54 protein-coding genes and 1 pseudogene (2 of these 55 cut by a window edge) are annotated in these 56,378 nt (G+C 64.1%); 43 read left to right on the top strand and 12 right to left on the bottom strand.

What is annotated here, in order from left to right; genetic code table 11:
* The 8 genes from JJE66_RS00785 to JJE66_RS00750 all read left to right on the top strand — a co-directional run.
* Positions 1 to 1,188 carry the 3' portion of a tripartite tricarboxylate transporter permease gene (locus tag JJE66_RS00785; protein ID WP_200512233.1) on the top strand. 327 nt of this gene lie to the left of the window's left edge, so 1,188 of the gene's 1,515 nt are visible here — the last part of the coding sequence; the start codon falls outside the window, past its left edge; it ends in the stop codon at positions 1,186 to 1,188.
* A 216-nt stretch (positions 1,189 to 1,404) separates the two neighbouring features.
* Positions 1,405 to 2,199, top strand: a complete 795-nt coding sequence (locus JJE66_RS00780; protein ID WP_200512232.1) for a thymidylate synthase — start codon at positions 1,405 to 1,407, stop codon at positions 2,197 to 2,199.
* 5 nt (positions 2,200 to 2,204) lie between these two features.
* Entirely contained in the window at positions 2,205 to 2,690 is a 486-nt protein-coding gene (locus JJE66_RS00775; RefSeq protein ID WP_200512231.1) for a GNAT family N-acetyltransferase, read from the top strand.
* Complete coding sequence (locus tag JJE66_RS00770) at positions 2,690 to 3,205, top strand: dihydrofolate reductase (protein ID WP_200512230.1); 516 nt, start codon at positions 2,690 to 2,692, stop codon at positions 3,203 to 3,205. The genes JJE66_RS00775 and JJE66_RS00770 overlap by 1 nt, the downstream gene beginning before the upstream one ends.
* Positions 3,206 to 3,365: 160 nt before the next feature.
* Positions 3,366 to 4,502: an FtsH protease activity modulator HflK gene (gene hflK, locus JJE66_RS00765; protein WP_200512229.1), complete on the top strand. Its 1,137-nt coding sequence runs from the start codon at positions 3,366 to 3,368 to the stop codon at positions 4,500 to 4,502.
* Positions 4,499 to 5,395, top strand: coding sequence for a protease modulator HflC (hflC, locus tag JJE66_RS00760; protein WP_200512228.1), 897 nt, complete (start codon positions 4,499 to 4,501; stop codon positions 5,393 to 5,395). The genes hflK and hflC overlap by 4 nt, the downstream gene beginning before the upstream one ends.
* A 71-nt stretch (positions 5,396 to 5,466) precedes the next feature.
* The gene (locus JJE66_RS00755) at positions 5,467 to 5,673 is read left to right on the top strand and encodes a DUF2065 domain-containing protein (protein WP_188100998.1); all 207 of its coding nucleotides are present in this window, start codon (positions 5,467 to 5,469) and stop codon (positions 5,671 to 5,673) included.
* Between the two features lie 158 nt (positions 5,674 to 5,831).
* On the top strand, positions 5,832 to 7,328 hold the full coding sequence (locus JJE66_RS00750; RefSeq protein WP_200512227.1) for a Do family serine endopeptidase: 1,497 nt from the start codon (positions 5,832 to 5,834) through the stop codon (positions 7,326 to 7,328).
* 119 nt (positions 7,329 to 7,447) lie between these two features.
* Here the strand turns inward: JJE66_RS00750 and serB are convergent, their stop codons facing one another.
* On the bottom strand, positions 7,448 to 8,353 hold the full coding sequence (gene serB / locus JJE66_RS00745) for a phosphoserine phosphatase SerB (RefSeq protein ID WP_200512226.1): 906 nt from the start codon (positions 8,351 to 8,353) through the stop codon (positions 7,448 to 7,450).
* Between the two features lie 11 nt (positions 8,354 to 8,364).
* Here serB and miaA point away from each other — a divergent pair, with 11 nt between their 5' ends.
* The 9 genes from miaA to JJE66_RS00700 all read left to right on the top strand — a co-directional run bounded on the left by miaA (position 8,365) and on the right by JJE66_RS00700 (position 19,044).
* The gene (gene miaA / locus JJE66_RS00740) at positions 8,365 to 9,306 is read left to right on the top strand and encodes a tRNA (adenosine(37)-N6)-dimethylallyltransferase MiaA (protein WP_200512225.1); all 942 of its coding nucleotides are present in this window, start codon (positions 8,365 to 8,367) and stop codon (positions 9,304 to 9,306) included.
* Between the two features lie 330 nt (positions 9,307 to 9,636).
* Positions 9,637 to 11,412 (top strand): acetolactate synthase 3 large subunit, encoded by a 1,776-nt coding sequence (locus JJE66_RS00735; RefSeq protein ID WP_200512224.1) that lies wholly within the window; start codon positions 9,637 to 9,639, stop codon positions 11,410 to 11,412.
* A gap of 307 nt (positions 11,413 to 11,719) precedes the next feature.
* Complete coding sequence (ilvN, locus tag JJE66_RS00730) at positions 11,720 to 12,262, top strand: acetolactate synthase small subunit (RefSeq protein WP_200512223.1); 543 nt, start codon at positions 11,720 to 11,722, stop codon at positions 12,260 to 12,262.
* 3 nt (positions 12,263 to 12,265) lie between these two features.
* Positions 12,266 to 12,955 carry a class I SAM-dependent methyltransferase gene (locus tag JJE66_RS00725; protein WP_200512222.1) on the top strand — a complete coding sequence of 230 codons (690 nt, stop codon included), beginning with the start codon at positions 12,266 to 12,268 and terminating at the stop codon, positions 12,953 to 12,955.
* 69 nt (positions 12,956 to 13,024) lie between these two features.
* Positions 13,025 to 13,900, top strand: a complete 876-nt coding sequence (locus JJE66_RS00720; protein ID WP_200512221.1) for an EamA family transporter — start codon at positions 13,025 to 13,027, stop codon at positions 13,898 to 13,900.
* Between the two features lie 7 nt (positions 13,901 to 13,907).
* On the top strand, positions 13,908 to 14,510 hold the full coding sequence (locus JJE66_RS00715) for a LysE family translocator (protein ID WP_200512220.1): 603 nt from the start codon (positions 13,908 to 13,910) through the stop codon (positions 14,508 to 14,510).
* A gap of 132 nt (positions 14,511 to 14,642) precedes the next feature.
* Positions 14,643 to 15,662 carry a ketol-acid reductoisomerase gene (ilvC, locus tag JJE66_RS00710; protein ID WP_200512219.1) on the top strand — a complete coding sequence of 340 codons (1,020 nt, stop codon included), beginning with the start codon at positions 14,643 to 14,645 and terminating at the stop codon, positions 15,660 to 15,662.
* Positions 15,663 to 16,172: 510 nt separating this feature from the next.
* Positions 16,173 to 17,024, top strand: coding sequence for an SDR family oxidoreductase (locus tag JJE66_RS00705; RefSeq protein ID WP_200512218.1), 852 nt, complete (start codon positions 16,173 to 16,175; stop codon positions 17,022 to 17,024).
* Between the two features lie 307 nt (positions 17,025 to 17,331).
* Positions 17,332 to 19,044 carry a sulfatase-like hydrolase/transferase gene (locus JJE66_RS00700; protein ID WP_200512217.1) on the top strand — a complete coding sequence of 571 codons (1,713 nt, stop codon included), beginning with the start codon at positions 17,332 to 17,334 and terminating at the stop codon, positions 19,042 to 19,044.
* Positions 19,045 to 19,150: 106 nt separating this feature from the next.
* Here JJE66_RS00700 and JJE66_RS00695 read toward each other — a convergent pair whose 3' ends face one another.
* Positions 19,151 to 19,528, bottom strand: a complete 378-nt coding sequence (locus JJE66_RS00695; protein ID WP_200512216.1) for a rhodanese-like domain-containing protein — start codon at positions 19,526 to 19,528, stop codon at positions 19,151 to 19,153.
* 377 nt (positions 19,529 to 19,905) lie between these two features.
* Here JJE66_RS00695 and JJE66_RS00690 point away from each other — a divergent pair, with 377 nt between their 5' ends.
* From JJE66_RS00690 to JJE66_RS00680, 3 genes are read left to right on the top strand one after another with little or no spacing between them, the layout of a single operon-like run.
* Positions 19,906 to 21,072, top strand: coding sequence for an NEW3 domain-containing protein (locus tag JJE66_RS00690; RefSeq protein WP_200512215.1), 1,167 nt, complete (start codon positions 19,906 to 19,908; stop codon positions 21,070 to 21,072).
* Complete coding sequence (locus JJE66_RS00685; protein WP_200512214.1) at positions 21,069 to 22,049, top strand: ABC transporter ATP-binding protein; 981 nt, start codon at positions 21,069 to 21,071, stop codon at positions 22,047 to 22,049. The genes JJE66_RS00690 and JJE66_RS00685 overlap by 4 nt, the downstream gene beginning before the upstream one ends.
* Positions 22,039 to 23,001, top strand: a complete 963-nt coding sequence (locus JJE66_RS00680) for an ABC transporter permease (RefSeq protein ID WP_200512213.1) — start codon at positions 22,039 to 22,041, stop codon at positions 22,999 to 23,001. The genes JJE66_RS00685 and JJE66_RS00680 overlap by 11 nt, the downstream gene beginning before the upstream one ends.
* Positions 23,002 to 23,091: 90 nt before the next feature.
* Here the strand turns inward: JJE66_RS00680 and JJE66_RS00675 are convergent, their stop codons facing one another.
* Together JJE66_RS00675 and JJE66_RS00670 are read right to left on the bottom strand one after the other, a co-directional pair.
* Positions 23,092 to 24,645 (bottom strand): glycine betaine ABC transporter substrate-binding protein, encoded by a 1,554-nt coding sequence (locus JJE66_RS00675; protein WP_200512212.1) that lies wholly within the window; start codon positions 24,643 to 24,645, stop codon positions 23,092 to 23,094.
* The gene (locus JJE66_RS00670; RefSeq protein WP_200512211.1) at positions 24,642 to 25,424 is read right to left on the bottom strand and encodes an ABC transporter ATP-binding protein; all 783 of its coding nucleotides are present in this window, start codon (positions 25,422 to 25,424) and stop codon (positions 24,642 to 24,644) included. Before JJE66_RS00670 ends, JJE66_RS00675 begins: the two co-directional genes overlap by 4 nt.
* A 120-nt stretch (positions 25,425 to 25,544) precedes the next feature.
* On the opposite strand from JJE66_RS00670, the gene JJE66_RS00665 reads away from it, so the two are divergent.
* The 17 genes from JJE66_RS00665 to JJE66_RS00585 all read left to right on the top strand — a co-directional run bounded on the left by JJE66_RS00665 (position 25,545) and on the right by JJE66_RS00585 (position 43,389).
* Complete coding sequence (locus JJE66_RS00665; RefSeq protein ID WP_200512210.1) at positions 25,545 to 26,363, top strand: ABC transporter ATP-binding protein; 819 nt, start codon at positions 25,545 to 25,547, stop codon at positions 26,361 to 26,363.
* Positions 26,363 to 27,148: an ABC transporter permease gene (locus tag JJE66_RS00660; protein WP_200512209.1), complete on the top strand. Its 786-nt coding sequence runs from the start codon at positions 26,363 to 26,365 to the stop codon at positions 27,146 to 27,148. Before JJE66_RS00665 ends, JJE66_RS00660 begins: the two co-directional genes overlap by 1 nt.
* Positions 27,149 to 27,221: 73 nt before the next feature.
* On the top strand, positions 27,222 to 28,247 hold the full coding sequence (locus tag JJE66_RS00655) for an ABC transporter substrate-binding protein (protein ID WP_200512208.1): 1,026 nt from the start codon (positions 27,222 to 27,224) through the stop codon (positions 28,245 to 28,247).
* Between the two features lie 30 nt (positions 28,248 to 28,277).
* Positions 28,278 to 28,982: an NUDIX hydrolase gene (locus JJE66_RS00650; RefSeq protein WP_200512207.1), complete on the top strand. Its 705-nt coding sequence runs from the start codon at positions 28,278 to 28,280 to the stop codon at positions 28,980 to 28,982.
* Between the two features lie 223 nt (positions 28,983 to 29,205).
* Complete coding sequence (locus JJE66_RS00645; protein WP_200512206.1) at positions 29,206 to 29,973, top strand: ABC transporter ATP-binding protein; 768 nt, start codon at positions 29,206 to 29,208, stop codon at positions 29,971 to 29,973.
* Positions 29,974 to 29,976: 3 nt separating this feature from the next.
* On the top strand, positions 29,977 to 30,681 hold the full coding sequence (locus JJE66_RS00640; RefSeq protein ID WP_200512205.1) for an ABC transporter ATP-binding protein: 705 nt from the start codon (positions 29,977 to 29,979) through the stop codon (positions 30,679 to 30,681).
* 13 nt (positions 30,682 to 30,694) lie between these two features.
* Positions 30,695 to 31,576, top strand: a complete 882-nt coding sequence (locus JJE66_RS00635; protein WP_200512204.1) for a branched-chain amino acid ABC transporter permease — start codon at positions 30,695 to 30,697, stop codon at positions 31,574 to 31,576.
* Between the two features lie 11 nt (positions 31,577 to 31,587).
* Complete coding sequence (locus JJE66_RS00630; protein WP_246756021.1) at positions 31,588 to 32,607, top strand: branched-chain amino acid ABC transporter permease; 1,020 nt, start codon at positions 31,588 to 31,590, stop codon at positions 32,605 to 32,607.
* The gene (locus JJE66_RS00625) at positions 32,567 to 33,496 is read left to right on the top strand and encodes a polyphosphate kinase 2 family protein (protein WP_200512202.1); all 930 of its coding nucleotides are present in this window, start codon (positions 32,567 to 32,569) and stop codon (positions 33,494 to 33,496) included. Before JJE66_RS00630 ends, JJE66_RS00625 begins: the two co-directional genes overlap by 41 nt.
* A gap of 714 nt (positions 33,497 to 34,210) precedes the next feature.
* Positions 34,211 to 34,660, top strand: coding sequence for a GNAT family N-acetyltransferase (locus JJE66_RS00620; RefSeq protein WP_200512201.1), 450 nt, complete (start codon positions 34,211 to 34,213; stop codon positions 34,658 to 34,660).
* A 64-nt stretch (positions 34,661 to 34,724) separates the two neighbouring features.
* Entirely contained in the window at positions 34,725 to 37,064 is a 2,340-nt protein-coding gene (locus JJE66_RS00615; RefSeq protein WP_200512200.1) for a mechanosensitive ion channel domain-containing protein, read from the top strand.
* 361 nt (positions 37,065 to 37,425) lie between these two features.
* The gene (locus JJE66_RS00610) at positions 37,426 to 39,021 is read left to right on the top strand and encodes an NAD-dependent malic enzyme (protein ID WP_200515236.1); all 1,596 of its coding nucleotides are present in this window, start codon (positions 37,426 to 37,428) and stop codon (positions 39,019 to 39,021) included.
* Between the two features lie 221 nt (positions 39,022 to 39,242).
* Positions 39,243 to 39,635 (top strand): BlaI/MecI/CopY family transcriptional regulator, encoded by a 393-nt coding sequence (locus JJE66_RS00605; RefSeq protein WP_200512199.1) that lies wholly within the window; start codon positions 39,243 to 39,245, stop codon positions 39,633 to 39,635.
* Positions 39,632 to 42,151 (top strand): M56 family metallopeptidase, encoded by a 2,520-nt coding sequence (locus tag JJE66_RS00600; RefSeq protein ID WP_200512198.1) that lies wholly within the window; start codon positions 39,632 to 39,634, stop codon positions 42,149 to 42,151. The genes JJE66_RS00605 and JJE66_RS00600 overlap by 4 nt, the downstream gene beginning before the upstream one ends.
* A 139-nt stretch (positions 42,152 to 42,290) precedes the next feature.
* Positions 42,291 to 42,458 carry a hypothetical protein gene (locus tag JJE66_RS00595; RefSeq protein ID WP_200512197.1) on the top strand — a complete coding sequence of 56 codons (168 nt, stop codon included), beginning with the start codon at positions 42,291 to 42,293 and terminating at the stop codon, positions 42,456 to 42,458.
* 152 nt (positions 42,459 to 42,610) lie between these two features.
* Positions 42,611 to 43,135 (top strand): septal ring lytic transglycosylase RlpA family protein, encoded by a 525-nt coding sequence (locus JJE66_RS00590; RefSeq protein WP_200512196.1) that lies wholly within the window; start codon positions 42,611 to 42,613, stop codon positions 43,133 to 43,135.
* Positions 43,136 to 43,236: 101 nt separating this feature from the next.
* Positions 43,237 to 43,389: a hypothetical protein gene (locus JJE66_RS00585; protein ID WP_200512195.1), complete on the top strand. Its 153-nt coding sequence runs from the start codon at positions 43,237 to 43,239 to the stop codon at positions 43,387 to 43,389.
* Positions 43,390 to 43,401: 12 nt separating this feature from the next.
* On the opposite strand, the gene JJE66_RS00580 is transcribed toward JJE66_RS00585, so the two are convergent.
* The 3 genes from JJE66_RS00580 to JJE66_RS00570 form a co-directional block, all read right to left on the bottom strand.
* Entirely contained in the window at positions 43,402 to 43,707 is a 306-nt protein-coding gene (locus tag JJE66_RS00580) for a hypothetical protein (RefSeq protein ID WP_200512194.1), read from the bottom strand.
* Positions 43,708 to 43,797: 90 nt separating this feature from the next.
* On the bottom strand, positions 43,798 to 44,070 hold the full coding sequence (locus JJE66_RS00575; protein WP_200515235.1) for a hypothetical protein: 273 nt from the start codon (positions 44,068 to 44,070) through the stop codon (positions 43,798 to 43,800).
* Positions 44,071 to 44,200: 130 nt separating this feature from the next.
* Entirely contained in the window at positions 44,201 to 46,891 is a 2,691-nt protein-coding gene (locus tag JJE66_RS00570; RefSeq protein WP_200512193.1) for an alpha/beta hydrolase fold domain-containing protein, read from the bottom strand.
* A 201-nt stretch (positions 46,892 to 47,092) separates the two neighbouring features.
* On the opposite strand from JJE66_RS00570, the gene JJE66_RS00565 reads away from it, so the two are divergent.
* Entirely contained in the window at positions 47,093 to 47,341 is a 249-nt protein-coding gene (locus tag JJE66_RS00565; RefSeq protein ID WP_200512192.1) for a hypothetical protein, read from the top strand.
* An 82-nt stretch (positions 47,342 to 47,423) separates the two neighbouring features.
* Positions 47,424 to 48,896, top strand: a complete 1,473-nt coding sequence (locus tag JJE66_RS00560) for a carboxylesterase/lipase family protein (RefSeq protein WP_200512191.1) — start codon at positions 47,424 to 47,426, stop codon at positions 48,894 to 48,896.
* A 7-nt stretch (positions 48,897 to 48,903) separates the two neighbouring features.
* Here the strand turns inward: JJE66_RS00560 and JJE66_RS00555 are convergent, their stop codons facing one another.
* Complete coding sequence (locus JJE66_RS00555) at positions 48,904 to 49,083, bottom strand: hypothetical protein (RefSeq protein WP_200512190.1); 180 nt, start codon at positions 49,081 to 49,083, stop codon at positions 48,904 to 48,906.
* A gap of 161 nt (positions 49,084 to 49,244) precedes the next feature.
* Between JJE66_RS00555 and JJE66_RS00550 the strand changes: the two genes are divergently transcribed.
* Positions 49,245 to 50,039, top strand: a complete 795-nt coding sequence (locus tag JJE66_RS00550) for a class III extradiol ring-cleavage dioxygenase (RefSeq protein ID WP_200512189.1) — start codon at positions 49,245 to 49,247, stop codon at positions 50,037 to 50,039.
* Between the two features lie 182 nt (positions 50,040 to 50,221).
* Here JJE66_RS00550 and JJE66_RS00545 read toward each other — a convergent pair whose 3' ends face one another.
* From JJE66_RS00545 to glgC, 3 genes and pseudogenes are all read right to left on the bottom strand, one after another.
* The gene (locus JJE66_RS00545) at positions 50,222 to 50,482 is read right to left on the bottom strand and encodes a SemiSWEET transporter (protein WP_200512188.1); all 261 of its coding nucleotides are present in this window, start codon (positions 50,480 to 50,482) and stop codon (positions 50,222 to 50,224) included.
* A gap of 30 nt (positions 50,483 to 50,512) precedes the next feature.
* The gene (gene glgA / locus JJE66_RS00540) at positions 50,513 to 51,946 is read right to left on the bottom strand and encodes a glycogen synthase GlgA (protein ID WP_200512187.1); all 1,434 of its coding nucleotides are present in this window, start codon (positions 51,944 to 51,946) and stop codon (positions 50,513 to 50,515) included.
* Positions 51,943 to 53,206 (bottom strand): annotated as a pseudogene (gene glgC / locus JJE66_RS00535) (glucose-1-phosphate adenylyltransferase). Before glgC ends, glgA begins: the two are co-directional and overlap by 4 nt.
* A gap of 560 nt (positions 53,207 to 53,766) precedes the next feature.
* Here glgC and JJE66_RS00530 point away from each other — a divergent pair.
* From JJE66_RS00530 to JJE66_RS00520, 3 genes are all read left to right on the top strand, one after another.
* Positions 53,767 to 54,612: a CmcJ/NvfI family oxidoreductase gene (locus tag JJE66_RS00530; RefSeq protein WP_200512186.1), complete on the top strand. Its 846-nt coding sequence runs from the start codon at positions 53,767 to 53,769 to the stop codon at positions 54,610 to 54,612.
* 102 nt (positions 54,613 to 54,714) lie between these two features.
* On the top strand, positions 54,715 to 55,029 hold the full coding sequence (locus tag JJE66_RS00525) for a septal ring lytic transglycosylase RlpA family protein (RefSeq protein ID WP_200512185.1): 315 nt from the start codon (positions 54,715 to 54,717) through the stop codon (positions 55,027 to 55,029).
* 47 nt (positions 55,030 to 55,076) lie between these two features.
* Complete coding sequence (locus tag JJE66_RS00520; protein ID WP_200512184.1) at positions 55,077 to 56,246, top strand: Gfo/Idh/MocA family protein; 1,170 nt, start codon at positions 55,077 to 55,079, stop codon at positions 56,244 to 56,246.
* Positions 56,247 to 56,315: 69 nt separating this feature from the next.
* On the opposite strand, the gene JJE66_RS00515 is transcribed toward JJE66_RS00520, so the two are convergent.
* Positions 56,316 to 56,378: the final stretch of a GCG_CRPN prefix-to-repeats domain-containing protein gene (locus JJE66_RS00515; RefSeq protein ID WP_200512183.1), read on the bottom strand. It continues 156 nt past the right edge of the window; only the last 63 of its 219 coding nucleotides appear in the window; its start codon lies beyond the right edge, outside the window — the gene reads right to left on this strand; its stop codon occupies positions 56,316 to 56,318.

Here is a 56,378-nt window from a genome sequence, read left to right as displayed (position 1 = left end):
CTGGCGATCGCGGCGATCGGCTCGTTCTTCGCCGGCTGCGTTGCGACCGTGCTCATCGCCGTGCTCGGTGCGCCCCTGACCAAGCTCGCGCTCGCGTTCGGCCCGGCGGAGTACTTCTCGCTGATGGTGCTCGGCCTGATCTTCGCGGTCGTGCTCGCCAAGGGCTCGGTGCTGAAGGCGATCGCGATGATCGTGTTCGGCCTGTTGCTGTCGATGGTCGGCTCGGACATCGAGACCGGCGCCTCGCGCATGGCCTTCAACATTCCGGAGCTTGCCGACGGTCTCGGCTTTGCGACGGTGGCGATGGGCGTGTTCGGCTTCGCGGAGATCATCCGCAATCTCGACGCCGGCGCCGAGATGAACCGCGATCTCGTGCAGCAGAAGATCACCGGCCTGATGCCGACCAAAAAGGATCTGATCGACTCGACGCCTGCGATCCTGCGCGGCACCGTGCTCGGCTCGATCCTCGGCATCCTGCCCGGCGGCGGCGCGGTGATCGCGTCGTTCGCGGCCTACACGCTCGAGAAAAAGCTCGCCAAGGATCCGTCGCGGTTCGGCCGCGGTGCGATCGAGGGCGTGGCGGCCCCGGAAAGCGCCAACAACGCGGCGGCGCAGACCTCCTTCATCCCGCTCTTGACGCTCGGCATCCCGCCGAACGCGGTGATGGCGCTGATGGTGGGGGCGATGACCATTCACGGAATCGTGCCGGGCCCGCAGGTCATGCAGAAGCAGCCGGACCTCGTCTGGGGCATGATCGCCTCGATGTGGATCGGCAACCTGATGCTGATCATCATCAACCTGCCGCTGGTCGGAATCTGGGTGCGTCTGTTGCGCGTGCCGTACCGGCTGATGTTCCCCTCGATCGTGATCTTCTGCGCGATCGGTATCTACTCGGTGAACAACGCGCCGGTTGACGTCATCCTCGCTGGCGTCTTCGGTCTGGTCGGCTACTGGCTGATCAAGCACGATTTCGAGCCGGCACCGCTGCTGCTCGGCATGGTGCTGGGGCCGCTGATGGAAGAGAACCTGCGCCGTGCGCTGCTGATCTCGCGCGGCGACTGGAGCGTGTTCCTGACGCGTCCGCTGTCGGCCGTGTTGCTCGCGATTGCTGCATTCCTTCTGGTGCTCACGCTGCTGCCCATGCTGCGCTCCAAACGCGACGAGGTGTTCACGGAATCCGAGAGCTGATCGCGTCGCGCCCCGCGTCGGCGACTTAACCAGCACTTTCAAGCTGATAGATGAGGGGCGGGACACTGAGTTCCGCCCCTTGTCGTTTCGGCCGGGAGCCCTCACTTTGAGGGTATAATCTGTGCAGACGACGAATCGCGGCTGTTGCAGGGCGGGGGCTGCCGATAAGTTGGCTGCCTCCCCAAAAGGCAGACGCCCCCCAAAGGCTCATGGCACATGCACCAATATCAGGACCTGCTCGAGCGGATTCTATCAGATGGCGCCGAGAAGACCGACCGGACCGGCACGGGCACGCTGTCGGTGTTCGGTCATCAGATGCGCTTCAATCTGTCCGCCGGCTTTCCGATGCTGACCACCAAGCGGCTGCCGCTGAAGGCGATCGTGCATGAACTTTTGTGGTTCCTGAAGGGCGACACCAACATCAAGTATCTCAAGGACAACGGCGTCACCATCTGGGACGAGTGGGCCGATGCCAATGGTGATCTCGGCCCGGTCTACGGCCATCAATGGCGCTCCTGGCCCGCGCCCGATGGACGCAGCATCGACCAGATCGCCAACGTGGTCGACATGATCAAGCGCAACCCGGATTCGCGCCGCCTGATCGTCTCGGCCTGGAATCCGGCCGAGGTCGACAAGATGGCGCTGCCGCCCTGTCACTGCCTGTTCCAGTTCTACGTCGCCAACGGCAAGCTGTCGTGCCAGCTCTATCAGCGTTCGGCCGACGTATTCCTCGGCGTGCCCTTCAACATCGCCTCCTACGCGCTGCTCACCATGATGGTGGCGCAGGTCACGGGCCTGAAGCCCGGCGACTTCGTGCATTCGTTCGGCGACACCCATCTCTACTCCAACCACCTGGAGCAGGCCCGGCTTCAGCTCACGCGCGCGCCGCGCGCGCTGCCGGTGATGCGGATCAGTCCGGACGTGAAGGACATCTTCTCCTTCCGCTACGAGGATTTCGAGCTCGTCGGCTACGATCCGCATCCGCACATCAAGGCAACGGTCGCGGTCTAGCACCGATGTCATTGAACATTCGCCGCGCGCGTCCTGGCGAAGCCGGGCTCGTTCTTTCCTTCGTCCGCGAACTCGCCGAGTATGAAAAGCTCTCGCATGAGGTCGAGGCGACCGAGGCGATGATCGCCGAAGCCTTGTTCGGCGACGATCCGCGGCTGTTTTGCGCGATCGCCGAGTGGAACGGCGAGCCGGTCGGCTTTGCAGTGTGGTTCCTCAATTTCTCCACATTCAGCGGCCGCTACGGCATTTATCTCGAAGATTTGTATGTGCGGCCATCGTATCGCGGTAAAGGTCTCGGCAAGGCGCTGCTGGTCTATCTCGCGAAGGAATGCGTCGAGAACGGCTGGTCGCGCCTGCAATGGTCGGTGCTCGACTGGAACGCGCCGTCGATCGCGTTCTACAAATCGCTCGGCGCCGTAATGATGGACGACTGGACGCTGTGCCGCGTCAGCGGGCCGGCGCTGATGCGGCTTGCAGGGAGCGCGCCCTGATGGAGATTGTCTTCGTCGTAGCGACTGCGGAGAACGGCGTCATCGGTGCCGGGGGCGCAATTCCGTGGCGGCTGAAGTCCGACATGCAGCGCTTCAAGGCGCTCACCATCGGTAGGCCCGTGATCATGGGCCGCAAGACCTTTGAATCATTGCCTGGGCGCCGGCCGCTGCCCGGTCGCACCAACATCGTGATCACACGCGATGCTGACTATCGCGCCGCCGGCGCTGTCGTCACGACGTCGGCGGCGGAGGCAGGCGCAGTCGCGCGTGGCGACGCCCTGCGGCGTTCGGTCGCCGAGATCGCGGTGATCGGCGGTGCCGAAATCTACCGGCAATGGCTCGATCGCGCCGACCGCCTCGAGATCACGGAAGTGCATGCGCGGCCCGACGGCGACACGCATTTCGAGATCGACAGGGCCGGGTGGGACGAAACGAGCCGCGTCCGCTATCCTGCCGGCCCTGACGACAGCGCCGACTTCTCCTATGTGACATATCGCCGGCGGCCGTCCCATTAACTGCATTCGCCAATGTTTACATTGACTTTTCCGTCCCCGAGCATAGCTCGTGGGACGGTCAGGGCTGCGTTGTAAGGGACCTGCCGGTCCCCTATAAAGCCGGACCGGACAATGCGGGCCGGCTTAAGTTCTAGTCCCGGTCTGCCGAGGAGAGCGTCGAATGCCGTGGAAGAATCAGGGCGGTGGCCCGTGGGGCTCGGGTCCGAAGGGACCATGGGGCTCAGGCCCGCAACCGGTCGGGCCGAGGCCGCCGGATCTGGAAGACCTTCTGCGGCGCGGTCAGGACCGGCTTCAGCAGATCATGCCGGGTGGCTATTTCTCCGGCATCGGCATCACGCTGATCCTGCTGATCATCGTCGCGCTCTGGCTGCTGTCCGGCTTCTTCCGCGTGCAGTCCGAAGAACAGGGCGTCGTGTTGCGCTTCGGCAAGCACGTACGGACCGTGGACCCGGGCCTGAACTATCATCTGCCCTATCCGATCGAGACGGTACTGCTGCCGAAGGCGCTGCGCGTGTCCACCATTTCCATCGGCATGACGCTGATCGACGATCCGGCCCGGCGCGGCCGGTCCGTCCGTGACGTGCCGGAAGAGAGCCTGATGCTGACCGGCGACGAGAACATCGTCGATGTCGACTTTACCGTGCTGTGGCGCATCAAGCCGAACGGCGTCGGCAACTTCCTGTTCAATATCCAGAATCCCGAAGGAACCGTGAAGGCGGTCGCCGAAAGCGCGATGCGCGAGGTGATCGGCCGCTCCGACATCCAGCCGATCCTGACCGGCGCACGGACGCAGACCGAGACCACCGTGCAGGATCTGATGCAGAAGACGCTCGACGGCTATGGGGCCGGCATCCAGATCACCCAGGTGCAGATGCAGAAGGTCGACCCGCCGGCGCAGGTGATCGATGCCTTCCGCGATGTGCAGGCCGCGCGCGCCAATCTGGAGCAGCTGCAAAACGAAGCGCAGACTTATGCCAACAAGGTCGTGCCGGAAGCGCGCGGGAACGCGGCGCGGATCCTGCAGGCCGCCGAAGGCTACAAGGAGCAGGCGGTTGCAGAGGCCAAGGGCCAGAGCTCGCGCTTCCTGAAGGTGTATGAGGAATACAAAAAGGCGCCCGACGTGACGCGTGAACGGATCTACCTGGAGACGATGGAGCGCGTGCTCGGCGGCTCGGACAAGCTGATCTACGACGGAGGCCCGTCGGGCCAGGGCGTTGTGCCCTATCTGCCGCTCAGCGAATTGTCGGCCAAGCGGCCTACGACGACCGGCCAGCAGCCGAGCGGAGGCACACGATGAGGTCTCCGGTTACAGGCATTGTAGGGCTGCTCGCAGCCCTTCTGATCGCGATCGTCGCCTACATGTCGCTGTTCACGGTGCAGCAGACCGAGCAGACCATCGTGCTGCAATTCGGCGCGCCGGTGGACGTCGTCACTGACCCCGGGCTGCACTTCAAGGCGCCCTGGAACTCCGTAATCAACGTCGACAAGCGGATCCTCGACCTCGAGAACCCGTCGCAGGAAGTCATTGCTTCCGACCAGAAGCGGCTCGTGGTGGACGCCTTTGCGCGCTATCGCATCAAGGATGCACTGCGCTTCTATCAGAGCGTCGGCTCGATCCAGGCCGCGAACCTTCAGCTCACTTCGCTCCTGAACGCGGCGTTGCGCCGCGTGCTCGGTGAGGTCAGCTTCATCACCGTGGTGCGTGATGAGCGCGAGAAGCTGATGGGGCGCATCCGCGAGCAACTCGACCGCGAGGCCGGCGGTTACGGCATCGAGGTCGTCGATGTCCGTATTCGCCGCGCCGATCTGCCGGAACAGAACAGCCAGGCGGTGTACGACCGGATGAAGTCGGAGCGCCAGCGCGAAGCGGCCGAATTCCGCGCGCAGGGCGGCCAGAAGGCGCAGGAAACTCGCTCCAAGGCCGACCGCGATGTCACGGTGATCCTCGCGGAAGCCAACTCGCAGGCCGAGCAGACCCGCGGCGTCGGTGACGCCGAGCGCAATCGTCTCTTCGCCGAAGCCTATGGCAAGGATGCTGACTTCTTCGCCTTCTACCGGTCGATGACGGCCTACGAGAACGGGCTGAAATCGAGCGATACCCGCTTCCTGCTGCGGCCGGACTCGGATTTCTTCCGATATTTTGGTAACCCGTCCGGCAAGACGGCGACCGAGACGCCGGCAAAACCGTAGGCTAGACAAGGGCGGCAGGTTTGGCCGCCCTTCGTCCAGACAAGAACAGCACAACGGGAGGTTCCAATCCGATGAGGTCCATTGCGTTCGCCGACTTCCTCATCGGCTTAGGCATCCTGTTCGTGCTCGAAGGCTTGATGTTCGCGGCAAGTCCGGCCTGGATGCGCAAGGCCATGAAGAGCGCCATCGCCACGCCGGACAATATCCTGCGGGCCGTCGGGATCGGCTCCGCCGTGGCCGGTCTGATCCTGATCTGGGTGATGCGGCGTCCGATCTAGCTGTGGCGCCAACGCCAAAGTGAAGGCGCGAGGCGGGTTTTCGCCGTATTGTCGGGGTCTTGAGGCCCGTTAAGCTCCGTGCTTGCGCGGTCCCCCCGTTCGAGCGCAGTCTTGGAGTTGAAGGCTTGGCGTTGAATCCTTATTCTCTGGAGACCACAATGATCGCTGCCACCATTGTCCCGACCCGCTTGCGATTTGGGCTGGCCGCGCTCGCCATCGGCGCTGTCAGCACTTTCGGTTCGGCGGCCTATGCGCGCGGACCGGAGGGCATCGCCGATGTCGCCGAGAAGGTGATCGACGCGGTCGTCAACATCTCGACCTCGCAGACCGTCGAAGCCAAGGGTGGCGGCAGCAACACCATGCCGCAATTGCCGCCCGGCTCGCCGTTCGAGGAATTCTTCGACGACTTCTTCAAGAACCGCAAAGGCCCCGGCGGCGGCAAGGGCGGCGACAACGGCGGCGGGCCGCCCCATAAGACCAACTCGCTCGGAAGCGGCTTCATCATCGACACCTCCGGCGTCGTGGTCACCAACAACCATGTCATCGCGGATGCCGACGAGATCAACGTCATCCTCAACGACGGCTCCAAGATCAAGGCCGAGCTGGTCGGCGTCGACAAGAAGACCGACCTCGCCGTGCTGAAGTTCAAGCCGCCGAAGCCGCTTGTTTCGGTGAAGTTCGGCGATTCCGACAAGCTGCGCCTCGGCGATTGGGTGGTCGCGATCGGCAACCCCTTCAGCCTCGGTGGCACCGTGACCGCGGGCATCGTCTCGGCCAAGAACCGCGACATCTCCTCGGGGCCCTATGACAGCTACATCCAGACCGATGCCGCCATCAACCGCGGCAATTCCGGCGGCCCGCTGTTCAACCTCGATGGCGACGTCGTCGGTGTCAACACCCTGATCATCTCGCCCTCCGGCGGTTCGATCGGCATCGGCTTCGCCGTGCCGTCGAAGACGGTTGCGGGCGTCGTCGACCAGCTCCGTCAGTTCGGCGAGTTGCGCCGCGGCTGGCTCGGGGTGCGCATTCAGAGCGTCACCGACGAGATCGCCGAGAGCCTCAACATCAAGCCGGCGCGCGGCGCGCTGGTGGCCGGCGTCGACGACAAAGGCCCGGCCAAGCCCGCCGGGATCGAGCCGGGCGACGTCGTCGTCAAGTTCGACGGCAAGGACGTCAAGGACCCGAAGGATCTGTCCCGCGTCGTCGCCGACACGGCGGTCGGCAAGGAGGTGGATGTCATCGTCATCCGCAAGGGCGAGGAGCAGACCAAGAAGGTTACACTCGGCCGCCTGCAGGATCCCGACAAGGTCCAGGCCGCCGTGAAGACCGACGAGCCGCCGCCCGAGAAGCCCGTGACGCAGAAGGCGCTGGGCCTCGATCTCGCCGTGCTGAACAAGGATCTGCGCACGCGTTACAAGATCAAGGACACCGTCAAGGGCGTGGTCGTCACCAATGTCGACGCCAATTCGGATGCCGCCGAGAAGCGGCTCTCCGCCGGCGACGTTATCGTCGAAGTCGCGCAGGAAGCGGTTGCGAGCGGCGCCGACATTCAGAAGCGGGTCGACCAGCTCAAGAAGGACGGCAAGAAATCCGTGCTCCTGCTGGTGTCCAACGGCGACGGCGAGCTGCGGTTCGTGGCGCTGAGCGTGCAGTAAGCGGCGCTCTCACTCCTCGTCATGGCTGGGCTTGACCCGGCCATCCACGGCTTTGCCACGCGGACGGACCGCAACGTGGATGCCCGGGACAAGCCCCGGGCATGATGGCGGAGAAGTTGTCAGGCCTCCACGAACTCCTCGCGCCGATATCCCTGCGCATAGAGCAGCGCGGTGAGATCGCCGTGGTCGATCCGTGCCGCGGCAGCCGCGGCGACCGCCGGCTTCGCATGATACGCCACGCCCAGCCCCGCCGCCTGGATCATCCCGAGGTCGTTGGCGCCGTCACCGACGACGACCGAGTCGATGTCGTCGAGATCGAACGACTCCATCAAATCCACTAGCGTCGCGAGCTTGGCGGCGCGGCCCAAAATCGGCTCCTTCACTTCGCCGGTGAATTTGCCGTCGCGCACGACGAGCTCGTTGGCGCGGTTCTCCTGGAAGCCGATCTTGGCGGCGACCGCGCTGGCGAACAGGGTGAAGCCGCCGGAGACGAGGCAGGTATAGGCTCCGTGCGCGCGCATGGTCGCGACCAATTCGCGGCCACCCGGGGTCAGCGTGATACGCTTGGCCAGCACCTCGTCGACGACGCCAGCGGGAAGGTCCTTCAGCAGCGCCACGCGTTCGCGCAGCGCCGGCTCGAACTCGATCTCGCCGCGCATCGCGCGTTCGGTGATGCCTGCGACATGGGCCTTCATCCCGACGAGATCGGCGAGCTCGTCGATGCATTCCTGGCCGATCATGGTGGAATCCATGTCGGCCAGAAAAAGCTTCTTGCGCCGGAACCCGACTGGCTGCACGACGATGTCGATGGGCAGGTCGCCGCGAAGCTCGCGCAACCGTTGTTCGATGGCGTGACGGTCGCCTTCGAGGTTACTGTCGGCGCCGAAGGGAATGTCGACCGCAACCTCGTCGAACAGCCAGTGCGCGGGTGCTGCCTGCGGCAGCACGGCGCGGGCGCCGTCGACGATGGTGCTATCGAGCGCGGGATTGTTTGGGTTGCAGATCAGCGTGGCGACGAGGGACATTTGAGGTTTTCGTGAGCGAGAGGCATTCGAGCAAGGCCGTGCTTATCGCAGGCCCGACCGCCAGCGGCAAGTCGGCGCTGGCGCTGGAGCTCGCGCTGAGCGTGGACGGCATCGTCATCAATGCCGATTCCATGCAGATCTATCGCGACCTTCGTACGATCACCGCTCGCCCCACGCGGGATGACGAGGCGCGCGTTCCGCATCGCCTCTACGGCCATGTCGATGCGGCCGAGAATTTCTCGGCTGGTGCCTGGGTGGCGGATGCCGCGAAGGCGCTCGAAGAAGCGCAGGCCGAAGGCCGCCTGCCGATCTTCATTGGCGGCACCGGGCTGTATTTCAAAGCGCTGACGGCGGGTCTCTCGGTGGTGCCGCCGATCCCCGCAGAGATCCGCGAGGGCGTCCGCGCGCGGTTGGAACAGGACGGCGTCGAGGCGCTGCATGCAGAACTCGCGCGTCGCGACCCGCGCGCGGCCGGACGCTTGAACCTGCGCGACCGCACGAGAATTGCGCGCGCGCTCGAAGTGGTCGAGGCGACTGGGCGCTCGCTGCTCGACTGGCACCACGAAGGCCAGCCGCCGCTGTTGCCGAAGGACAGTTTTCGCGCGGTGTTTCTCGCGTCCGAGCGCGACGAGCTCTATGCCCGCATCGACGCCCGGTTCGACGTCATGCTGGGCGCCGGCGCCCTGACCGAGGTCGAGCAGCTCGCCGCCAGAAACCTCGACCCGCTGCTGCCGGCCATGAAGGCCCATGGCGTGCCGGCCCTGATCCGGCATCTGCGCGGCGAGCTTAGCCTGGAGGAGGCCGCCAAGGTCGGCCGCGCCGACACCCGCCACTATGCCAAGCGGCAATTCACCTGGTTTCGGCACCAATTGCCGGAGTTCGAATGGGTGAAGCCTGAGGAGGCGAGGAGCTGGCTCGCGTCCGCTGCGAAAGCGGCGCAGGATCCCGGCTGACTCGCTTTTGTGTCTGAGTTCCCGAATTTACCTCTCGCCGGAACTCGGGAACCCCGCTACACTGCCAAAATCGCGCAGGAACGGCCGCATTGCCTTGACATCCGGGCTTTGGCCGCTATGTTTCGCGCAACCTTTGGGAAGTCGAGCGCCTGCCATGCGTAACATTATTACCAAAATCCTTATCGCCGTCGTACCCAGGCACACCGCCGGGGGTGGCTAGCTGCCATCCACACGACAGGCGGTGTGCAGGGTCCCTCTTCGGGGCCTTTTTTATTTCCCGAACCCGACACGAACGAAGCCGCTGACAACAGCGCATCCGGAGCAAAGCCAATGAGCGAGAAGAGCCACGATCCGAACCAGATGACCGGCGCCGCGATGATCGTCCGCGCGCTCATCGATCACGGCGTGACCGACATCTTCGGCTATCCCGGCGGCGCCGTGCTTCCGATCTACGACGAGATCTTCCAGCAGAGCGAAGTCCAGCACATCCTGGTTCGCCACGAGCAGGGCGCGGGCCATGCCGCGGAGGGCTATGCGCGCTCGACCGGCAAGCCCGGCGTTGCGCTGGTGACCTCCGGCCCCGGCGCTACCAACATGGTGACGCCGCTGACCGACGCGCTGATGGATTCGATCCCGCTGGTCTGCATCTCCGGCCAGGTGCCGACGCATCTGATCGGCAACGACGCATTCCAGGAATGCGACACGGTCGGCATCACGCGCCCCTGCACCAAGCACAATTGGTTGGTGCGCGACGTCAACGATCTCGCAAAAGTGCTGCACGAGGCCTTCTACGTTGCGACCACCGGCCGCCCCGGCCCGGTGCTGGTCGACGTGCCCAAGGACGTGCAGTTCGCGACCGGCACCTATCATCCGCCGCGCAAGTCCGATGTGCACCGCTCCTACGCGCCGCGCGTGAAGGGCGATGCGACGCAGATCCGCAAGGCCGTGGCACTCCTCGCGGGCGCCAAGCGTCCCGTGATCTATAGCGGCGGCGGTGTCATCAATTCGGGTCCCGAGGCAACCAAGCTGCTGCGGGAGCTGGTCGAGGTGACCGGTTTTCCGATCACGTCCACGCTGATGGGCCTGGGCGCCTATCCGGCGTCGGGCAAGAGTTGGCTCGGCATGCTCGGCATGCACGGCACCTACGAAGCCAACATGACCATGCATGATTGCGACGTCATGTTGTGCGTCGGCGCGCGTTTCGACGATCGCATCACCGGTCGTGTCGATGCGTTCTCGCCGAACTCGAAGAAGATCCACATCGATATCGATCCGTCCTCGATCAACAAGAACATCCGCGTCGACGTGCCGATCATCGGCGATTGTGCCAATATCCTCGGCGACATCCTCCAGGTGTTCAAGGCCGAGGCGAAGAAGCCCGACATCAAGGCGTGGTGGCAGCAGATCGCGCAGTGGCGCGCCCGCAACTCGCTCTATTACAAGAAGAGCAACGATATCATCCTGCCGCAGCACGCGATCCAGAGCCTGTTTGAGGCGACGCGCGGCAGGGATACCTACATCACCACCGAGGTCGGCCAGCATCAGATGTGGGCGGCGCAGTTCTTCGGCTTCGAGGAGCCGCATCGCTGGATGACGTCGGGCGGTCTCGGCACCATGGGCTACGGCCTGCCGGCCGCAGTCGGCGTGCAGGTTGCCCATCCGGACAGCCTCGTCATCGACATCGCGGGCGACGCCTCGGTGCAGATGACGATGCAGGAGATGTCGACTGCGGTGCAGTACGAGCTGCCGATCAAGATCTTCATCCTGAACAACCAGTACATGGGCATGGTGCGGCAGTGGCAGCAGCTGCTGCACGGCAACCGGCTATCGCATTCCTATTCTGAGGCGCTGCCGGACTTCGTCAAGCTCGCGGAAGCCTATGGCGGGGTCGGCATCCAGGTGCACAAGCCCGGCGATCTCGACGGCGCCATCCAGGAGATGATCTCGGTCAAGCGCCCGGTGCTGTTCGACTGCCGTGTCGCCGCGCTGGAAAACTGCTTCCCGATGATCCCCTCCGGCAAGGCGCACAACGAAATGCTGCTGCCGGAGCAGGCGAATGACGAGGCCACGGCCAAGGCGTTCGCCGGCGGCAAGGCGCTGGTGTGAGCGCGATGACGCAGCAGCGACGGGCGCGCCTTCTTCGCCTCTCCCCGCTTGCGGGGAGAGGCCGGATTGCGCGTGAGCGCAATCCGGGTGAGGGGGACTCTCCGCGAGCCGAATTCTCACCGTTTGCGCGGAAGCAGCCCCTCACCCCAACCCTCTCCCCGCGAAGAGCGGGGCGCGGGAGCTCACCTTCCGGCAAGCGCGTCGGTCTCGTGCTGTCCGGCGGCAATATCGATTTCGATCTGTTCCGCCATTGGGTCGGGACGGACGCGCCAGCAATGGCGTGAGGCAGAGACAACAGGGGACGATCATGAACCAGCCCGCATCCGCTTACTTCATCGAGGACCGCCACGATCCCAACGAGACGCACACGCTGTCGGTGCTCGTGCAGAACGAGCCGGGCGTGCTCGCGCGCGTCATCGGCCTGTTCTCCGGACGCGGCTACAACATCGAGAGCCTCACGGTCTCCGAGACCGAGAGCCAGAAGCATCTCTCGCGTATCACCATCGTCACCACGGGGACCCCGATGGTGATCGAGCAGATCAAGCACCAGCTCGACCGCATGATCCCGGTCTACCGCGTCGTCGACATGACCCAGACCAAGCGCTCGATCGAGCGCGAGCTGGCGATGGTCAAGGTGTGCGGGCAGGGCGAGCATCGCGTCGAGGCGCTGCGGCTCGCCGACGCCTTCCGCGCCCGCGTGATCGACGCCACCACCGAGAGCTTTGTGTTCGAGATCACAGGCAATACGGACAAGATCAACCAGTTTATCGATCTGATGCGCCCGCTCGGCCTTGTCGAGGTGTCGCGCACCGGCGTGGCCGCGATCGGTCGCGGGCCTGAAGGAATGTGAATCATGCTGGCGCGCGACTGGTACTATAACGAGCGGAACCGGATGGGGATCGAGCCCGCGGTGGCGTCGATCTACGACGCCCATGATGATGCCGATTTGCGGGCGCGCGCCGCGCTGAAAATGCTCGGAGTCCAGCGCGGCTGGCGTATCGCCGACATCGGCTGCGGCAACGGCGTGCTGGCGACCGAAGCCGCGCTAATGGGCGCCGAGGTCGATGCCATCGACATCTCGCCGGCGATGCTGGCGCTCGCCGAGATCTACGCCCGCGACCGCAAGGCGCCGTTGCGCACGCAGTCGGCCGGCCTGCTTAGCTTCGCCTACCGGCCGGACTCCTACGATCTGATCGTCAGCGAGTTCACGCTGCATCATCTGCCGGATTTCTGGAAGGCGGTGGCGATGTCGCGGATTTTTCGCGCGCTCAAACCCGGTGCGACCTTCTACCTGCGCGACATCGTCTACGCGTCCATGCCCGATGCCGTCGAGCGCGACGTCGAGCAATGGGCCGACTACCACATCAAGAACCACGATTTTTCGCACGAGAGCGTGGTGACGCATATGCGCGACGAATATTCCACCTTTGGCTGGGTGATGGAGCGGATGCTGACCGACGTCGGCTTCACGCTGGTCTCGGCCGACTATCACGCGCCGATGCACGGCACTTATCTCGTGCGCAAACCCAATCCTTCCACGTAGAGGCCGGCGAGCAGGGCCAGCCCAGAACGACAAGCAGGGCTGCACGACAAGGCAAAACCGGAAACAACAATGAAGCCGGCCGACATTCTCATCGCCCTTTTGGTGGCGATCATCTGGGGGCTTGCGTTCGTAGCGAGCCGGATTGCGCTCGACGAGTTTTCGCCGGAGCTGATGACGGCGATGCGCTTTGGCATCGCCGCGGTGCCGTGCCTGTTCATTCCCAAGCCGAAGGTCGGCTGGTCGCTCCTGATCGCGATCAGTTTTACGCTGTTTCTCGGCCAGTTCCTGAGCCAGGCCTATGGGATCGCGCATGGCGTGCCGGTGGGGCTGACCAGCGTTGTCGTGCAGAGCCAGGCACTTTTTACGATCGGCTTTGCCGCGATCGCATTCGGCGAGCGGCCGACGCCGGTGCAGACGCTCGGCGTCGTCATCGCAGCCGTCGGCCTGCTGATGATCTGCGGTACAGTCGGCTATGATTTCAGCGTCGCTGCCTTTGCCGTGCTGATGATCGCGCCGGTCAGCTTTGCCGTCGGCAACATCCTGCTACGCGGCGCCCGCGGTGTGCCGATGTTCGATCTGTTCGCCTGGCTGTGCCTCGCGACCGCGGTGCCGCTGTTCGCGCTCACGCTGGTCGTCAACGGACCGGCGCCGACCTGGCAGTCGCTGATCCATATGTCGCTGACCGGCCTGATCTGCCTGCTGGCGACCGGCGCCATCTCCACCAGCATCGCCTATTGGCTGTGGGGCCGGCTGCTGCGTGATTATCCGGCGGCCCAGGTCGTGCCGTTCGCGCTGCTCGTGCCGTTCGTCGGTTCGGCCGCGTCCAGCATCGTGTTTGGCGAGCGGTTCGGGCCGCTGCGCCTCGCCGGCATGCTGACTGTAATCGGTGGCATCGCGGTGATGGTGCTGGTCAAGCGGCCGCAGCCGCTTGCGAAGACCGCGTGAGGTGAATATGGCCTACTCGCTCTTCTACGCCTTTCTCGCCTTCATGGTGGTGATGTACTTCACCCCCGGGCCTAACAACATCATGCTGTTGGCCTCGGGCCTGACCTACGGCTTCCGGCGCACGATCCCCCATATCCTTGGCGTCGTCCTCGGCTTTGCCTTCATGGTCGGCGCCGTCGGCCTCGGGCTCGGCACCGTCTTCCTGACCTATCCTATCCTCCAGATCATCCTGAAATATGCCGGCGCGGTCTATTTGATTTACCTCGCCGTAGTGATCGCCTTCTTAGGCCCGGCCAAGCCGGGCGAGGCGGATGGCCGTGGTCCGATGACCTTCTGGGGCGCCGCCATGTTCCAGTGGATCAACGCCAAGGGCTGGGTCATCGTGATCGGCACCATCACGGCCTATGCGGCCATTGCCCAGTTCCCGATCAACATCGCCATCCAGACCCTCATAAGCCTGCTGGTCGGCACGGTCTCGACGGTGGTCTGGGCGTTCTTCGGCACTGCACTACGACCGGTGCTGATCTCGGAGCGGCTGGTCCGCGCCTTCAATATCGTCATGGCGCTCCTGCTGCTCGCCTCCCTCTACCCCGTTTTCGTGGATGCATGATGTCGCGGATTTCCATGCAGAAACGGGTTTCCCTAAGGGGCCGAAATGCTCTAGACAGCCCCCGAAATCCGCAAATTTCACCCTTCGGACACTGACTATCGGCCGATTCTGGCCCTGAGCGAGGAAACGACTATGCGTGTTTATTACGATCGCGACGCCGACCTGAACCTGATCAAGGGCAAGAAGGTCGTCATCGTCGGCTATGGCAGCCAGGGCCACGCCCACGCGCTCAACCTCAAGGACTCCGGCGTCAAGGAGGTGGCGATTGCGCTGCGCAGGGACTCGGGCTCGGTCAAGAAGGCGGAAGCCGCCGGCTTCAAGGTGATGGAAGTCGCCGACGCCGCCAAATGGGCCGACCTCGTCATGATGCTGACCCCTGACGAGCTCCAGGGCGACATCTATCGCGAGCACCTGCACGACAACATGAAGAAGGGGGCCGCCCTCGTGTTCGCGCACGGCCTCAACGTCCACTTCAACCTGCTCGACCCGCGCGCCGACCTCGACGTGCTGATGATCGCGCCGAAGGGCCCCGGCCACACCGTGCGCTCGGAGTATCAGCGCGGCGGCGGCGTGCCCTGCCTGATCGCGATCGCCAAGGACGTCTCGGGCAACGCCCATGACCTCGGCCTGTCCTACGCCTCTGCTGTCGGCGGTGGCCGCGCCGGCATCATCGAGACCACCTTCAAGGAAGAGTGCGAGACCGACCTGTTCGGCGAGCAGGTCGTGCTCTGCGGCGGTCTGGTCGAGCTGATCAAGGGCGGTTACGAGACCCTGGTCGAAGCCGGCTACGCTCCGGAGATGGCCTATTTCGAGTGCCTGCACGAAGTGAAGCTGATCGTCGATCTGATCTATGAAGGCGGCATCGCCAACATGAACTACTCGATCTCCAACACCGCGGAGTATGGCGAGTACGTCACCGGTCCGCGCATCGTCACCGCCGAGACCAAGGCCGAGATGAAGCGCGTTCTCGCCGACATCCAGGGCGGCAAGTTCGCCCGCGACTGGATGCTCGAGAACAAGGTCAACCAGACCTCGTTCAAGGCAACCCGTGCCAAGCTCGCCCAGCACCCGATCGAGGAAGTCGGCGCGAAACTCCGCGACATGATGCCCTGGATCAAGAAGGGCGCGCTGGTCGACAAGTCGAAGAACTAAGTCGCTATTCTCCAAACGTAGCGTGTCGCTGACGCGCTACGTTTGGGACGCGGATGCGAAAACAAAAAGCCTCGCTCGCCAAACCAAATCTTAAATCTTCGCGACTATATCTGAGCGAGATCGCGGACAGCGGTCTCGCTCTTTATCATCTCGCGCGAAGCATGGCTGCTTCATTCAAATTCTTCGCGAGTTGAAGTGCTCCTAGAGCACCAAGAACTGACGCTTAAACCACATTCTTGGAATCGCGACGTTTTTCAAAACCCGCGATCGCCAAAAGCGCTGTGTCCTCAGAGTCTAGGATTCGGCTCTTCATCTGCGCTCTCATCGCGCAATCAACCGCATTTTCGACGTTCGCACACTGCTTCATCTTAAGAATCGACACCTGCCGCGCCTTCTTGCAGCGCGGTGTGGTCTTGGAAACGATCATCGGTGCGCGGCTTGAGAACTGGGCGGCATTGCGCCGGCGCGGCCTCGTCCTACATGATCGCCGGGGCTATAGGGGGAATTACCATGCGATCCGTCGTCGTCACCGGCGCGTCTACCGGCATTGGCTGGGCCATTGCGAAATTTCTGATCGGACGCGGCTATCGCGTCTTCGGCAGCGTCCGCAAGCAGATCGACGCCGATCGGCTGAGGGGTGAGTTCGGCGTGAACTTCACGCCGCTACTCTTCGACGTCACCGACGAGGCCGCCGTGCTGGCCGCCGCGCGGCAGGTGCGCGAGGCGCTTGGCGGCGAGACGCTGGCCGGTCTCGTCAACAATGCCGGCATCGCTGTCGGAGGGCCGGTCCTCGAATTGTCTGCGGATGATTTCCGCCGCCAGATGGATATCAACGTCATCGGCCCTGTTATCGCGACGCAGGCTTTCGGGCCGCTGCTTGGCGCCGACCCCTCGCTGAAGGGACCGAAAGGACGGATCGTCATGATCAGCTCTGTCGCCGGCAAGAATGGCAATCCGCTGTCGGCGCCGTATTGCACTTCCAAGCACGCCATCGAAGGGCTGTCGGAGAGCCTGCGCCGCGAACTGATGTTGTTCGGAATCGACGTCATCATTGTCGCCCCCGGCGCGGTGAAGACGCCGATCTGGAGCAAGGCCGAACAGATCGATCTCTCGGTCTACCAGAACTCGCCCTATCTGCCTGCGTTCAAGAAGGTCCTGGCGTTCATGATGAAGCTCGGCGAGACCGGCCTGCCGGCTGAGCGGATCGCGGAGGTCGTGTTCAAGGCGCTCACCGCTGCGAGGCCCAAGGTGCGCTACCAGATCGCGCCAAACCGGCTGCGGCATTTCATGACCACGGCGCTGCCCAAGCGCACGGTCGACCGCATCATTGCCAAGCGGCTCGGGCTGCTGCCTCAGGGCTGAGTCGATCGCTCAGCCTGCCACGGCCGCCCATGTAGTTCTGCCCGGCTGGTCCGCATGGAAGGCCTCCAGCCAACGGGGCCAGGCGGGCGAGGCGACCGGCTCAAATGAGCAGGACCGGCGGCCGGCCGGCGACTTATTGTCCGCCTGCTAACATTAAGCGAAGGTCGGATCGCTGCACGCGTTGCTTGTCCGTGACCGTTCCATTACAGTTTTATGACACGGTGCAGGCTTTCCGGCTGCGCCGAACGCCGCAGGCCAGTTCGACGGCTTGGCATCACCGCGCCGGACCAGCTGTTGCGTGTCGTCGATGGCGTCCGCGCCCAATCCAGGTCCTTCAGCTGCCACCGCCGTAATGGCGAGCGTCACCGCGCTCGGCGTCTGGCGTCTCCTTGCGGTTGCCGCGCCCCATCTCGCAGCGCTTGCCCTGATGTACGAGACCGAGACCGATTTCGGCTCGCGCCTCTCTTTCGCTCTTGCCTGGGGCATCCTCAATTTCTTCTGGATCACGCTGCTGCGGCGGCCGGCGCTGTCCGGCGCGCTGTCGCTGACCATGGTTGTCGTGCTCGTGCTGCTGTCGAGGCTCAAGCACGACGTCGTCCAGATGACGGTCAACTTCATCGACCTGATGATGATCGACCGCGACACGGTCGCGTTCCTGTTCACGATCTTCCCGAACCTGCGCTGGTCGGTGATCGGGGCCGGCTTCGTCACGCTGCCTTTGATGTATGCGCTGTGGTGGCTCGATCCATTTCGTATCCGCCGCCTGCCAGCGCTTGCCGCCATGCTCGCGTGTCTCGCCGGTCTGGTCGGCTATTCCGTCTATCATCCGGACGAGGCCTGGCGCGGCTATTACGACGACGGCTATCTCTCGAAGTTCTTCCGCTCCGGGGTCACTGCGGTTTCCGATTTCGTGCAGTACGGCTTCATGGAGTCGGCGGCTTCGACCGACGAGCGGCTCAACATGCCGCTGGTCGAGGCCTGTCATCCTGCCGGCCGCCGGCCGAACATCGTCATGATCCATGATGAATCGAGCTTCGACATCCGTGCCGCGCAGGGCATCAAGGTGCCACAAGGTTACGGCAGCCACTTCAAATCCTGGGATGGCAAGGAGCGCACATTCCTGGCCGAGAGCAATGGCGGGCCGAGCTGGTTCACAGAATACAACGTGCTCGCCGGTCTCTCCTCGCGCTCGTTCGGCCGCTTCGCCTATTTCGTGACGCGCATTGCCTCGGGGCGCGTCGAACGCGGGCTTCCGCTGGCGCTGCGCCGCTGCGGCTACGATACGATGTCGCTCTATCCCGCCTATGGCGGCTTCATGGGCGCCCGCAGTTTTCAGATGACGACCGGCGTCGAGCGCTTTCTCGATTCAAGGGATCTCGGCGCCAAGGATGTCGAACCCGACAGCTTCTTCTACGACAAGGCGCTGCGGCTGATGGGACAGCAGCCACCGAACAAGCCGCTGTTCACCTTCATCTATCTCGGCGCCAATCATTTCCCTTGGGAGACGCGCTTCCGCCCCGATCTAATGCCGAACTGGCGCGCACCGGGCAATGTGGCTTCCATCGACGAATATCTGCGCCGGCAGGCGATGAGTGCCGACCAGTACAAGGCCTTCGTCGCCGGCTTGAAGAAGAATTTCCCGGGCGAGCCCTTCCTGATCGCGCGTTATGGCGATCACCAGCCCGAATTCGCGCCCAATCTGCTCGAGCCCGGGCTCGATGAAGGCGCCATCGGCAAGAAGCTCGACGCTTACGATCCGCGCCTTTACGCGACCTATTACGCGATCGACGCCGTCAATTTCGAGCCGGTGAAAAGTGACGCGGTGATGGACACGATCGACGGTCCCTATCTGCCGCTGGTGATCCAGGAAACCGCTGGCATCCCGCTCGATCCGTCGTTTGCCGAGCAGAAAGAGATCATGCTCCGCTGCAAGGGCATGTTCTACGGCTGCAAGGACGGAGCCGAAGCGCGGCGGCTGAACCGGCTGCTGATCAATGCGGGCATGATCCACGGGCTGTAATTGTGAAACCAGTCGAAGGCCTAATGCTGTTGGCTGCGGGAGAAGGTTAGCCGGCGCCGGATGCTATCTCGCCATGCCGGCGTGCCTCCCCGCACCGCCAGCTTTGCTACGCCTTCTCGATGGCGCCTCCGGAGTCGACCCAATCCTTGAAGCCACCGACGTTGTAGACATGGGCGTAGCCCATATCCTGGAGCAGCTTGCCGGCCAGCGCGGAACGACCGCCGGAGGCGCAATAGAGGATCACGTTCTTGTCCTTGGCGAGGGTCTTGTCGTGATAGGGCGAGTCCGGATCGGCGCGGAACTCCAACATGCCGCGGGAGACATTTAGTGCTCCCTGGATCTTGCCGCTTTTCTCGATTTCCAGCGCATCGCGCACGTCGAGCACGAGCGCGCCGTTTTCGATCATCTCCTTTGCCTGGGCCGGCGTGATCTTCGGTACGGCGGCGTTGGCCGCCTCCAGCATTTGTTTCACTGAAATTGCCAATTGCTTCTCCCGGGTTGGCGGTTTGTCGAACGTACCCTTAGACGGCATCGTCTTTCATCGCATCCATCGTTCGGAGGAGGGCGAGAGGCCGGGCCGTCGACGCTCTGCTGTCCGCCTGCTTCCATCGATGGACGTCATTGCAGTCGCGCCACATCATGTCCCAGATATATCGTATTACGATGTTTTAATCTTCGGCTCATGTGCTGCAATTTCAAACTAAAGTCTCAGTCGAAAAGGCCGTCGATCACCGACTTGTAACCGGAACGGCGCTTCGGCTCCAAAACTTTGTCACGATTTCGGCCATCATTCGACGCGCCGCCACCACCGTCATTCCGGCGGCGCGATGCCCGTCCACCTTCCTTGCAGGAGTATTGTCCATGCGAGCGCTTGTTGTTGCGCGTCTTGCATTTGCCCTGATGCTGATCAGTCCCGCCGTCTGTGCCGCCGAGCCCGCGCATGACATCAAGGGCCTCTATCTCATGACCGACTACCCGGCGGTCACCGTGCGGCCCGGCACCACTTCCAACATTTCGCTGCGGCTTCAGGACTACGGCCTGTCGCCGGAGCGCTATCAGCTTTCAGTCACAGGCATCCCGAGCGGTTGGACCGCGACGCTGCTCGGCGGCGGACAGCCGGTCGGTGCGGCCATGCCGTCGCCCGACGCCAGCGTCGCATTGCAGCTCAGGCTCGATATTCCCGCCGGAAGCGATCTCGGCGCGCACACGCTTACGGTCAAGGCCGAGGGGCAGGGCACGAGTGCCGAATTGCCGATCGCGATCTCGCTCGCCAAGGAGCTACCTGCAAAACTCAGCGTGAAATCGAGCCTGCCGTCGCTGCGCGGCAGCCCCAAATCCAATTTCGACTATACACTCTCGATCAAGAACGATTCGGGGCGCAACCTGGTCGCGAGCTTCGGTGCGGAGGCGCCGGCGAATTTCGAGACCTCTTTCACCGAGGCCTATGGCACGCAGGAGCTGTCCTCGATTCCGATCGATGCCGGCCAGTCCAAGGACATCAAGCTCAAGGTGCGGCCGCCGAGCACGATCGATGCCGGTCATTTCCCTGTGAAGGTCACCGTAAAGGCGGAAGACGCCTCGGCCTCGACCGAGCTCGCGCTCGACGTTGTCGGCCAGCCGCAGCTCCAGGTCTCCGGTCGCGACGGTTTGCTGAGTGCACGGGCCGTCGCCGGCAAGCAGAGTTCGATCCCGATCGTGGTGACCAACACAGGCACGGCGCCGGCCGAGAACATCTCGCTCGCAGGGACTGCGCCGAGCGGCTGGAAGGTGACGTTCGAGCCGGCGACCATCGAACGCCTCGTGCCCGGCAAGGACAGCGAGGTGCAGGCGCTGATCACGCCGAGCGACAAGTCTCTGGCCGGCGACTACCAAGCCTCGATCAGGGCCAGCTCGCGTGGCGAAAACGCTTCGAGTCAGTTCCGTGTCACCGTCGGCACCTCGACGGTGTGGGGCATGGCGGGTGCCGGTGTCATCGGTGTTGCGCTGCTCTTGATGCTGGGCGCAGTTGCGAGGTTCGGACGGCGATGAGAGATCGGCAGAACCAGACAGAGACGCGCGATACCGTAATCGGCGCGCGCAGCCTGACCCGGCGCTACGGCAGCACCGCGGTCGTGGACGCCATCGATTTCGACATCGTCCGCGGCGAGGTGTTCGGTCTGCTTGGCCCGAACGGCGCCGGCAAGACCACGACGATCCTGATGATGCTCGGCCTGACCGAGATCTCGTCCGGTGCGGTCAGCGTGCTGGGCTTCAACCCGGCGCGCGAGCCGCTGAAGGTCAAGCGGCGTGTCGGCTATCTGCCGGACGCCGTCGGGTTCTACGATCAACTGACGGCCACGGAAAACCTGGCCTATACCGCCAAGCTGATGGGCCTGCCGCGCGCCGAGCGCGCACGGCGGATCGAGGCGGCGCTGTGGCGCGTAGGCCTGTCGAACGTTGCCTCGAAGCAGGTCGCGACCTTCTCGCGCGGCATGCGCCAGCGGCTCGGTCTCGCCGAGATCATTGTCAAGCGCGCCGAGATCGCGATTCTCGATGAGCCGACGTCCGGGCTCGATCCACAGGCGACACAGGAATTCCTCGGATTGATCGGGGAGCTGAAGGCCGAGGGCATCACGGTGCTGCTGTCTTCCCACATGCTTGACCAGGTCCAGCGCATCTGCGATCGCGTCGCGCTGTTCCAGGCTGGCCGCATCGTGCTGATGGGCTCGGTGCCGGAACTCGCGATCAAGGTACTCGGCGCCGGTTTCGTCGTCGAAGTCGAGGCAGAAGGTCTCGGCATCGCCCGGCGGCTGGCGATGATTCCCGGCGTGACCCAGGTCGAGACGCTTGCCACCGATCGCTTCCGCATGACAGCGGAGCGCGATGTGCGGCCGGATGCGGCGCGCGCCGTCGTTGCGGTCGATGGCGCGCTGCGCAAATTGTCAGTCGATGAGCCGAGCCTTGAGGTGATTTACGCACGATATTTCCAGGCCCGGCCCACGGGAGACGTTCGTCATGCGGCGTGAGGGTTCACCTTTCCAGGGCTTGTCCACGGTCTTCGTGAAGGAGCTCGCCGATCACATCTCCAGCATCCGCATGCTGATGCTGGAGCTGCTCATCGTCTTCACGGCGCTGGCCGCGCTCTACGAGGCGATCAACAGCTTGCGGCAGAACACGGCCGAAGATCCGTTCCTGCTGCTGCGGCTCTTCACCATCAACCATGCGCCGCTGCCGTCCTTTGTCGCGGTCCTTGGATTCCTCATTCCGCTGATGGCGATCGGGCTTGGTTTTGACGCCGTCAACAGCGAGCACAGCCGGCGGACGTTGTCGCGTATCCTGGCGCAGCCGATCTATCGCGATGCGCTGTTGATGGGGAAGTTTCTCGCAGCCCTTGCCACCATCGGCATCAGCCTTGCCGCATTGTGGCTTTTGGTGATCGGCCTCGGCCTGATCTTTCTCGGTGTGCCGCCCGGCGGGGAGGAGGTCGCGCGCTCGCTGGTGTTCCTGGTGGTGGCGATCTTTTACGCGGGGGTCTGGCTGTCGCTTGCGATGCTGCTCTCGATCGTGTTGCGCTCGCCCGCGACGGCGGCGCTGGTCTCGCTCGGCATCTGGCTATTCCTCACTTTGCTCTGGCCGATGCTGGCCCCGGCCGTTGCGCAGGCGATCGCGCCAGCCGATCCGCGCTACGCGTTGCTTGGGCTCAACGACCCGGCGACCGTGGTCTGGACCCAGGAGTTGCTGCGGCTGTCACCCAACGATCTGTTCGGCGAGGCGATGCTCGCCGTGCTGTCGCCAACCACGCGTACGCTCGGCCCGGTCTTCCTCGACCAGATCCGCGGCGCCGTCATGGGCGCGCCGCTCCCGTTCGGCGAAAGCATCATGATCGCATGGCCGCAGACCGTCGGCCTCGTCGCGGGCACGATCGTGCTGTTCGCGTTTGGCTACGTGCTGTTCCAGCGGCAGGAGGTGAGGGCGTGAACTGAAATATGCTTTGCCCTCTCTTCCTCCAGAGACGGGCGAGAGGGGGTGGCCGTGGTCCCCGACGCGCGTCACCCCCTCAACTCTGCTCTACTGCTGCCCGATCTTCTTCCACAGCCATCTGGCCACGGCATCCGGTGACGAATTCGCGTCATTGCCGCTGGCGCGCAAATTGGCCTCGCGCATGGTGGCGATGTCGATCTTGCCGAGCAGCGGGCTCAGCACCGCCTTGAGCCGCGCGTCGCCGGCGCGCTTCGGTGTCAGCAGCAGGATGGCATCGTAGGGCGGGATCGCGTGCCTGGAATCGTCGAGCGCCACCAGATCGTATTTCGCGATCAGTCCGTCGCTGGTGTAGCCGGCGATCACGTCGACCTCGCCGCTGGCAACCGCCGCATACATGAAGTCCGGCTGCATCTGGCGCTGCACGCTGAACTGAAGACCATAGGCTTTTTGCAGCGCCGCCCATTCCGGTCGCGAGAAGAATTCATAATCGCCGGCGATCGACATCGTCGATGCGTGCGCGGCGAGATCGGCGATGGTGCGGATACCAAGGACGTCGGCGCGTTTCCTGGGCATCACCAGCGCGTAGGCATTCTCGAAGCCGAGCTCGCCGAGCAGGGTGATGTTGTCCTTGGCGAGCGCCGTCTTCAACTCCGCCACCAGCTCCGCGCGCGGCTTGATGTCGGTGCGGTGAAGCTGGTTGGCCCAGAGCGTGCCGGAATAATCGACATAGAGATCGATATCGCCGGCCTTCAGCGCTTCGAAGATCACGCTCGAGCCGAGCCCCGATCGCGCAGTGGCGGAGAGGCCGGCTGCCTCGAGGCGGTCCCTGAGCAGGGCTGACAGCACGTATTGCTCGGCAAAGGTTTTTGCGCCGACCACATAGCCGGACGACGAGCGCCCCATGGTCGGCACCAGCGTCGCCGCCACGAGCGCGAAAATGCCTACGACGCCTAGCCCGCTGCGCAAGCGGCTGCGGCGGCGCAGGCCACTCTCGATCAGGCCGAGCAATTGGTCGACGGCGAGTGCCAGCAGGGCCGAGGCAAAGCAGCCGAACAGCACGAACACCCAGTTCTGGGTCTGAAGCCCGGCGAAGATGTAATTGCCGAGGCTGGTCTGCCCGATTGGTGTCGACAGCGTCGCGGTGCCGATGACCCAAACCGCCGCGGTGCGGATGCCGGCCATCATCACCGGCAGCGCCAGCGGCAGCTCGACCATGACAAGCGACTGCCGCGCGGTCATGCCGACGCCCTTGGCGGCTTCGATCAGCGCGGGGTCGATGCCGTTCAACCCGGTGATGCCGTTGCGCAGCACCGGCAGCATCGAATAGAGCGCCAGCGCCAGCATCGCGGGCAGGAAGCCGAACGCGGAGAAGGAGACGCCAAACCATTTCAGAGTCACGGAGGCAGCGAGCAGCAACAGCGGATAGAACAGTGCGAGCAGCGCCAGGCCCGGCACGGTCTGCACGACGCTGGCGAGCGCAAGCAGGATGGTGCGCGGCGCCGGGCGGTTGCGCGTGAGGATTGCCAACGGCAGGCTGACGATCAGCCCAAGCGCGAGCGCGGCGAGGCTCACCCGTACGTGGTTGCCGAGATAGTCGGGCAAATGCGACAGCGCTTCGCCCCAGCGCGGATCTGCCATCATGCGGCACCGCTCTGCGGCAAGAGCTTGTTCAGCCGCTCGACCTGGCGTCGCGGTGTGCGCAACAGCTCGAGCACATAGGCGTCGCTGCTGTTCGACAGCTCTGCCGGTGTGCCCTGCGCCAGTAGCTTTCCGCCGCGCATCACCACGATGCGGTCGGCGAGCAGGATCGCCTCTGTCATGTCATGCGTAATCATCACCGTGGTCAGGCAGAGCTTGCGGTGCAGCCCGCGAAAATCCTCGCCAAGTGCGTCGCGGGTGAGGGCATCGAGCGCGCCGAATGGCTCGTCCATCAGCACGATGCGCGGGCGTGCCGCCAGCGCCCGCGCCACGCCGACGCGCTGTCGCTGCCCGCCCGAGAGCGCCTCCGGCAACCGGTCGCGATGCGCGGCACGATCGAGCTGCACGAGCTCGATCAGCTCGTCGACGCGCGCCGCGATCTCGGCTGCGGGCGCACCGAGCAGCTTTGGGGTGATCCCGATATTGTCGGCGACGCTCAGATGCGGAAACAGGCCGCCGCTCTGGAAGACGTAGCCGATCCGGCGCCGCAGAGCGACCGGATCGATGCTTTGGACGTCGTCGCCTTCAACCGTGATGGTGCCGTCGTCGGCCTCGATCAGCCGGTTGGCGAGCCGCAGCAACGTGGTCTTGCCCGAGCCCGAGCCGCCGACAATGGCCAGAAACTCGCCCTCGGCGATGTGGAGTGAGACGTCGTCCACGGCCTTCAGGGAGCCGAAGCTCCTGGTGACCTTTCGGTAGCTGATCGCCGGCTTGGAGGGCATCGCGGATGGGCTCGAGCGAGGGTAAAGGGGCGGCAAGGCCCATGCGTAGCATGCTTGGCGCCTTGATTGAACTTCGCCGCGTGAGCGGCTAAGGCATCGTCCGGGGTTCGGAGGAAACACATGACAACGCCCACGGCGGTGGCGCTGGAAGATGCCAAGGTTGCGTTCCGGCTGGGGGACGGGCGGGTCTACACGGCGGTGGAGAAGGCCCATCTTGCGGTCGCGCAGGGCGAGTTCGTCGCTATCGTCGGCCCGACCGGCTGCGGGAAATCGACGCTGCTCAATGTCGCGGCGGGGCTGCTCAAGCCCGCTGCCGGCAGCGTCAAGGTATTCGATCGGTCGCTTACGGGACTGAACCGGGACGCCGGCTACCTGTTCCAGGCCGACGCGCTGTTCCCCTGGAAGACGGCGCTGGACAATGTCGCGATCGGGCTCGAAATCAGGGGCACGCCGCGCAGCGAGGCGCTGCCGCAGGCGCAGAAATGGCTCACCTCGGTCGGCCTCGGCGCCTTTGCCAACCGGTATCCGCACATGCTCTCCGGCGGCCAGCGCAAGCGCGTGGCGCTGGCGCAAGTCTTGATCCGCGATCCAAAAATCCTGCTGATGGACGAGCCGTTCGGCCCGCTCGATGCGCAGACCCGCCAGGTGATGGGCAATCTGCTGCTCGACCTCTGGAATGCCGACCGCAAGGCCGTGCTGTTCGTGACGCATGATCTCGAAGAGGCGATCGCGCTCGCCGACCGCGTCGTGATCATGTCGGCGGGACCGTCCTCGCGCATCATCGGCGACTGGCGCGTGCCGCTCGTCCGCCCGCGCGACATTTTCGAGGTGCGGCTGGACAAGGAGTTCCATGCTCTGCATCGCGAGATCTGGAGCGTGCTCAAGGACGAGGTGATGAAGGGTTACGCGCAGTCGACGCAAGCGGCGGAGGCGGTCTGATGTCGCGCCTCACGCTGCTCTCGCTGCAATTGCTGGTCGCCGTGGTCGGCCTCCTGCTGTGGCAGGTGCTTTCCAGCGTCCCGGTGTTCGGCAAAATCCTGCTGCCGCCGTTCTTTTTCTCGAACCCGGTCGACGTGTTCGAGCAGATCGTCAAATGGTTTGCCTCCGGCGTGATCTGGAAGCATCTCTGGATCACGCTGATGGAGTCGCTGCTGGCCTTCGTGATCGGATCGCTCGGCGGCGTCCTGGTCGGCTTCTGGTTCGCGCGCCAGCCGCTGGTCGCCGCGGTATTCGATCCCTACGTTAAGATGGTCAACGCCCTGCCGCGCGTGGTGCTGGCGCCGATCTTCGCACTGTGGCTGGGCCTCGGCATCTGGTCCAAGGTCGCGCTTGGGGTGACGCTCGTCTTCTTCATCGTGTTCTTCAACGTCTACCAGGGCGTGAAGGAGGTCAGCCGCACCGTACTCGATAATGGCCGCATGCTCGGCATGAGCGAGGGGCAGTTGATGCGGCACGTCTATTGGCCGTCGGCGCTGTCGTGGATGTTCTCGTCACTGCATACCTCGGTCGGCTTCGCCGTGGTCGGCGCCGTCGTCGGCGAATATCTGGGATCGGCGGCAGGCCTCGGCTATCTGATCCAGCAGGCCGAAGGCGTCTTCGACGTTGCCGGCGTGTTTGCCGGGATGTTCGTGCTATCGGCCTTCGTCATCCTGATCGATTTCGGGGTGACGCTGGTTGAGCGCAGGCTGCTGGTTTGGCGGCCGACAGTGGACGGGCGGGGTTAGGCCGCATCCGTTAGTCGCCTTCTCAAGCCAGTCCCGCTGCTTTATGGTGCCGCCAGCCGAATGGAGGAAACCAATGAAGAACACGATTGCCAGGCTCGCCGGCGCGCTGCTCGCGCTGACGCTCACCAGCGGTCTTGCCGCAGCGCAAAGCAAGGTGACCATCGCGGTCGGCGGCGGGGCCTGCCTGTGCTACCTGCCCACGGTGCTGGCCAAGCAGCTCGGCGAATACGACAAGGCCGGCCTCAATGTCGAGCTCGTGGACCTCAAGGGCGGCTCGGACGCGCTCAGGGCCGTGCTCGGCGGCAGCGCCGACGTGGTCTCCGGCTATTTCGACCATTGTGTCAACCTCGCCGCCAAGAAGCAGGAGCTTCAGGCCTTCGTGGTCTATGACCGTTATCCCGGCCTCGTGCTGGTGGTCGCGCCCTCGCACACGGGAGATATCAAGTCGGTCAAGGACCTCGCCGGCAAGAAGGTCGGTGTCAGTGCGCCCGGCTCCTCCACCGACTTCTTCCTGAAATATCTCCTGAAGAAGAACGGGCTCGATCCCGCCGGCACCGCCGTGATCGGCGTCGGTCTCGGGGCCACGGCGGTGGCTGCGATGGAGCAAGGACAGATCGATGCCGCGGTGATGCTCGATCCCTCCGTCACCGTGCTCCAGGGCAGCCATAAGGATTTGCGCATCCTCAGCGACACCCGTACGCAGAAGGACACGCTCGAGACGTTCGGCGGCGAGTATCCGGGTGGTGCGCTGTACTCGACCGTTGCCTGGATCAATGGTCACGAGAAGGAAACTCAGGCGCTCACCAATGCGATGCTTGCCACGATTGCCTGGATCCATTCGCATTCGCCCGAGGAGATCATGGCGAAGATGCCCGAGGAGATGGTCGGCAAGAACAAGGACCTCTATCTCGCTGCGCTGAAGAACACGATCCCGATGTTCTCCGAGACCGGCAAGATGGATCCGAAGGGCGCCGAGGCCGTGTTGGCGGTGTTCAGTGTCGGTTCGCCCGAAGTGGCGAACGCCAAGATCGACGTCAGCAAGACTTTCACCAACAAGTTCGTCGACCAGGCCAAGAAAACCACTGGGACCGCCAAATAACTGACGCGAAGGCTTGGTAGTCGGACGTCCATGACGTCATCGACCATTCATCGCGTCACGACGCTCGATCTTGCCGTACGCCCCGTCGTCTGGCCGTTCGCCGAGGAGCGCCGCGCCGAGATCGCGGCGCATTTCGCTGAGCAACAATGCGCGCGGCCGAAAATCTGGAACGGGCGAGTGCTGCTCGGGCGCGATGCCGTCTTCACGGGCGGTCATCTCGCTGCGACCTATTTCGAGACGGATTTCGCGAGCTTCCTGGCCTGGCGCGACTGGGGCTTTCCCGATCCTACCGTGTTCAACGGTTTCGGCATGGGGGCGTTGCGCGCTTCCGACGGTGCCTTCGTGATGGGCGAGATGGCGCATCACACGGCCAATCCAGGGCGCATCTACTTCCCGTCCGGCACGCCCGACCTCAACGATATCAGGGAGAGCACGCTCGACATCCCCGGCAGCGTCGTCCGCGAAATCGAGGAGGAGACCGGCCTCACCCCCGCCGATTATTCAGCGGAGGCGGACTGGCACTGTGTCGTCACCGGCCTCTCGATTGCAATGATGCAGATTCTCAACCTGGACATGCCGGGCGAGGCGGTTCGCGCGCGGATCGAAGCCAACCTGGCTGCTCAGGACGAGCCGGAGCTCTCGGCTATCCATCTCGTACGCGGGATGGATGATCTTACGCCGACCATGCCGCGATTTGTTACGGCCTTCATCGCGCAGCAGTTCGCCTCGCGCTGACGCGCGAGGCTTGACATCGTGCGGCCCAGCCCATGTGATGGCGAAAAAGCAAAAGCAAAAAATTGCAATGCACAATCGTCCAGGGAGGTTTAGATGCGCCTGCGCATGGCTGCCCGCTTGGTACGTGGGTTATTGATCGCGATCTCCGTCATGCATTCGGCCACTTGGGCGTGGCGTAAGTTCATCCTGTTGCCCGAGGAAGCGAGCTAACGGAGCGGGGTCGGTGCTGGAGGTCAGCGGGCTGGTGAAGCGGTTTGGCGGCTTCACCGCCGTCAACAACGTCTCGTTCAAAGTCGATCAGGGCGAGATCCTCGGCCTGATCGGCCCCAACGGCTCGGGCAAGAGCACGATCTTCAACATGCTCTCCGGCACGCTGGCGCCGAGCTCCGGATCGATCCTGTTCGATGGCTCCGAGATCGCAGGCCTGGCTCCGCACCGGATCATCAACCGCGGCATCGGCCGCACCTTCCAGATCCCGCGGCCGTTCCGCCGCCTCAGCATTTTCGAGAACGTCGCGCTCGCCGGTTTCTACGGCCAGGGTCGCCACAGCCGCGTCAAGGCAGAGGAGGCGGCCGAACGCGCCCTCGCGATGGTGGGTCTGCCGACGGATCGCCACGCCAGCGTCGACGGCTTGGGCGCGGCCGGGTTGAAGAAGCTCGAGCTCGCGAAAGCGCTCGCCACTGCACCAAAACTGCTGCTCGCCGACGAAAGCCTCGGCGGTCTCGACGAGGCCGAGATGGACCAGGCGGCCGACATGCTGCGCAACATCCGCGACGAGCTCGGCATCACCATCATCTGGGTCGAGCACATCATGGGCGTGCTGATGCGCGTCGTCGACCGCGTCATGGTGCTCGATCACGGCGAGAAAATCTCGGAAGGTATGCCGAGCGCGGTCGCCAGCGATCCGCGCGTCATCGAGGTCTATCTCGGCACCGATGCCGAGACCACGCAGGCTGCGGCCGCTGAAGCACGCCGCCGAGCGGGAGGCTAGACGATGCTGAAGCTGCGATCGGTCAACGCCGGCTATGGCACCTTCCAGGCGCTGTTCGACGTCGATCTCGACGTCAAGGCCGGCGAGGCCGTGGGCGTCATCGGTCCTAACGGCGCCGGCAAGACCACGCTGATGCGCGTCATCTCCGGCCTGATCCGTCCCTCGCGCGGGTCGATCGCGATGGAGGGGGTCAATGTCCTCGCGACGCCGGCGCACAAGATCGTCAACCTCGGCATCGCGCATGTACCGGAGAACCGGCGTCTGTTTCCGCAGCTCTCGGTCGACGACAATCTTAAGATGGGCGCCTTCATGAAGGAGGCGCGCGCCCACTATGCCAAGCGGCTCGAGGTCGTGTTCGACCTGTTTCCGCGGCTGAAGGAACGTCGCCATCAGATGGCCGGCACCATGTCCGGCGGCGAGCAGCAGATGTGCGCGATCGGCCGCGCGCTGATGTCGAGCCCAAAACTCCTGCTGCTCGACGAGCCCTCGGCAGGGCTGGCGCCGGTCGTGGTGCAGCAGGTGTTCGAACTGGTGAAGCGGATCCGCGCCAGCGGGCTGACGGTGCTGATCGTCGAGCAGAACGTGCAGCAGGTGTTGCGCGTGGTCGACCGGGCCTATCTGATCGAGGCCGGCTCGATCCGCGCCTCGGGCACCTCGGCCGAGATGCTGGCGAGCAGCACGGTCAGGGAAGCGTATCTCGGGGTGTGAGGGGCGTGCAGGCATGCAAGCGTTTTTGGACATTTTCGACATCTACCTGCTGGAGGCCGTAATCAACGGCATCCTGCTCGGCGGCGTGTTGGCACTGCTCGCGCTCGGGCTGAACCTGATCTTCGGCGTCATCGACGTGACCTGGATCTGCTACGCCGAGCTGGTGATGATCGGCATGTACGCGATGTATTTCCTGGTGCAGTATTACGGCATCAGCTATTTCATCGCAGCGCCCCTGACCATCCTGCTGGTCGCGATGCTCGGTGCTCTCTTGCATTATCTCGTGATCGCGCCGCTCTTGACGACGCCGCCGATCAACCAGCTGCTCGCGACCGGTGGCGTGCTGTTCGTGCTGCAAAGCTTTGCCACCGTCGCCTTCGGTATCGACTTCCGCAACCTCGGCATCCGTCTGCCGGTGCTCGCCTTCGGCGACATGAACTTTAGTTACGCGCGACTTCTGTCATTCCTGGCTGCACTGGTCGGCATGGTCGCGGTCTATTTGTTTATGACCCGTACCTTCACCGGCACGGCGATTCGCGCCATCTCGCAGGACCGGCAGATCATGGCGCTGATGGGCGTCGATACGAAGCGGATCTACCTCATTACTTCGGCGATAGGCGGTGGGCTGGCCGGACTCGCTGCGTGTTTGCTGGTGCTGCAATATGACGTGCATCCCTTCGTCGGGCTGTCCTTCGGGCCGATCACCTTCCTGATCTGCGTGCTCGGGGGTCTGGGCAATTTCATCGGCGGCTTCATCGCGGCCTTCGTTTTCGCCGAGATCATATCGTTGGGCGGCCTGTTCTCCGATCTCGAATGGGGTTATGTGCTCGCCTTCGCCTTCTTCATCGTCATGATGTTCATCCGGCCCGCGGGCCTGCTCGCGAGGCGCCGATGATGGGACAAGGGATGACAGCGCAACGGCGGCTTGCAGCTTGGGGGATAGGACTGGCGGCGCTGGTCGCGCTGCCCTTCGTCTATCGCGATCCCTATCATCTGCACATCCTGGTGCTGATCCTGATCTGGTCGTTCGCTTACACATCGTGGTCGATGATGGGACGGTTCGGCCTGGTCTCGCTCGGGCATGGCGGCTTCATGGGGATCGGCGCCTATGTCACCGCGCTGCTCTGGAATCATCTCGGCCTGTCGCCATGGATCGGCATTCCCGTCGGCATGGTCGCGGCCGCCGCGCTGGCGCTGATCGTCGGCTACCCCTGTTTTCGCTTTCGCATCACCGGGCATTATTTCGTGCTGGTGACGCTCGCGCTCTCCGGCATCGTGCTACAAATCATCACCGCGACGCGGGACTATACCGGCGGCTCGCTCGGTTACACACCGAACCGCGCGCCGGGCAACAAGCTGCTCGCGCTGCAATTCGACGACAAGACCACCTGGTACCTGATCGCGCTTGCGGTGTGGCTCGGGGGGATCATTGTCTGGCACCTGGTCGACCGCAGCATGAGCTGCTACGCGCTGGAGGCGATCTCGGAGGACGAGGACGCGGCTGCCGCCGCCGGCATCGACGTCACCGCGGAAAAACTCAAGATCACCCTGATCAGCGCCTTGATGACCGCGCTGGCCGGCGCAATCTATTGCCAGTACCAGATGTTCATCACGCCCGACACCGTCTCCGGCATCGCAGTGTCGCTCCAGATGGTGTTCGCGGCCATCGTCGGCGGCCTGTTCGTTTCGCTCGGTCCGACCGTCGGCGCCGTCATCACCATCCTGCTCGCGGAAACCTTGCGCATCGGCTTCGGCACCAGGGCGGTCGGCTGGGACAATCTCGTCTACGGCGTGCTGCTGGTGCTTTTCATCATATTCCTTCCCAAGGGCATTCTTGGTAGCCTGCTCGACCGACTGAAGCCGCAACGCAAGGTGCCCCGCGCTCATGAGCAGAAAGCCGTCCAAATCGCTCGCCCAGGAACTTGACCGCTACATCACGCCATTTCGGCATGACGGGTCCGGCAAGTTTCACTTGAAAAACTACAAGACCAGCGAGAAGGGAGATCTGGACAAGGAGAGCGCGCAGGACATTCTCGACGCCAACAAGAAGCGGCTGGTCGAATTCCAGGAGAAGCTCTACGCCCAGGATCGCTGGTCGATCCTGATCATATTCCAGGCCATGGATGCCGCCGGCAAGGATTCCGCGATCAAGGCGATCTTCGAGGGCATCAATCCGCAGGGCTGCGAGGTGTCCGCCTTCAAGGCGCCGAGCAGCAAGGAGCTCGACCATGATTTCCTCTGGCGCCATGTGATCGCGTTGCCGGAGCGCGGCCGTATCGGCATCTTCAACCGCTCCCATTACGAGGAATGCCTGGTGACGCGCGTGCATCCGGAGATCCTCGCCAAGGAGAAGCTGCCGTCAGGTCTCGTCACCAAGAACATCTGGAAGGAGCGGTTCGAGGACATCTCCGCCTTCGAGCGCTATCTCTGCCGCAACGGCACCCTGGTGCTGAAATTCTTTCTCAATGTCTCCAAGCAGGAGCAGCGCGAGCGCTTCCTCGACCGGCTGGAGATTCCCGCCAAGCAGTGGAAATTCTCGATGGGCGACATCAAGGAGCGCGCGCTGTGGCCGCGCTACCAGGCGGTTTATCAAGACATCGTGCGCCACACCGCGACGTCGCATGCGCCCTGGTATGTCGTGCCCGCCGACCACAAATGGTTCGCCCGCGTCGTGATCGGCTCGGTCATTGTCGCGGCGCTGGAAAAACTGGACCTGCGCTTTCCTCGCACCGATAAGGCCTCGCTGGCCGAGTTCGACGAATTCCGCAAGGCGCTCGAGAAGGAAGGGAAGCAGCGCAAGAAGCGGGATCGGTGACAGTCATTGGGCAAAAGGGCCGCGTGCTCGCTGTCACCGACAAGAGTTTCGAAAAACAACCCCATGCACAGTAGCCGATGACAGCCGAATCAACGGCTTGACCGCCGGCGCAAATAATATTCGGAATTAGAGAATCTAAGTTGACCCGTCGGGCAAAACAGGGGCATGATGTCATCATCGCGCAGGTGCTCCTCAGTGCCGTGCTCAGGTGTAAGTCGGTCCTCGCGGAACTGGCGTGCAAATGTGATCCGCAGGCCATTGATCCTTGCTTGACAGTTTTATGTCGCGGGAGGAGCATGTCCGTGGTCGCAAACAAGCGACGCATAACGTCCACCTCATGAGCAAGGGGAGGTCTATGACTCCACCTCCGCAAATCCAGCCGCGTTAAGTGCGATGGAGCTCGTTCGGACTATCGCATAGCGGCAAAACCGCGAACGGCACGCCGGGTACAGGTCTAGAGGGCTGCATCAGTAAGGCAGAGCCCCTACCTGCCCGGCGCTGTGCGTTTTGGCGCATTCGCTGCCTTGCGGGAAATGCCAAGAGATTGTCGCCTCACCGGCAAACTTCCGACACACCATCGAGGCGAATAGCTGCATCCGACATGACGCATGCGCCTGGTGCGGTGACGATTCGACCGCTGCCGGCGCGTTTCATTTTTTAAGGTTTAGTCGTATTGGCCGTCCGGCCTCAAACGCCAGTGGCAGCAGGGATCAAATGCAAGCACCGGCTCAAACACCCGAAGTTCACGTCATTCGCGTGCCCACAGCCTCGGCGCTCGGCAAAGCCGCGTTTGCGTTGAGACACGAGGTGTTCGTTATTGAGCAAGAGGTGCCAGTCGAGGAAGAGATCGACGAATACGATCCGGCCGCGACGCACTTTGTCGCGATCCATGAAGGTGAGGTCATCGGCACATTGCGCGTTGTGTTCCTGCCGGAACACGCGAAGATTGGTCGAGTGGCCGTTCGAGCCGACAGCCGTGGATCGGGCATTGCCAGACGCATGATGGAAGTCGCGATGTCGGCGTGCCGATCATACGGCGTGGACCGCTTCTACCTCGCGGCTCAGACGGACAAGCTTGGGCTCTATGAGAAGCTGGGCTTCGTCGCTTGCGGGTCTGAGTTCATGGATGCTGGAATCCCGCATCTCGCTATGCGGACCTACTAAGCTGGGTTCGTTTTTCTACCCATGCCCGACATCGCCTGGCCGGTACAAAAGTCAAGGAATCCGCGTGTCGCATAAGCTTGTCCCGGCGCTTCTCACCGCCATCTTCCTGGCCATCTCCTCCGTCCCCAGCGTCCGCGCCGAGCCGACTGCGCCGGCCGCCAGCAATGCTGCCGCGCTGTCGCCTGATGAAGCCAGGCGCGCGCTGGAGACGCTTCAGGACGACCAGAAACGCGCGCAGATGATCGACACGCTCCGCGCGATTGCCAACGCGTCGAGCCAGCAGCAGCCCGCGCCGCCGGCGCCTGAATCGAAATCGCCGATCCCGCTGTCGGCCGACGGCCTCGGCGCGCAGCTTCTGCTCACGGTATCCGAGCAGATCGGCGAGATCTCCCGCGATGTCGCCGGCATGGCGCGGACGCTCACGCATTTCCCGGCGTTCTACTATTGGATCGTACGGACCGCGAATGATCCCGACGCCTATAATCTGCTGATCGAGATCGCCTGGAAGCTGGCGCTGGTGTTCGGCTGTGCGCTTGCGGCCGAATGGGTGATTGTCCGCCTGATCCGGCGTCCGGTTGCGTTTCTCGAAGGACGCATGCCGCAGACGGCGCGCCTGCCGGTCGAGGTGCTGCCCATTGCCGATCCGCCGTCATCGGTCGCCGATGTCACCCCTTCGCCGGACTTGCACAAGCGCCGGCACAGCCTCGCGCGCGTCTGGCAATTGTTGCTGCGGCTGCCCTTCGTGCTGGGGCGGCTGCTGCTCGAACTGCTCCCGGTGGTCGTTTTCGTCAGCCTTGCGACCGCACTGCTCGGAACCGAGATCGGCGAGCCTGCAACCGTCCGCCTCGTGATCCTCGCGGTGGTCAACGCCTATGCGTTCTCGCGCGGTCTCATCTGTGTCGTCCGCGCGCTGGCAGGACCCTTCGGCTTGTTTCCGGTGCGCGCCGAGACGGCGGCCTATATCGAGATCTGGGCGCGCCGCATCGTCGGCGTCGCCGTGTCCGGCATCGCCTTCGCCAATGTGGCGCTGCTGCTCGGCCTGCACCGCGGCGGCTACGCGGCGCTGGTGCGCATGGTGATGCTGGTCGTGCACCTCTTTATCGTCGTCATCATCCTGCAATGCCGCCACCAGGTCGCCGATGCCATCCGCGCGCCGGCCGACCGGCAAGGGCTCGCGGCGCGCCTGCGCAACCGCATCGCCGGCGGCTGGCATTATCTTGCCATCGCGCTCGATCTGGCGCTGTGGGCGGTCTGGGCGCTGAACATCCGCAACGGCTATTCGCTGCTGCTGCAATATTTCGTCGGCACCGTCGCAGTGGTGCTGATCACGCGGATTGCGATCATGGTGACGCTGAGCCTGATCGACCGCGGCTTCCGCATCCAGCCGGAAATCCTCCAGCGCTTTCCCGGACTGGAGATCCGCGCCAATCGTTATCTGCCGCTGCTGCGCAAGATCGTATCGAGCGTGATTGCCTTTATCGGTTTCGTCGCCGTGCTCGAGGTCTGGGGCGTCGATGCCATCGTCTGGTTCTATGGCGGCCAGATCGGCAGCCGGCTGATCTCGGCGGTGGCGACGATCGGCATCGCTGTTGTGATCGCCGCGGCGATCTGGGAGGCCAGCAATGCGCTGCTGGACCGGCAGATCAATACGCTGTCGCGCGACGGGCATTATGCCCGCGCGGCGCGCCTGCGCACCTTCCAGCCGATGTTGCGGACCGCACTTCTGTGCCTGATCGCCACCATCGTCGGCCTCACCGCGCTCAGCGAAATCGGCGTCAATGTCGCCCCGCTGCTCGCGGGTGCCGGTATCGTCGGCATTGCGATCGGCTTCGGTTCGCAGAAGCTGGTGCAGGATCTCATCACCGGCCTGTTCCTGCTCTTGGAGAACACGGTCCAGGTCGGCGATACCGTCAGCGTGTCGGGACTGTCAGGCGTGGTCGAGAATGTCTCGATCCGCACCATTCGGCTGCGCGCTGGTGACGGCGCCGTGCACATCGTACCGTTCAGCGCGGTGACGACCATCACCAATGCCAGCCGCGGCGCCGGCAATGCCTCCGTCAGCGTCAATGTCGCCTACAAGGAAGACACCGACCGCGCCGGCCAGATCCTCAAGGACATCGTCGACGAGATGCGCCGCGAGAGCGAATTCCGCCCCTTGATCCGCGGCGATCTCGATCTCTGGGGCATCGACAAGGTCGATGGCGCGATGGTGTCGATCGTCGGCCAGATCCGCTGCACCGAGGCCGGCCGCTGGCCGGTCCAGCGCGAGTTCAACCGCCGCATGAAGCAGCGCTTCCAGCAGAACGGCATCGAGGTCGCATCCGCCACTCAGACCATTTTGATGCATGTCGCGCCGGCGGCCGATAGCGCCGCCAATCTGACGCCAAGGCGGGCGGCCGGATAGTCGCGCGCAGGGACATCCTCGACAATCCCGCCGCGGAGACAGCTCCACCCCAGCCGTCCCCCGCAAGCGGGAGAGGGAGCTCAGTGCCGATGTCGCTGCATCGATGCACACAATCGTCCGCAGACGCGCGTACCCCGCTCCTCACCATGAGGGTTGGAAGCCTCGATGTTATCCTTTTATCGTTCGCGAAAAGCTCGCTGCGGTGCGAGATCACAATCGCTGCTGACGAGGTAACGTCCTTGATCTCGCCTGAGCGCTGGCCGACAATGGCCGCCCTTCAATAAGAAACTCCCTGGGGGAATTCGTGAATAGACCTGCTCGGGTCGGCGCCCAACCGACCTCATCCGATTTTGCCCACGGCATGGCGCTGTTGCGCGAACCCCTGCTCAACAAGGGTACGGCCTTCACCGAGGCGGAACGCGCCGCGCTCGGCCTGCGCGGCCTGCTGCCGCCCTGTGTGCTGACGATCGAGGCCCAGGTCGAACGCGTGCTGATCAATCTGCGCTCGCTGCCGACCGATCTGGAAAAATACGTCGCGCTGAACGCGCTGCATGACCGCAACGAGGCACTGTTCTTCCGCGTCGTGCTCGACAATATCGACGAGATCCAGCCGATCATCTACACGCCGACGGTCGGACTCGCCTGCCAGAAATTCGGTCTGATCTTCCAGCGGCCCCGCGGCATGTTCATCTCCTCGCGCGATCGCGGTCAGATCGCCGAGATTCTGAAAAACTGGCCCTATCCGGCGAAACTCGTCGTCGTCACCGATGGCGAGCGCATCCTGGGGCTCGGCGATCTCGGCACCAACGGCATGGGCATTCCGGTCGGAAAGCTCTCGCTCTATTCGGCCTGCGCCGGCGTACATCCCGAGCATTGCCTGCCGATCGTGCTCGACGTCGGTACCAACAATGAAGAGCTGTTGAGTGACCCCTATTATCTCGGCCTGCGCGAACGGCGGCTCACCGGCGAGGCCTATGACAGCTTCGTCGACGAGTTCATGGTCGCTGCGCGAAAGACCTTTCCCGGCGTGTTGATCCAGTTCGAGGATTTCGCCAACCATTCCGCGTTCAGGCTGCTGCACAAATATCGCGACGAGGCCTGCGTCTTCAACGACGACATCCAGGGCACCGCGGCGGTGGCGCTCGCTGGCCTGTTCTCGGCATTGCGGTTGAGCGGCGGCAAGCTGAAAGATCAGAAAATCCTGTTCCTCGGCGCGGGCGAGGCGGCGACCGGCATCGCCGATCTCGTGGTCTCCGCCATGATGGCCGAAGGCGCAACGGAAGCCGAGGCGCTGCGGCGCAACTGGCTGGTGGATTCGCGCGGCCTGGTTGTCGGCGGCCGCGATGGCCTGTCCGGCCACAAGCGCCGCTATGCCCATACCGATCAGGCGCCGATCGCCGATTTCCTCACCGCGATCAAGACGCTGAAGCCGACGGCGATCATCGGCGTCGCTGCGGTCGGCGGCGCCTTCACGCCCGAGGTGCTCAAGGCGATGGTCGAGCTCAACGAACAGCCGATCGTGTTCGCGCTGTCCAACCCGACATCGAAGGCCGAATGCTCGGCGGAGGACGCCTATCGCTACACCGAGGGCCGTGCGCTGTTCGCCTGCGGCAGCCCCTATGATCCGGTGAAGCTCAACGGCCGCACCTTCGTGCCGCGCCAGGGCAACAACTCCTACATCTTCCCCGGCGTCGGCCTCGGCGTTATCGCCAGCCGCTCGCGGCTCGTGACCGACGAGATGTTCATGGCGGCCGCCCACACCCTTGCCAATTGCGTCGGCAAGGAGGATCTGGACCAGGGTAGCCTCTATCCGGCATTGCCCCGCATCCGCGAGGTCTCGGCCCTCATCGCGGCGGCTGTCGCAGACGTCGCCTTTCAGCGCGGACTTGCCGACGGACCCGCGCCCAACGACGTGAAAGCCCTGATCCAGTCGCAGATGTACGAGCCGCAGTACTGAGTGTCTCCAAGCCGTCATGGCCGGGCATAGCCGTCCGAAGGACGGCGTCGCTTCCGCTTGCCTACGTCCCGGCCATCCACGCGCATCGGCGATTGAGGCCAGACGTGGATGCCCGGGACAAGCCCGGGCATGACGGCTTTGTGGAATCGCCGTTGTCGGCCGTTGCCATATATGCGACGGTCCGTAGCGTTACAAGAATCTCAAGCTGTTAGGTAGCCACCATGGACGATCGTTTGCCCGACCTGGGCGATCTCGAGCACGAGGTCATGCAATTGGTATGGGCCCATGGTCCGGTCACGGCCGAAATCGTGCGTGAGCGGCTGTCGCGGCGCCTGAAGGAATCGACGGTGCGCACGGTGCTGCGCCGGCTGGAAGAAAAAGGCTATGCTCGCCACACCGTGGACGGACGCACTTATGTCTACCACGCCGCGGAAGAGCGCGCCCGCGTGGCGGCCAAGGCGGTGCAACGCATCGTCGACTGGTTCTGCAACGGCTCGATGGAGGAGGTCCTCGTCGGCATGGTGGACAATGCGATGCTCGACCAGCAGCAATTGCGTACGCTGGCCGACCAGGTGGCCAAGGCGAAGAAGGCAAGGGGAGTGAAGAAAGAATGATCGCAGCTCTGGCTGAGGCGGCGTTACGCTCCTTCGCGCTGGGAGGCGTCGTCTGGATCGGTCTCAACCTGTTTCGCGTGCGCAATCCGCACGTCCACATGACGGCGTGGACCGTCGTGCTGCTGACATCGCTGGCGATGCCGTTCGCGATGCACTGGCCGACGCTCACCGTCGACCGGCTGCCCTTGTCCGTGCCCGTGCTGGACGAATCCTGGCCGGCGGACTTCTCGATGCTGGAGCACCCACAGCCGTCGCTGCCGATCGCGTCCGGTGCAGCCATCGCACCGGTGATGAAGCGAGGCCTCTCGATCGACTGGTGGATGGTCGCCACCGCCCTTTACGCCGGCGTCGCCGGCCTGTTGCTGCTGCGGCTCGCCATCGGCCTGTGCCTGACCTGGCGTCTGGCGCGTGCGGCAAAGCCGGTCAAAAGCCGTGAGATGATCGATGCCGATGTGCGCGTCAGTCGCGATGTCGGCGGTCCCGTCACCTTCGGCTCGACCATCCTGGTGCCGCCGCAGTTTTTCGGCTGGGACGCGAAGAAGCGCCTCGCGGTGCTCGCCCATGAGGGCGCGCACGTCGCCAATTGCGATTTCTACGTCCTGCTGCTCGCCTCGCTCAACCGCGTCGTGTTCTGGTTCAGCCCGTTCTCCTGGTGGCAGCTCGCGCGGCTTGCCGAACTCGCCGAGATGATCAGTGACGCCCGGGCGATCGAGATGATCGACGACCGGCTGTCCTATGCGGAAATCCTGCTCGACGTCGCGGCCTCGGTGAAGCCGCGGCCGATGGAGCTTGCGATGGCGCGGGCCTCGACCGTGCGCGCGCGCGTCGAACGCATCATCGCGGCTGCAAGCCTGCCCGTCGCGGTCGGCTGGCGCAAGCGGCTGTGGATCGCGGCCGCGATCGTACCAGTCGTGATCGTGTCGACCGGCATGATCGCCTATCGCACGCCGGATCCCGTACCGGTCGGTACGGATCTCGGCGAAGTGCCGGCCGAGCATTACCGTCCGTTCGTCAATTTTTATGCGATGGGTCCTGCCTCGGTGTTCGCAATCTTCCGCGAGGGCGACGAGCTCTATGGACAGCTGACCGGGCAGCGCAAGTTGCGCCTGACGGTCGGCAAGGATGGCACGGCATCCTACGCGTCGTCTTTCGGCGAGATCACATTCCCGATCGATGCGGAGCGCCGCTCGTCCGAGCTGATGCTGCGCATGAACGGCCGCGACGTGCGCGCCGCTCGCGTCGCCGAGATGCCGATGGCGGCCGCCGATGCGAGTTCGCTCGACCAATATGTCGGTTGGTACAGGATCGCGCCGAACCGCGTGCTCACCGTGCGACGCGACGGCGATCGGCTCCAGGTGCAGGAATCCGTGCAGGGCGGTGCCGCGCTGCTGGCCGAAGGTGCCGATGTCTTCTCGATTCGAGGCCGTAATCTCCTGATCTTCCTGCGCGACGAGCAGTCCAGGGTCTCGCGCGTCCTGGTCCAGAATGCGGTCTTCGGCGCCCGTCTCGCGCCGCGGATCGATGCGGCGACGGCGCAGGCCGTCGAGGCCGACTTCGCACGCCGTCTCGCGCGGGTTCCGGATCGTTTCCGGGAGCAGGTCCCGGCCGACGGTGGCAAGGAGATGATCCTGCGCGGGATCGAGGATCTACGCCACGGCACGCCGAACTACGACCGCATGAGCGCGCCGCTCGCCGCCAAGGTGCACCGGCAGCTCGATGAAACGCGTGCGACGGTTGTGGCGCTCGGCGCGCTGGAATCGATCTTCTTCCGTGGCGTCGGGCCCGGCGGCTACGACATCTATGGCGCCAAGTTCGAGAACGGCACGGCGGAATTCCGCCTGCTGATCGACCCCGACGGCAAGGCCGGCGATGTGATCTTCCGGCCCGACGGCAATGACGAGCTCGGCGGTATCGTCTCTTGCTCGGATGAGGCGAGTGTGCGCGGCCGCGCCGGCACGTCGCCGATCAGGATCATGGTCTATAACGAGATGGGCGACGACATCCAGGTCTTCAATCTCGACGCCGACGGTAATCGCAGGATGCAAAGCGTCGTCAGGCCCAACGTGTCGTGGGCCGCGGTGACCACCGTGAACAATCCCTGGGTGATTGCCGACAAGTCCGGGCGGTGCGTGGAGATCCTGGTGCCGGGCCGTCAGACCCGCTTCCACAATGTCGAGGCCGCGAACATTGGAACGCGGCCGGGGCGCGCGGCGCGCCGCGCCGTTCCGATCGCGAATGGCGAGGAGATGCTGCGCAGTTACATCGAAAGCGTCGGCAAGGGGCAGCCGGAGTACGAGCACATGACGTCGGAAGTGGCCGACATCACGCGTCAGCAGCTTCCGTTCGATCAGGCGATCCTGACGCGGCTCGGCGCGTTGCGTGCGGTCTCTTTCCGCGGCGTCACCGCGCTCGACAGCGACATCTATGTCGCCCAGTTCGCCAACGGTTCGGCGGAATGGCGGATCGGCGTCAGGAACGGAACGATCACGAAGATCGCACTGGGGCCGAATTTCTAGCAGCGCGCGTCCGCAGCCTGCGGATATGCGCTCGCCCGGCGGGTGGTCGGCGATGCCATCAATCCCGCCTTGCGCCCGCCAGTCCTAAACGCTACAATCTGTAACACTACGTTTCGTAGCCTGACGTACGGCCGGGTTCATGATGTGCACGCTGACGCAACGGGAGCTCGACTTTCTCGCCAGCCTGAAAACCGGTTGGCGGCTGCTCTATCGGCGCGAACTGATGCGGCTCATCAACGGTGACGTCGAACTGAGTGAGGCGCGGCCGGAGAAGCGCCCGATCGTCTGGTGCGGGCTATCGGGCTGATTTTTCGCGATCCTGTGTCGATTCAGGACATTTAACTGTGGTGGAATCATCACAGCCGGCGCGAAACAATTGCGGCCCCAGGGCCGCTTTTGTTCAGCCAAGGTTCTGCCCTCATTGCCCACCGAAACTTAGGCGTGTTCGGAGGGCGCATCATGTCTCGCTTTGCACGTGCCGAAACTGCCCCGATTTCGCCAGCAACCGCGCCCCGGTTGCTGCTCGCCATCATCGGTGCCGCATCGCTCGCCGCGTGCGCACAATCACCGGTTGGCCGCCAGAAAGCCGATCTTGCTCCGACCATAAGGCAAACCGCGATCGAGCGTCCGCACAGGGTGGCGGCGCTGCATCCGCATCCGATCTACAGGCCGCGTTCGCCGGACCACGTCGCGAGCGCCAGGCAGACGGCGTCGCAGGGCGTTGCGAGCTTCTACTCGGATACGGAGACCGCGAGCGGCGAGAAGTTCGACAAGAACGAATTGACCGCGGCGCATCCCAGTTTGCCGTTCGGCACCAAGCTGCGCGTCACCGACGTGTCCTCCGGCCGCTTCGTGACCGTCCGGGTCAACGATCGCGGCCCTTTCGTTCGCGGCCGCGTGGTCGACATCTCGCCGTCAGCTGCCGAGGCGCTCGGCATGGTCGATAAGGGCGTCGCCAATGTCCGGCTCGACGTCGTGCAATAGGGCGGCACGCGTCGAGATCGACGCGCCGCGCTTAACCGGCTGTTAGCTGCTCTCACGCACCATGGGTGCCCGGCAATTCGGGACTTTGGGGGAGACGACGCTTGAACACGATCCAGTATCTCGAAGATCAGGCTGCGCGCGCCGAGCGACTTGCCAAACGGATCACGGATACGCTGACGATCGAAAAGCTCCTGACCTTCGCCGGCGAACGTCGCCGCGAGGTCGAGGTCATCGCCGGCAGGCGACGCGGCTGACGCCCGTAATCCTCAGCTATGGCTCTCGACGAAATCGCTGAGATAGTCGGGAAGCGTCACGCCGTCGATATCGCAGCGCGCGCGAATTTCGCCGGCGATCTCGTTCGAGATATCCTTCATCCAGTGTTCGAGCGTGTTGAACGAGATCACCTTGATCGGATCGTTGAAGCAGCCCGCCACAAGCTCGCCGATCGTGGCGTCGAGGTCGCTCCGCTCGATGGGGATTTCAGCCCCTTCGCCGCGGCGATCAATCACCACGAACAGGGTCTGGTCTGCGCCATAGGGCACGGTCGGATCGGGTACGCTGGCATCTCGCATCGCAGGCACTCACGCCTTGACTTCCACGCATTGGCTTCCGATCCCTGATAACAGGACCCGCCGGAAGAAGGTTCCTGCTGTTGCGCGCCTTCACAGAAATTCGCGTAGTCGCGACAGCTCGGTGACGTGCTCGGGCGAGAGAATATCGGTCACCAGTGGCGGCTGCGGCGCCGTGTGAATCTCATAAAGATGTCGGGTTGCCGGCGGCTTCGCCATGAAAGCCGAGATGCACTGGTCGAGCGTGCCTTCGCTGACCTGGTAAGAGTCTCGGTCCGGCCGGCGCTCGTTTGCGAGCGACGGCCATTTATGCAGCGCGGCGCGCGCGCTGAAATCGACCTTTGACTCGACTGATACGCCGCCCATCGCCCCCGCCTCACGCAAAAAGAACCCCAGCACGCAACACCTCGCGTGCCAGGGTCATACCCATCACTGCATCTCAATGCCACGTTCTGAGAACGCGGCGGCCGGGAAAAGGTTCCCGGCCAATGGCGGCCTAGCTCGCGGCCGCCGCGATCTCATGCCCTGGGCTCGCATGGCCCTGGCTGGTCTCGTCGCCGCTTCGGACCTCCGGCGGAAGCCCGGCGAAGCGCCGCAGCGCCTGGGCCATCTGCACCCGGCCCTGGACGCCGGTGATCACCACGTCGACCATTGCAAAGGACGAGTGGAAATGGCCGCGCGCCCTCAACTGCTCGACCGGAACGCCGGCGGCAGCCATCGCTTCCGCATAGGCGATGCCTTCGTCGCGCAGCGGATCGAACTCGCAGGTGACCACAAGGGCAGGTGGCAGGCCCGCGACCTTGCCGCGCAGCGGCGAGACGCGCGGATCGGTGCAGTCGGCCGGCGAGCAGTAGAGGTCCCGGAACCAGTACATCAGCGACTGCGTCAGGAAGTAGCCGGTCGCATTCTCGGTGTAGGACGAGTGGTCGATGCTGCAGTCGGTGACCGGGCACACCAGCAGCTGGCCGGCGATCTGCGGGCCCCCACGATCGCGCGCGAGCTGGCAGGTAACGGCCGCGATGTTGCCGCCGGCGCTCCAGCCCGCCACCAGCACCGGGCCCGGCTTGCCGCCGAGCTCGGCCAGATGCTCGGAGATCCAGCGCGTTGCCGCATAGCCGTCTTCGGCGGCCGCCGGGAAACGGTGCTCGGGCGCGTGGCGATAGCCGACGCTGACGAAGGTCAGGCCGGTCCGCCGCACCATGTCGCGGCAGAACGGTTCGTCCGATTGCTCGTCGCCGAGCACCCAGCCGCCGCCATGGAAATAGACTACGATTTGATGCGGTCCGGGCGTGGCCGGCTTGTAGACGCGATAGGGCAGCGGTCCATCCGCGCCGGGCAAAATGCCGTCGACGATGTCGCCGATCGGCCGTCCTGCGGGGCGGCTCTTGTTGAACTCGTTGACGAAGGCGCGCGCGCCGATCGCGCCCATCGACTCGATCGGCGGCAGGTTCAGCGACGCCAGCAGGTTCAGCACCAGCCGCACGTCCGGCTGCAGCCGTACCACCTCGCCGTCATTGCACTGCGCGGCGCCGTTGGGGCCGGTGAGCTTGAAGCCGAGCATGCCGCGGCTCGTGACCTCGTCGCAGATACGGCGATAGGGGCCGACGCCGCCGGTGTAAGGCATCAGGCCCTGCACCTTGCCGGGAACGTTGGCGCCCGTGTACCAGGTGTTGGCGAGCCGATGCAGGGTCACCATCGAGCAGTCGGCCATGTGCCGGCCCCAGCCGGCCTGTGCCGTTTCGGTCGGCTCGATCGTGGTGAAGCCGGCATCGCGCAATGCAGCCAGGCGGTCGACGACCCAGTCGACATGCTGTTCGATCGACACCGGCATGTTCGACAGCACCGACGGGCTGCCGGGCCCGGTGATCATGAAGAAGTTCGGAAAGCCTGCGACCGTGAGCCCGAGATAGCTTTGCGGCCCCTGCGCCCAGACATCGGTCAGCGACTTGCCGCCGCGCCCGGTGATCGGATGCACGGCGCGGATCGCGCCGGTCATGGCGTCGAAGCCGGTCGCGAACACGATGGCGTCGACATCGAACTGACGTTTGCCGGTGGTGATGCCGGTTGCGGTGATCGCCTTGATCGGCTCCTGCCGCAGATTGACCAGCGTGACGTTCGGCCGGTTGTAGGTCGCATAGTAATTGGTATCGAGGCAGGGACGCTTGGCGCCAAACGGATGATCGTGCGGCATCAGCGCCGCCGCGGTCTCCGGGTCCTTCACGGCGGCGGCGATCTTCTCGCGGATGAGTTCGCCGATCAGCGCATTGCCGTCGAAATCGACGCCCTGATCGGCCCAGAGTTGCGTCAGGATATGGACGAGGTCGCCGGCAGCCCAGGCGCGCTCGAAACGTTCGCGACGCTCGGCGTCGCTCAACTGCCAGCTCACCACCGTCTGCTGCGGATACGGCACGCCGGCCATCGACTGGCGCGCTTGATCGCGATAGGCGGCGCGGTCGCTTTCGAAGAAGGTCCTGCGATCCTCAGGCGCCGGGCCGTTATGCGCGGGCAGCGCGAAATTCGGCGTGCGCTGGAACACGGTCAGATGCGCGGCCTGCTCGGCAATCAGCGGGATCGACTGGATGGCCGACGAGCCGGTGCCGATCACGGCGACGCGCTTGCCCGCGAGATCGACGCCGTCATGCGGCCAGCGTCCGGTGAAATAGATCTTGCCTTCGAAATCCTTGACGCCGTCGATCTCCGGCGGCTTCGGCGCGGAGAGGCAGCCGGTGGCCATGATGTAGTGGCGGCAGGAGACCGGCGCGCCGTTGTCGGTGCAGAGCTGCCAGCGCTCCGTCGCCTCGTCCCATCTGGCTTCGGTCACCTTGGTCCTGAAGCGGATATCGCGGCGCAGATCGTAGCGATCGGCGACGAAGCCGAGATAGCGCAGGATCTCGGGCTGGGTCGCGTATTTCTCCGACCAGGTCCACTCGTTGTCGAGTTCCGGATCGAAGGTGTAGCTGTAGTCGATGGTCTGGATATCGCAGCGCGCGCCGGGATAGCGGTTCCAGTACCAGGTGCCGCCGATATCGCCGGCCTCGTCGAGACCGACGGCCGAGAGGCCGGCCTTGCGCAGGCGATGGAGAAGATAGAGGCCGGCAAATCCGGCGCCGACCACGGCAACATCGACCTGTTGGGCTGTTCCGCTCGCCGTTTCGGGCTCACGCGCGGCAACCATTGCATCAGGCATGGCATTCCTCCCGTGTATTTTGTTTTGCCGGCAGGCTAGCGCTGCAGGCTCGGCTTGTCATCAGAGCAAGTGCAATCTTCGGTAGTCGTTTGCGGCCTCGTCGTGGCGGCGCGAAGGTTGCTTCGATGCACGCATCGCGATGCACAATGGCCGTGACTGGGCCGTGATTGCCCGGGCTAATCATGCACGATCCGTCTGTGTATGCTTGCGGTTACAAGCCACGCGTACCGGCCGGACGTCATGACAGAGTTGAGTGAGAGAACCAAAGCCAACATGGACGTTGTCCTGGAGGAGACGTGCCGCCAATTGCCGCATGGCGGCGATCACGACAGCCGCAGGTTCATCGCCGAGCGCCTGATCGAGGCGGCGCGGTCCGGTCACTCCACGCTCGGCGAGCTCGGCATCATCGCGCGGCGCGCGCTGGCGGAGATCATTGCCAAGGGCGGCTAGCCGCCGCCACGGCGCTTGCCTCGCCGCTGGGCGTGGACGTAACCTCAAGGGGAACCTTTTCGCGCATCGAGATCACCCGAAGATGCGGTTCCTGCTGGCACTCGTCGCGGCGTCCGTCGTTCTCTGCTGTGCGGGCAGGGCCGTGGCCCAGCCGGTCGGCCAGTTTCCGTTTGCATTGACCCGCGAAGGCCAGATGCTCGGCGCGGTCGAGGGCGAGGTGGCGTCGTTCAAAGGGCTGGCCTATGCCGCGCCGCCGGTCGGCAGCCTGCGCTGGCGTCCGCCGCAGGCCTTGCCCGAGAGTTCGGAGATGATCACGGCCTACGACTACGGGCCGCCCTGTCTCCAGCCCTTGATGCCGGCTTCGCGCGAAAATTGCCTCACGCTCAACGTGTTTCGCCCCTTCGGCGTCGACGGGCCGCTGCCGGTGATGGTGTTCATCCATGGCGGCGGCTTTGTCACGGGGACCGCCAATGATCCGCTGTTTGATGGCGCCAGGCTCGCGCAGGCCGGGCTCATCGTGGTCACCGTGAATTATCGTCTGGGTGCGCTCGGCTGGCTCACGCATCCCGCGCTGTGGGACGGCGGTTCCGGCAATTTCGGCTTGATGGACCAGATCACGTCGCTGCGCTGGGTGCGCGACAACATCGCGGCGTTCGGTGGCGATGCGAACAACGTCACGCTGTTTGGCAACGGCGCCGGCGCGACATCGATTGCGCTGTTGATGCTGTGCGCCCAATCACGCGATCTCTTCCAGAAAGCCATTTTGCAATCGGTGCCCGGCCGCGCGCGCCTGCCGTCGTCGCAAGAGGCCGAGGCCGCAGGCCGGGAGTTTGTCGCCACGCTCGGGCACGAGGGGGATTTGCGCTCGGTCGAACCGGCACGGCTGCTTGCCGCTGAAAGGCGTCTGCTGGAAACATCGCCACGCAGCTTTGCGCCGGCGGTGGATGGAAATTTGGTGACGGAGGACATCGCCGCCGGATTTGCAGCGGGACATCAGAGCCGCATTCCCCTGATCGTCGGCTCGAACGAGGACGAGACCCGCTTCGACAGCGAGCTGGAGATCAAGGAGGTGCTGTCATCGTCCGGCGAGAACGTCGGCGAACTGCGCAAGCTCTATCCTGACGCCGTCAAATCGTCAGACGTTGCGGGGAGCTTCTACACTGACAAGGTCTTCTCCGAGCCGGTGCGAATGCTCGCCAGGCTTCATGCTGCGACCGGCGCGCCGACCTTCCGCTATCGCTTTGCCTATGTGCCGGAAGCCCGGCGCGGCAATCCCGACGAAGGCCACGGGCGCGAGTTGCAGTTCATCTTCGGCGCCGAGGGCGTGCCCGGCGCGGGCATCTTCTCGCGCAGGGATCGCGAGGTCGCAAACCGCATGCGGGCCTATTGGATCAATTTCGCAAAAAGCGGCGATCCCAACGGCACGGAGCTGCCGCATTGGGATGCGGCCTCAGATCGCGATCGTCTGCTGCTGATCGCGAACGATCGGATCGCGAGCGGTGACGACCCCTGGTCGGAGCGTCTGGACCGCATCGCGCATGAGAGCAAAAAATGAGTTGGATTTAGGCCGCGAGCTCGACGCGCGGGGCCGCGCTGAGCCGGTCTTCCTCCAGATAGTCCATCGCGCCGTCCTTCTCGACGGCGTAGAACTGCTGGCCTTCCTTCGAGCGGTAGGCGGCACGGACGACCCCGCGACGGCCCTTGTCGCTGTTGACGACGTCCCCCAGCGCAAACTTCTTCATCTCAACGTCTCGCTTGTCTTCTGGCCGATTCCTTCGGCCACGGCTGGATTGTGGGCGGCAAATCGTTAACGGCTTGCTAACCATACCGGTTTGCCTATGCTCGCCGCCGATCGCGCGGGCCGTTCGCACGCGCATGTTGTCAACGAGACGAGCCGGCACAAATGACGCGATTTCCGACCCTCTTCCTGTCGCATGGCGGCGGCCCCTGGCCCTTCATGGAGGACAGGCGGGTGCAGTATGCCAAGACCGTTGCGGAGTTCGGCCGGTTGCCGCAGCTTCTGCCCGCGCGGCCGAAGGCGGTGCTGGTCATCACCGGCCATTGGGAGGCCGACGCCTTCACCGTGTCGACCTCGGCGCATCCGCCGATGGTGTACGACTATTACGGTTTCCCCGAGCATACCTATCACATCGAATATCCGGCGCCGGGCCAGCCCGAGCTTGCCGTAGAGGTGAAGGCGCTGCTTGCGCGCGCCGGCCTCGATTGCCGGGAAGATGCCAATCAGGGTTTTGACCACGGCACCTTCGTGCCGCTCGGCCTGATGTATCCGAATGCGGACATTCCGATCGTGCTGCTGTCGCTGAAATCGAGTTACGGCGCGGCCGAGCACATCAAGGCCGGGCAGGCGATCGCGTCGCTGCGCGACGAAGGCATTCTGGTCGTCGGCAGCGGGCTCACCTATCACAACATGCGCGGTTTTGGACGCGCGGAGTCGAAGCCGGTGTCCTACGACTTCGAGGCTTACCTGAACGAGGCGATCAGCGCGCCAGATGCGGCGCGCCGCACCGCGATGCTGGTCGATTGGGAGAGTGCGCCTGGCGCGCGCCTCGCCCATCCCCGCGAAGACCATCTGCTGCCGCTGATGGTTGTCGCCGGCGCTGCCGGCAGCGATGTCGGCCACCGCGTTTTTGTCGACGAGGTCGCGAATGTGGCGATGGCGTCGTATGTGTTCGGATGATGAGACTCTTCTCCCTCTCCCCGTTCTTACGGGGAGAGGGTTGGGGTGAGGGGCCGTCTCCGCAATCGCGGTGACAATTGGACTCGCGGAGACTCCCCCTCACCCGGATCGCACCGGACGATGCTTCGCATCGCCGAGGCGATCCGGCCTCTCCCCGCAAGCGGGGAGAGGCGAAGAAAGCCTCACCCGTATCTCAGCTTCATCACCAGGATGCCGCCGGCGAGCAGCATGGTGATGGCGTTGGCGGCGACCAGCGGCGCGTCGCCTGAGAGCAGGCCGTAGATCAGCCAGAGCGCCAGGCCCAGCACCATGATGAGAAACATGCCAAGCGAAATGTCGCGCGCCGAGCGGGTCTTCCAGACCTTGAGGACCTGAGGCGCATAGGCGACGGTGGTGCAGGTGGCGGCGGCAAAGCCGATCAACTTGATCGCGAAGGGTTCCATGCCGGCTCTATAGCACGGATTCGACGGTGGTCACGCCGCGCGGCGGGATGCCATCAAGTCGCGATAGAGCGCGGCGTATTCGCCGGCGCGGTTGCGCCAGGAGACATCGGTCGCAAGGCCCGTGAGCTGCAATTGCCGCCACGCCGCCTTGTTGTGGAACGCGAAGCTCGCGCGTCCCAGCGCAGCCGAAAGATTTGCTGATGTGACCGGTCCGAACGTGAATCCCGTTGCCTCGCTGACGGTATCGGCGAGTCCGCCGACGCGCGACACGATCGGCACGGCGCCGTAGCGCAGCGCGCAGAGCTGGGTCAGGCCGCACGGCTCGAACCGCGACGGCACCAGCAGTGCGTCCGAGCCCGCCTGGATCAGATGCGCCAGCGCCTCGTCATAGCCGATCACAGCCGCGATCCGCCCCGGATGACCACGCGCCGTTCCCTGGTAGCGATCCTGGAGCTCGGCATCGCCGCTGCCGAGCAGAGCCAATTGCATGCCGTCGCCGAGGATGGTGGGCATCGCCTCGAGCAGGAGATCGAGCCCTTTCTGCCACGACAGGCGGCTGATGACGCCGAGCAGCAGCGCATCCGGCCGCGGATCGAGGCCGAGCCGCTGCTGCAGCGCCGCCTTGTTGGCCGAACGAAATGACAATTCGTTCGCGCTGAAGCGATAGGCAATGTGCGGATCGGTGTGCGGATTCCAGACTGAAATGTCGATGCCGTTGATGATGCCGCTCAACACGCCTGCGCGCTCGCGCAGCAGGCCGCCGAGGCCCATGCCGCCTTCGTCGCTCTGGATCTCCCGCGCATAGGTCGGCGACACGGTGGTGATGCGATCGGCGAGTTGCAGCCCGGCTTTCAAAAAACTGATGCCGCCGAAATATTCGAGCCCGTGGACGTCGAACGACGCCTCCGGGGGCAGGCCGATCGCGTCCGTCAGCGCACGGTCGAACTTGCCCTGATAGGCCATGTTGTGAATGGTCATCACCGTGCCGGGCCGCGTTCCGCCGTCATAGTGCAGATAGGCCGGCGCGAGCCCGGCCTGCCAGTCGTGGGCGTGCACGACGTCGGGCACGAAAGCGGAGACCAGGCCGTGGCCGATATCGGCCGCCACGCGCGACAGCGCCGCGAAGCGCACGCCGTTGTCGGGCCAGTCGACACCTTCAGCGGTGACGTAGGGGGTGCCCGGTCGCGCATAGAGATGCGGCACGTCGAGCACGAACAGATCGAGCCCATCATGAGAGCCGGCGAGCAGCCGGCCCGGGCCGCCGAAATAATCCGGCCAGCGCCGGATTTCCTCCGCACCCGCGAGCAGCCGCATCACGTCCGGGTAGCCCGGCATCAGCGTGCGCATCTCGACGCCGTGCGCCTTCAGCGCGATCGGCAGCGCGCCCGCGACATCCGCGAGGCCGCCGGTCTTGATAATGGGGTAGACTTCAGAAGCGACCGCGAGGACGCGAACAGGCGTCATGTATTGAGCCTGTCGATCATGGTCTGGGTGATCAGCGAGATGCCCTGCTCGGTGGTGCGGAAGCGTTTTGCGTCGAGCTCGGGATCCTCGCCGACGACGAGCCCCTCGGGGATTTCGATGCCGCGGTCGATCACGACGTTCTTCAGCCGCGCTCCGCGCCCGACATTGACGTAAGGCATGATGACGGCGTTCTCGACATTGGCGTAGGAATTGATGCGCACGCCGGTAAACAGCAGCGAGCGGCGCAACGAGGCGCCGGAGATGATGCAGCCGCCCGAGACCAGCGAGCTCACCGCCGAACCGCGCCGGCTCTCCTCGTCGTGGACGAATTTCGCGGGCGGCGTGATCTCCGCATAGGACCAGATCGGCCAAGCGCGGTCGAACAAATCGAGCTCCGGAACCACGTCGGTCAAGTCGATATTGGCGGCCCAATAAGCATCGACCGTGCCGACGTCGCGCCAATAGGAGCCATCGTCGTTGCCGGAACGAACGCATGACGTTGAGAACTGGTGCGCGATCGCGCGGCCGTTCTTGACGATGTAGGGGATGATGTCCTTGCCGAAATCGTGATTGGAGTTCGGATCCTCGGCGTCACGCTTCAACTCGTCGAACAGGAATTTGGCGTCGAAAACGTAGATGCCCATGCTTGCGAGCGAGACGTCCGGCTTGCCGGGCATCGGCGGCGGATCCTTGGGCTTCTCCAGAAACTCCTGGATCCAGCCGTTCTCGTCGACATGTATGATGCCGAAGCCCGAAGATTCCGCGCGCGGCATTTCGAGGCAGCCCACGGTGACGTCGGCTCCGCTGTCGACATGCTGCCGCAGCATCACCTCGTAGTCCATTTTGTAGATATGGTCGCCGGCGAGCACGACGATGAAGCGGCAAGCATGCGACTCGATGATGTCGATGTTCTGGTAGATCGCATCCGCCGTGCCGACATACCACATGTTCTCAGAGACGCGCTGGCTCGCAGGCAGGATGTCAAAGCTCTCGTTGCGCTCGGGGCGGAAGAAGGTTCCAGCCCATCTGAAGATGCCGGATCAGGCTGTGCGCCTTGTACTGGGTGGCGACTGCGATGCGGCGGATGCCGGAGTTCACCGCGTTCGACAGCGCGAAATCGATGATGCGGGATTTGCCGCCGAAATAGACCGCGGGCTTGGCGCGCCGGTCGGTCAGCTCCAGCAGCCGGCTGCCGCGTCCACCGGCCAGGACAAACGCCAGCGCCTGGCGGGCAAGCGGCTCATTTCCGGCGGCACTCATGTCATCCTCCCACTCATGCTTGGCGCAGGCCCCAGGCCCGTTATCGCGAGGAGCCCGTTTGAGCCGCGCCATTGGCGCCGATAGTAGCGGTACGAATAGTAAATCGGGAAGGTGCTTGTTGGTTGCGAACGCGCGGGAAGCTTAATGCTTTGCCGTTCGCCACCGGCGCCTACCGGCATCGTCGTCCCGGTGTCATATCGGTGCGGCGGAGCCGGCCGGCAGCTGGTCACTATTGAGGCAGGTTCGGCCGTCTTGTGCGCTGCACGCGAAGTCGAGACGTTGGCGACGCGCCAGTTTGCTTTGGCTACGGCTCATGGTTACGGACCTTCTACCCGTCCTACCCGTCCGCGCCGGCGCGTCTCCCGGCGTCCTTTCGGTTTCGATTGAAGGTGAGGCAAGAATAACTCGCTGGCGAGATAGCCGCGCCCGATGTGATTGTTCTCCTCTCGGCCCTGCCGACAACAGCGACATTGCTATTCGAGCTGGCTCCCTTGCGGCGCAATCAGCGCCCGCCAAGATCAATCTGACGCCGAAACCATAACTCGGCCAGGAGATCAGAAATGGGCCTGCAAGAAACAAAAATCGAATCGCTTCCCTTCGTCACCGCTGAACTCAACTATCTCGCGCCGGTTTCCGGCAAGCCGCGCACCTACGCTTTCGATCCGCCACCGGGCGAGCCGAAAAGCACATCGCTGCCGGAGCCACACCAGGTCCCGATCTTCGATGCACGTTTGATTGCGAACAATCTCTCGCTCGATCGCGAGGGCTTTGTCCTGGTGCGCCATCCCAATCGGGTGAGGGACTTTTACAACGAGGAGGAAATTCGTGCGGTCTACTATCCGGCAGTCGAAGCTTTCCTACGTGCGACGTTGAAGGCCGACCGCGTCGTCATCTTCGATCACACGGTGCGCAAGCGCGTCGCGGGTGCGCCCGACATTCGCGGTGGCGGGCCGCGCCAGCCCGCGACCCGCGTGCATGTCGACCAGACTGTCACGTCCGGCGCCAATCGCGTGCGCGAACATTTGCCCGACGAGGCCGAGGAATTGCTTAGGGGGCGCGTGCAGGTGATCAATCTCTGGCGGCCGATCCGCGGCCCCTTGAAGGATTCGCCTCTCGCAATGGCCGACAGCACCACGGTCGCGCCTGAGGATCTTGTCGCCTCCGACCTGATCTATCCCGATCGTCGCGGCGAGACCTATTCGGTGACATACAATCCGAACCACCGCTGGTTCTATTTCCCGGAGATGACGGCGGACGAAGCGCTGCTGCTCAAATGCTATGATTCCGCGACGGACGGCCGCACGCGTTTCGGGCCGCATACCGCCTTCATCGATCCGACCACGCCGCCAGATGCGGCGCCGCGCGAGAGCATCGAGGTGCGCACGCTGGTCTTTCACAAACAGTAACAATGTGTGATGGCACTGCCGGGCATTCCCCCGGCAGTGACGAGGAACTTCGGGGAACAAAGACGTTTGTAGCGCCGGGCAGGGTCAACCCGGAGCGGTGCTGTGCGAGCGCAAACCATGCTATCCTTTTGTCTGGCCACTTCTTCGCTTCTTGCTTTCTCTGTTGCGAATGCCGAAAGCGGGCTTGCCTCGTATTACGGATATGGAAAAGCCGGCAAAGGCGGCGAGCTGACCTGCGCCCACCGCACGCGCCCGTTCGGCAGCGTGATCAAGGTGTCCTATGGCGGCCACTCGATTCAATGCCGCGTCAACGATCGCGGTCCCTTCATCCGCGGCCGCATCGTCGATCTCTCGGTGCCCGCCGCCCGCGCGCTCGGCATGATGAGTGCGGGCGTGGTGCGGGTCTCGGTGGAATAGCTCTGCCAGCACGCTATAGTGCCGCCCAAAGCAAGGGTAGGGGCGCTATGGCTGGGATCAAGGTCGGACTCGTCGGCTGCGGCTTCGTGTCGGAGCTGCATATGTATGCATTCCGGCGCGTCTTTGGCGTGGACGTCGAGGTCGCGGCGGTCGCCGCGCGGGGCGATCATGTCGTCGAGTTCGCCCGGCGTCACGACATTCCGCGCGTCTATCGCAGCTTTGCGGAATTGATCGCGCACGGCGCGCTCGACGTCATCGACATCTGCACGCCGCCAAGTCTTCATGCCGAGATGATCGTCGCGGCCATGCAGGCCGGCAAGCATGTGATTTGCGAAAAGCCGTTCGCCGGCTATTTCGGCCGTGACGGCGACCAGCAGCCGATCGGCAGGCATGTGCCGAAAGCGCTGATGTATGAACGCGTGCTGGAGCAGATGGACGCAACGCGGGCTGCGATCGAGCGCACCGGCAAGCTCTTCATGTATGCGGAGGACTGGATCTACGCGCCTGCCGTGACCAAGACCGCCGAGATTCTGACGGCGACGAAAGACAAAATCCTGTTCATGAAGGGCGAGGAGAGCCATTCCGGCTCGCACGCGGCGCATGCCGCGCAATGGAGGATGACCGGCGGCGGCTCGTTGATCCGGATGGGTTGTCATCCGCTCTCGGCGGTGCTCTATCTCAAGCAGGTCGAGGCGAGGGCGCGCGGCGAGACCATCAAGGTCGCCAGCATCACCGGCGATGTCGGCAACGTCACCGCGGGCCTGAAGCCGGAGGAGCGCACCTACATCAAGGCCAACCCGGTCGATGTCGAGGACTGGGGCACGCTGACCGCGACGTTCTCCGACGGCACCAAGGCCACGGTGTTCTCCGGCGACATGATCATGGGCGGCGTGCGCAATTTGATCGAGACTTACACGAACGGCGGCTCGCTGTTCGCCAACATCACCCCGAACACGCACCTGATGAGCTACCAGACCTCCGAGGAGAAGCTCGCCTCCGTCTACGTCACCGAAAAAGTCGACCGCAAAACCGGTTGGCAATATGTCTGCATCGAGGAGGAATGGACGCGCGGCTATCTCCAGGAGATCCAGGATTTCATGGAATGCGCTGCCACAGGCCGGCAGCCGCTGTCAGACCTCGCGCTGGCCTATGAGACGATCAAGGTGAACTACGCGGGGTACTGGGCCGCGGAAGAGGGACGGCGGGTGGTGTTGTAGAGGGGAGGCTGGGCCGAGTTGCGACCCTCTCCCACAACAAAGGGAGAGGGCGCCGATCGCGCCGAAGGCTCACAGGCAACGCATGGTGCCGTTCGGCATGCGCGTGGCCGGATGGCCGGTCTTGCGAATGCA

It is taken from the genome of Bradyrhizobium diazoefficiens, assembly GCF_016612535.1.
In the GTDB taxonomy this organism is placed as follows: domain Bacteria; phylum Pseudomonadota; class Alphaproteobacteria; order Rhizobiales; family Xanthobacteraceae; genus Bradyrhizobium; species Bradyrhizobium diazoefficiens_C.
This window is presented reverse-complemented; position numbering and strand designations above follow the sequence as displayed.

Bases quoted from the DNA above. Each gene is read 5' to 3' on its own strand.
- JJE66_RS00670 (WP_200512211.1), bottom strand. From the start codon at position 25,424: ATGCCCTCCAAGCCGGCGATCAGCTACCGAAAGGTCACCAGGAGCTTC.
- JJE66_RS00665 (WP_200512210.1), top strand. From the start codon at position 25,545: ATGACAACGCCCACGGCGGTGGCGCTGGAAGATGCCAAGGTTGCGTTC.
- JJE66_RS00755 (WP_188100998.1), top strand. From the start codon at position 5,467: ATGAGGTCCATTGCGTTCGCCGACTTCCTCATCGGCTTAGGCATCCTG.
- JJE66_RS00620 (WP_200512201.1), top strand. From the start codon at position 34,211: ATGCAAGCACCGGCTCAAACACCCGAAGTTCACGTCATTCGCGTGCCC.
- JJE66_RS00660 (WP_200512209.1), top strand. From the start codon at position 26,363: ATGTCGCGCCTCACGCTGCTCTCGCTGCAATTGCTGGTCGCCGTGGTC.
- serB (WP_200512226.1), bottom strand. From the start codon at position 8,353: ATGTCCCTCGTCGCCACGCTGATCTGCAACCCAAACAATCCCGCGCTC.
- JJE66_RS00580 (WP_200512194.1), bottom strand. From the start codon at position 43,707: ATGCGAGATGCCAGCGTACCCGATCCGACCGTGCCCTATGGCGCAGAC.
- JJE66_RS00680 (WP_200512213.1), top strand. From the start codon at position 22,039: ATGCGGCGTGAGGGTTCACCTTTCCAGGGCTTGTCCACGGTCTTCGTG.
- JJE66_RS00735 (WP_200512224.1), top strand. From the start codon at position 9,637: ATGAGCGAGAAGAGCCACGATCCGAACCAGATGACCGGCGCCGCGATG.
- JJE66_RS00570 (WP_200512193.1), bottom strand. From the start codon at position 46,891: ATGCCTGATGCAATGGTTGCCGCGCGTGAGCCCGAAACGGCGAGCGGA.
- JJE66_RS00555 (WP_200512190.1), bottom strand. From the start codon at position 49,083: ATGAAGAAGTTTGCGCTGGGGGACGTCGTCAACAGCGACAAGGGCCGT.
- JJE66_RS00705 (WP_200512218.1), top strand. From the start codon at position 16,173: ATGCGATCCGTCGTCGTCACCGGCGCGTCTACCGGCATTGGCTGGGCC.
- JJE66_RS00655 (WP_200512208.1), top strand. From the start codon at position 27,222: ATGAAGAACACGATTGCCAGGCTCGCCGGCGCGCTGCTCGCGCTGACG.
- JJE66_RS00780 (WP_200512232.1), top strand. From the start codon at position 1,405: ATGCACCAATATCAGGACCTGCTCGAGCGGATTCTATCAGATGGCGCC.
- hflK (WP_200512229.1), top strand. From the start codon at position 3,366: ATGCCGTGGAAGAATCAGGGCGGTGGCCCGTGGGGCTCGGGTCCGAAG.
- JJE66_RS00545 (WP_200512188.1), bottom strand. From the start codon at position 50,482: ATGGAACCCTTCGCGATCAAGTTGATCGGCTTTGCCGCCGCCACCTGC.
- JJE66_RS00775 (WP_200512231.1), top strand. From the start codon at position 2,205: ATGTCATTGAACATTCGCCGCGCGCGTCCTGGCGAAGCCGGGCTCGTT.
- JJE66_RS00690 (WP_200512215.1), top strand. From the start codon at position 19,906: ATGCGAGCGCTTGTTGTTGCGCGTCTTGCATTTGCCCTGATGCTGATC.
- JJE66_RS00530 (WP_200512186.1), top strand. From the start codon at position 53,767: ATGGGCCTGCAAGAAACAAAAATCGAATCGCTTCCCTTCGTCACCGCT.
- JJE66_RS00520 (WP_200512184.1), top strand. From the start codon at position 55,077: ATGGCTGGGATCAAGGTCGGACTCGTCGGCTGCGGCTTCGTGTCGGAG.
- JJE66_RS00625 (WP_200512202.1), top strand. From the start codon at position 32,567: ATGAGCAGAAAGCCGTCCAAATCGCTCGCCCAGGAACTTGACCGCTAC.
- JJE66_RS00595 (WP_200512197.1), top strand. From the start codon at position 42,291: ATGATGTGCACGCTGACGCAACGGGAGCTCGACTTTCTCGCCAGCCTG.
- JJE66_RS00575 (WP_200515235.1), bottom strand. From the start codon at position 44,070: ATGGGCGGCGTATCAGTCGAGTCAAAGGTCGATTTCAGCGCGCGCGCC.
- JJE66_RS00640 (WP_200512205.1), top strand. From the start codon at position 29,977: ATGCTGAAGCTGCGATCGGTCAACGCCGGCTATGGCACCTTCCAGGCG.
- JJE66_RS00635 (WP_200512204.1), top strand. From the start codon at position 30,695: ATGCAAGCGTTTTTGGACATTTTCGACATCTACCTGCTGGAGGCCGTA.
- JJE66_RS00725 (WP_200512222.1), top strand. From the start codon at position 12,266: ATGCTGGCGCGCGACTGGTACTATAACGAGCGGAACCGGATGGGGATC.
- JJE66_RS00770 (WP_200512230.1), top strand. From the start codon at position 2,690: ATGGAGATTGTCTTCGTCGTAGCGACTGCGGAGAACGGCGTCATCGGT.
- JJE66_RS00675 (WP_200512212.1), bottom strand. From the start codon at position 24,645: ATGATGGCAGATCCGCGCTGGGGCGAAGCGCTGTCGCATTTGCCCGAC.
- JJE66_RS00630 (WP_246756021.1), top strand. From the start codon at position 31,588: ATGACAGCGCAACGGCGGCTTGCAGCTTGGGGGATAGGACTGGCGGCG.
- JJE66_RS00720 (WP_200512221.1), top strand. From the start codon at position 13,025: ATGAAGCCGGCCGACATTCTCATCGCCCTTTTGGTGGCGATCATCTGG.
- glgA (WP_200512187.1), bottom strand. From the start codon at position 51,946: ATGACGCCTGTTCGCGTCCTCGCGGTCGCTTCTGAAGTCTACCCCATT.
- hflC (WP_200512228.1), top strand. From the start codon at position 4,499: ATGAGGTCTCCGGTTACAGGCATTGTAGGGCTGCTCGCAGCCCTTCTG.
- JJE66_RS00715 (WP_200512220.1), top strand. From the start codon at position 13,908: ATGGCCTACTCGCTCTTCTACGCCTTTCTCGCCTTCATGGTGGTGATG.
- JJE66_RS00610 (WP_200515236.1), top strand. From the start codon at position 37,426: ATGGCGCTGTTGCGCGAACCCCTGCTCAACAAGGGTACGGCCTTCACC.
- ilvN (WP_200512223.1), top strand. From the start codon at position 11,720: ATGAACCAGCCCGCATCCGCTTACTTCATCGAGGACCGCCACGATCCC.
- JJE66_RS00560 (WP_200512191.1), top strand. From the start codon at position 47,424: ATGCGGTTCCTGCTGGCACTCGTCGCGGCGTCCGTCGTTCTCTGCTGT.
- JJE66_RS00590 (WP_200512196.1), top strand. From the start codon at position 42,611: ATGTCTCGCTTTGCACGTGCCGAAACTGCCCCGATTTCGCCAGCAACC.
- JJE66_RS00700 (WP_200512217.1), top strand. From the start codon at position 17,332: ATGGCGTCCGCGCCCAATCCAGGTCCTTCAGCTGCCACCGCCGTAATG.
- JJE66_RS00600 (WP_200512198.1), top strand. From the start codon at position 39,632: ATGATCGCAGCTCTGGCTGAGGCGGCGTTACGCTCCTTCGCGCTGGGA.
- ilvC (WP_200512219.1), top strand. From the start codon at position 14,643: ATGCGTGTTTATTACGATCGCGACGCCGACCTGAACCTGATCAAGGGC.
- JJE66_RS00750 (WP_200512227.1), top strand. From the start codon at position 5,832: ATGATCGCTGCCACCATTGTCCCGACCCGCTTGCGATTTGGGCTGGCC.
- JJE66_RS00685 (WP_200512214.1), top strand. From the start codon at position 21,069: ATGAGAGATCGGCAGAACCAGACAGAGACGCGCGATACCGTAATCGGC.
- JJE66_RS00650 (WP_200512207.1), top strand. From the start codon at position 28,278: ATGACGTCATCGACCATTCATCGCGTCACGACGCTCGATCTTGCCGTA.
- JJE66_RS00605 (WP_200512199.1), top strand. From the start codon at position 39,243: ATGGACGATCGTTTGCCCGACCTGGGCGATCTCGAGCACGAGGTCATG.
- JJE66_RS00565 (WP_200512192.1), top strand. From the start codon at position 47,093: ATGCTTGCGGTTACAAGCCACGCGTACCGGCCGGACGTCATGACAGAG.
- JJE66_RS00550 (WP_200512189.1), top strand. From the start codon at position 49,245: ATGACGCGATTTCCGACCCTCTTCCTGTCGCATGGCGGCGGCCCCTGG.